Source organism: Bacillus sp. SH7-1, from assembly GCF_008042405.1.
Classification (GTDB): Bacteria; Bacillota; Bacilli; order Bacillales; family Bacillaceae_G; genus Bacillus_A; species Bacillus_A thuringiensis_N.
Genome location: NZ_QNUD01000003.1, coordinates 288,358 through 338,987, shown reverse-complemented (window position 1 = coordinate 338,987; position 50,630 = coordinate 288,358). Strand labels below are relative to the sequence as shown.

The following is a 50,630-nucleotide window of genomic DNA, read 5'->3' as shown; positions in this document are numbered from 1 at the left end:
TTCTTTTGCTCTTCCGCGTGTTGTTGAGCATCGTCGTTCTTTTGCTCTTCCGCAGGTTTTTGAGCATCGTTGTTCTTTTGCTCTTCCGCAGGTTTTTGAGCATCGTTGTTCTTTTGCTCTTCCGCGGGTTGTTGAGTAGTATCCTTATCCGTAGTAGGTGAAGCTGGATTATCTACCTGAACAGGAACTGAAATAGACTTAGTTGTTGCACCTAAAGGGAACGAGAGTTGAACAGATTTTGCACCAGATTTTAAATCTGGATTGAATACTGTATCAAAACTAATTTTTCCGTTAGCACCTTTGGAATCTTTTACTTGGTCGTTAAATACTAATTTCATTTTGTTATCGTTTGCTGTAACAAAATATTGACCAATAATTTGTTGAGCTGCCATCAAGTTTCCTTGTTGGTCACTTTTAACTTTTAATGCGTTAGGTATTTGGAGCACTGTTGTGTCTGTTTGTTGATCTTTTATTGACCAAGCATATTCTAGGTGAATGGTTGATCCTAACTGTATTAAGTTTTTTGGATTTAATGCTTCGTCAATAATATGATTCGTTGCATCTTTCATTTCAACAGTGTCAAATAATGAATTCCCCGTTAATGTTTCCGCTTTTACTTGATTGTATGGAAAACTAGCAAGCTGCGAAAATAGTACGAATGTAATTAAACATATATTGAAAAGTTTTTTCATTGTGCCTCCTTTATGAATCCTTGTATTGCATAAAAATGCTTTGTGAAGGGATTATTTGTCATGGATCAATGTGCTTTACGTGATGCCTCCTTTACTACGTATACTCTCTAGGAAAAGTGTTCATATTCGATGATTTGTAACGTAAAATAAATGCATATTCTAATAATATAGAGAGTGAATATACAATTTTCGACAAAAAATGTCGAATAAAATACTGATAAGGAATGATATCAGACCTTTATAGAATGTGACTTGTTTCGTGATTCTTTATAAAATAGGTACATACAAAAAATATGCAGTGAAACGCTTTAACTATTTTATGATGATTTGTATTCTTGCAATGTGCAAAGAATCGTTATAAAGGTGAGTTTTACGATACATGCTAACCAAAATAATGTATCCCATTGTAAAAATTCTTTCGTATTGAGGTAGTAATAAAATGTAGCTTGAATTTGGTCAGGATGAAGAAAATATGTACTGCCTAAAAGAGTATACAATTCGTAGATTAAAGCGAAGATAGCGTTTTATGATAAATAGAACGCATTACTTTAATCGATGCTGTTAAATAAAAAAAGAAGGTACTCCCTTGATTATCTTTTATAAGAGATAATCATCAATAACCTTCGTTAAAAATTATATATGTAAATGAAAAAGAGTTCAACCGTATTGCTTCTTTTCAAAAGAGCATGTAAAAAGAACCGCTTCTTACTAGGAAGCGGTTCTTTTTTATATTTCTGTTAAGATAATCGGTTCGCCGCGAGTTACGACAACTGTATGTTCACATTGTGCAACAAGGCTTTTATCAGGTGTAACGAATGTCCAACCATCGTCACCACGCTCAATAATATGATCAGCTTTCATAGAAATGAATGGCTCTACTGCAATCACAAGACCGTCTTTTAGAAGCGCATTATCCATTGGGTCAAAGTAGCTTAAAATGTGATTTGGTGATTCATGTAAGCTAAGACCAATACCGTGACCAGTTAAGTTTTGAATCACATTGTATCCATTTTTATGTGCAAAGTTTGAAACAGCACGCCCAATTTGGTTTTGTTTTGAACCAGCTTTAACTTTTTTCATTGCTGCCCAAAATGCATCAACAGCTGCTTGGCAAAGCTTTTCTTTTGCTTCATCTTCTCCAAGTACAAATGAAATACCTGTATCTGCATAATAACCATCAAGTGCAGCAGATACGTCGACATTTACAAGGTCGCCTTCTTTTAATACGCGATCTCCGGGAATACCGTGAGCAACTTCTTCGTTTACACTGATGCAAGTTACGCCAGGGAAATCATATTCTTTTTCAGGTGCAGAAATAGCACCATGCTCATCTAATACTTTTTTACCGATTAAATCTAGCTCTTTCGTTGTCATGCCTGGCTTTGCTTGTTTTTTCATTTCTTCACGTGCAAGCGCAACGATGCGGCCGATTTTTCGTAAGCCTTCTAAGTCTTGTTCATTACGAATAATCATGAAAACCACTGTCCTTCCTCGAATATATATCTTATCCGATTGTATCATGTTTATTTTCGTCCTGCTACTAGCTTGCGGTATGCGGGCTGATTCGTCTCATAAAGAATACATGACAATTGTCATATCGATGTTATGACGCATCATACTGTTTCCTTAGTTTTCCAAGTAATACAATGTAAATATAAGAAACAGCGGGGGTGGAGAGATGGAAAAGATTATTGAAGTAAATAGTGTTTCTAAAACATTTAAACATAAAAACGCAGTAAATAATGTTTCGTTTCATGTGAATAAAGGGGAAATCGTAGCACTACTTGGACCGAATGGTGCAGGGAAAACGACGACGATGTCGATGATGCTGGGATTAAAGGAGCCGACGGAAGGAACTGTTTCTATATTTGGAAAAAGTCCAAAGCATAGAGATGTTCGTAATAGCCTCGGTGCGATGCTACAAGAAGTAAGTGTTATTGATAGTATTACGGTGGAAGAAGCAATTGAGCTATTCCGTAGTTATTATACAAATCCGGTAGCAAAAGAAACTTTATTACAGTTATCAAATTTAGAATCGGAGCGAAAGCAAAGATGTGAGAAATTATCAGGTGGTCAAAAGAGAAGGTTAAATTTTGCACTTGCACTTGCAGGAAATCCAGACTTGCTATTTTTAGATGAGCCGACAGTTGGAATGGATATTACGTCTCGAAGAACATTTTGGGAAACGATTCGAAAGTTAGCAAGTGAAGGGAAAACAATCATTTTAACGACACATTATTTAGAAGAAGCAGATGCATTGGCAGATCGTATTTTATTGTTTGCGAACGGAAAGATTATCGCAGATGGTACACCGAATGAGATGAAGGCAACGATTTCTCGAAAAACGATATCGTTTTATTCGAAGGAAAGCATTCCTACAAAATTACTAAAAGAATTACCGAGTGTAACGGATGTACAGGTAAACGAAGGACTGTTTGCTTTAACAACTGAAGATACAGATGCAACTTTAAAAGCAATTTATCAAAAGAACTTACCTGTAACAGATGTTTCAGTTGAACGTGGAAGCCTTGATGAAGCATTTGAACAGTTTGTCGCAAATCAGAAGGGGGAAATCGCATGAGAGCTTTATGGATGCAATGCAAAATAGAAATTTTACGTACGTTCCGTAATAAATTGTTTATCTTTTTCTCATTACTAATGCCAGTTATGTTTTATTACATTTTCACAAATGTTGTTCAAGTGCCACAAAACGGAGATGCGTGGAAGGCGCATTATTTAATCTCAATGGCAACGTTCAGCATTGTAGGAACAGCACTTTTTAGTTTCGGTGTGAGAATTTCTCAAGAAAAAGGGCAGGGGTGGACACATCTTTTAAAAATTACGCCACTTCCAGAGGGAGCATATATAACAGCGAAGATCATCGCTCAAACTGTAGTGAATGCTTTTTCAATCTTAGTTATCTTTATCGCAGGAATATTAATTAATCATGTTGAGTTAACAGTAGGGCAATGGATTGGTGCTGGATTATGGTTGTTGTTAGGTGTGACACCATTTTTAGCGTTAGGGACAGTAATAGGTTCTATTAAGAAGGCGGATGCTGCTGCGGGTTTAGCGAATATTTTAAATATGAGTTTAGCTATAATTGGTGGTCTATGGATGCCAATTGAAGTATTCCCGAAAATATTAAGATCTATTGGTGAATGGACACCAACATATCATTTTGGAAGCGGTGCATGGGATATTGTAGCTGGAAAATCAGTTGGTTGGGAAAATATCGCGGTATTAGGAGGTTATTTCCTTATATTTGTTGTAGTATCAATATATATAAGAAAAAGACAGGAAGCGGTATAAATGATAGAGAAGAAGAGGATTGAGATTTTTCCGAAACATATGGGTTTCTTCCCGTATATGTGGTTCGTTTATCTGTTATTTCCAATTTACCATTTAGTGCAGTCATCAGGGTGGAAGCTTGTAATTGGAAGCGGTATGTTGATAGTTTTTATCATCACATACCGTCAGCTTTATTTTGTACAGAGGACGTTTGTTTTTTGGGCATGTATTCAAATGGTACTCATCTTTTTATTTGCTTTATTTTACAATCCTTTCATGATATTCTTTGGCTTTTTCACGGCAAGTGCGATGGGATTTACGCCAAATAAGAAAGTGTTTCGAGTGCTATTATGTTTGTTAGTTATAATGCTTGGGGCATTTTTATTTGTAAATATGAATCAACTAACGACTACAAGTTTAGTAAATATCGTTCCGATGTTTATTTTAATGCTCCTTACGCCATTTGGAATGCGTAATTTTAATCAGAAAAAGATGTTAAGAAATCAATTAAACGAAGCGAATGAGCAAATCAAAGACTTAGTAAAACGTGAAGAACGTCAGCGGATTGCAAGAGATCTTCATGATACGTTAGGGCATACATTATCACTCATTACTTTAAAAAGTCAGCTTGTGGAAAAGTTAATTGTAAAAAATCCGGAGCGAGCAAGTGCGGAAGCGAAGGAAATTACACAAACATCTCGTACCGCTTTAAAGCAGCTAAGGGAATTAATTTCTGATATGCGCATGATTACAGTAGAGGAAGAGCTTGAGCAAATAAAAGCAATCTTACAAGCTGCTAATATTGGATTAGAGATCAAACAAGAAACGAGTGCGAGTTCGTTATCACCCATTGAACAAAATATTTTAGGAATGTGTTTACGTGAGGCTGTGACAAATGTCGTAAAGCATAGTAAGGCAACGCGTTGCACAGTTTCTGTACTAGAATCACAAGGCGAATTAATTTTGACAGTAGAGGATAACGGAATTGGCTTAGCAGATCAAAACCATGATGGAAATGGCATTCGTGGCATGAAAGAGCGAATCGCTCTTATTGATGGATTTGTTGAACTGGGTACGATTAATCCAGGGACACTATTAACAGTAAAAGTTCCAGTTGTTATTCGAACAGGAAAAGATGAGGTGAGGGCATGATTCGAATTATTATTGCAGAAGATCAGCGGATGCTTCGTGGTGCATTAGGGGCCCTGCTTGATCTAGAAGATGATATTGAAGTAATTGGGCAAGCTGCGAACGGGGAAGAGGCACTAAAATTAATTGAATCGTTAAAGCCTGATGTAAGCATTATGGATATTGAAATGCCAATTCAAAGTGGATTAGATGTTGCGGAAACGTTAAAGAAAGAAAAATCAGCATGTAAAGTAATGATTTTAACAACATTTGCGCGTCCTGGATATTTTGAAAGAGCAATGAAAGCGGGCGTGCACGGATATTTATTAAAAGATAGCCCAAGTGAAGATTTAGCCGCATCAATTCGCAATGTAATGAAAGGAAAACGAGAGATCTCTCAAGATTTAATGTTCGGCTTATGGCAGGAGCAAAACCCTTTATCAGATCGCGAAAAAGAAGTATTGTTACTTGCGAAAGAAGGAAAGACGGCAAATGAAATTGCGAAGGCACTTTATCTTTCACCTGGTACAGTACGTAATTATATTTCTGAAGTATTAACGAAGCTTGATGCGAAAAATAGAATTGAGGCAATTACAATTGCGGAAGAAAAGGGATGGATATGAAAGAAGTTTACCTACGAGTGGTAAACTTCTTTTTTCTTATAAATAAGTATTTCAATAGAGAGTTTCGTCGCAGTCACATCGCTTAGAATTTGAAGCATATTGCGTAATTTAGATTTTACTTCATTTTTCGACAAAAAATTTGTTATAGTAAGATTAGGTTGTTGGTCTAAATTTTGGACAACTTTACCACTAACAATTGTAATTACTCCATCTTTATCTACTTTTACGATGAGATCTTGACCATATGCTTTATATTTTTTGTAAGTTTGTGCAAGACGAACTTCGGTTTGATTTTCTTTATCGGTAGGTTGGAAGTCTACATTTTTTCAGCTGTCACTCACTCTTGTTGAGCCTAGCCTCTTTTATCTCACCTTTTAAATATTTTTTCGCTATATTTTTTTTGTATTATTTTGAGGTTGTGTTATTTTTTTAATCGTTAAACTAGGCTGAGCAATCTCAACTTTTACCTTGTTTTTGTCTAATTCCGGGGTGTGAATAGCTTTTGGTGATAAGGGACAAAGAAGACCGAATGTAACGAAAGCACGGGCAAGTTTTCTATAATTTATCTATAAAACATCTAATCTATTATTGTATGTGAGATGAAATGTATGGAAAATTTGCCGAATTTTATATATATTATGCATTATTTCATGTCAAAAATTGTCGAATTCACATTATTGTAGTGGTATGACAACTTAACAAATTAGATTGTTATAACGGGATGGTGAGTAAGTATGCACGCAGAAAAATTAGGAAGTGAAATTAAGAAAATTAGGGTAATGAGGGGATTAACACAAAAACAGTTGTCTGAGAACATATGTCATCAATCGGAAGTGAGCCGAATTGAATCGGGCGCGGTATACCCAAGTATGGATATATTGCAAGGTATCGCAGCAAAACTACAAGTTCCCATTATTCATTTTTATGAGGTACTCATTTATTCGGATATTGAAAGAAAAAAACAGTTTAAAGATCAAGTCATTATGCTGTGTAAGCAAAAGAAATATAAAGAGATTTATAATAGAGTATGGAATGAGTTGAAAAAGGAAGAATATCATCCTGAATTCCAGCAGTTTCTTCAATGGCAATATCATGTAGCAGCTTACATATTGAAGAAAATTGATTACGAATATTGTATTTTAGAATTGAAAAAATTGTTAAACCAACAATTAGCTGGAATAGACGTATACCAAAACCTCTATATAGAAAATGCAATTGCAAATATTTATGCTGAAAATAGCTATTTTAAGAAGAGTATTGAGTTATTTGAAGATATATTAAAACAATTAGAGACATTGCATGATAATGAAGAATTTGACGTGAAGGTAAGATATAATCATGCAAAAGCATTATACTTAGATGAGCAATATGAAGAGTCACTTTATCAAGTAAATAAAGCGATTGAAATATCATGCCGAATTAATAGTATGGCATTAATTGGACAGTTATATTATCAAAGAGGTGAATGCCTAGGAAAACTGGGGCATGAAGAGGCAAAGATCGAAGATGCATATAAAAAGGCAAGTTTCTTTTTTGATATATTAGAAATGCATGCATATAAAGAAGCGATTGCAGATAAAATCAGTAGATAGAAAACCTAAAAAATGGATATGCATAATTGCATAGGATATGGATAAATTTTCATGATATATTAAAATAAAAAATGTGGGTGATGGAATATGAAGAAACTACTTATTGGTAGTCTATTAACGTTAGCGATGGCATGGGGTATTTCATTAGGTGATACAGCATTAGAGAAAAGCCAAGTAATTTCTCATAATGATCAAGAGGTACAATTAGCTGGAGATCTACCATTTGAATATTAAAAAACAACCGTCTTACTTAGACGGTTGTTTTTTTGTGGAGTAACCTCCAAACGTCTTTACTAGAAACAGGCTTGCTAATAAAGAATCCTTGAATGTGGTCACAGTTTTGCTCATATAAAAACTTCCATTGTTCTTCGGTCTCTACACCTTCTGCAATAACTTCTAAATTTAGTTCTTTTGATAGTGTAATAATGGAAGAAATAATCGCTTCCTCTAAAGGGCTAGTTGTAATTCCGCAAATAAACTCTCGAGCAATTTTTAATGTGTTGATTGGATATTTTGTTAAATAAGCTAAAGAACTATAACCAGTCCCAAAATCATCGATTGAAATTTGAATACCGAGATTTTGAAGCTGTTCTAACTTTGCAACTACAGATTGATTTTGATTAATTGCGATACTTTCCGTAATTTCAATATCTAATGCTTCTGGTTTTAGCTCTGTTTCTTCTAATACTTTTGAAATGGTTGGGATTAAATCTGCATGGTTAAATTGAACAACAGATAAATTCACACCAACTTTCAAGTGAGAAAAACCTTGATTATGCCATCTTTTTGCCTCTAAGCAAGCAGTACGTAAAATCCAATTTCCAAGTTCAATAATAAATCCGGTTTCCTCTGCTAGTGGAATGAATTGGGCGGGAGATACGATGCCGAGTTTTGGATGCTTCCAACGAATTAATGCTTCAAAACCGATAATTTGTTTTGTTTTTGTGCTTACTTGTGGCTGGTATTCAAGGAAAAATTCATTTTGTTGTAATGCTTTTGAAAGTTCTCCTTCTAAGAAGTTACTCTCATTTTGAGCAATACTCATTTCTTTTGAGAAGAAAACGAATCTGTTTTTTCCATTTGCTTTTGCGCGATACATAGCCATATCAGCATTTTTCATTAATTCTGTTACATCTGTTCCATAATCAGGGTACATTGCAATTCCGATACTTGGTGTAATAGACAGTTCTTCATCTTTAATGAAGAATGGTTTGTTTAAAATGGTTAAAATCTGTTCAGCTATAAATATTGCACTCTTTTCTGAGTACATATCTGGTAATAGAATTGTAAACTCATCTCCGCCTTGGCGAGCAACGACATCCTTTGAACGCAAGCAACTGCGTAACCTTTTTGCTACTTCAATTAATAATAAATCTCCGACGTCGTGACCAAGTCTATCGTTAATTTTTTTGAATCGATCTAAATCAAGGAACATGATGGCAACATCATTTGCACTAGTTTGAGCTGTATTTAAAATGTCTTTTAAATCCTTTTCAAACTTTCGACGATTTGGTAATCCAGTAAGTGCATCATGAAAGGCTAAATGTTCTACTTGTTTTTGTTTTTCATATAAAGTTGTAATATCACGTGCTATGCCGAACATCCCAACAACTTCTTTGTTTATGAAAATAGGGATGAGTGTAATGTGAAGGTAATAGTAATAACCTTCTTTTTCTTTTGTGCGAACTTCTAAGGTTTGTGGTCTACCTTCTTTTGTTATTTGTAAAGCTTTCTGTAGTAAATCATGGTCTTTTGGATCAATAAAGTGTAACAGGGAATAGCTTTCTACTTCACAATAGTAGGCAGTAAATAAGCTTTCACAAGCTGTATTAGATTGTTGGAAAATACCATTCATATTTAAAGAGAAAACAGCATCGGGATGATCTTCAAATAAAGATTTATAGCGTTGTTCACTTTTGGATAATGCAAATGCACCTTCTTCAACTTCATCTTCTAGTTGTGTAGTCAGCTGTTCATATGTATCGATTAATACTTTATTATCTTTCCACATGTAAAGTTGTCGTAGGAATAATAAGATGAGTGATAATACTAGACCGATTAACATGAACTTATCATCCCAAGGTTGAAAGAGAATAAAAGAAAAAGTAATGATTATACTAAAATAAGGTAATATAAAGCGCACATAATCAAATCGATAATATTTTGTTTTCGTTTCATGCTGTATTGGTTTATCTAAAATATATAGTATGGACGACAAACCAATTAATAAAATTGAAGCGGTATGTATTAAATAAGAGACTTCAGCAGAAGTTTGCATTCCTGTGTTTAACTGGAACAGCTGTATATATCCGTAAACGAGAATGATAGTAAAACCAATAATTAATGAAATTCTACTAGAAGAATATTGTTCTCTTCTATATAGGCTAATAACGGCGTAAATTACTAATGATTGTGCGATAAAGTATCCGATTAAAACCCACGTACCCTTTGTTAGCATATTGAAGCTTGAAAGGTCCAAAATAAAAGTTAAGGTGAAATAAATATTCATAATAACGATAAAGATACTATCGAATGAAAATTGGGCAAGGCCTCTAATAGAGTAATGTTTTATGAACTTTATAGCAAATCCAGAAAAGAGTAAAATATATTGTATGATGAAAAAAGGTAGTGCCTCATATGAGAATATGACTTGATTACATATAGAAAGTGAATGAAGAAATAAAGTTATCTCCATAGCCAATCCACATAGGCAAGTGCATAATAATAACACCCAAAATAATTTATCACCGCGTTTCATCTTCTTAATTGCTTTATATGAGCAATAACAAGAAAAGATTGCAGCAAAACAAAATAAGAAAAGGATTCCAATTTCTTTTATATTCCACTCATTTGGAATAAAGAATATCCAAAGAGAAAATATACAAATATAAATTATGACAAATTGTACATATTTTTTTTGATTAATCATATTATGACTCCGTTTCAATAAAGTTGAATCTCAGGGGGAAAATGCTAATTTAAATAATAGCATATAAAATAGGAACATTTTTACTATAAGAATTACTTTTTAAAAAAAAAGCACAACATTACAATTTACCATTGTAGCGTTGCGCTTTTTATTCTTTTTATCCCTCTTATAGAGGATAATTCATGTATGAATTGCAACATTGCTAAATCTTTCTGTTTACTTTCAATCATAATATCGAAATTATGATTGTTTTTTTTAGCAATGTGTAAGAAAGGCTTAATAAACTCTAAATCAATATATTCAGCGTGAGCCCTAAATTCTTTTTTGGATTTAGGGGAGGAAATGTGAACTTTAGGAGGGATATTTGTATGTGACCAAGTTTCAAAAATTGCAGGAAGTAACACTTCTAGCGGTTCCTCGCAAAGGTTTGCCATGTGATGATGATAATCAAATACGAAAGGGATCTTTTCTTTTTGGCAAATAGATAAAGTTTCAGCAGTCGTATATGTTTTATCATCGTTTTCAAGTGTCATTTGCTTTTTTATATGTGCAGGAAGTTTTTTTATGTTCTCATGGAAACGCTCAATAGCTTTTTCTTTATTTCCATAGGCACCACCTACATGGATGTTAATATAAGAAGTATCTGCAATTCCTATTGCATCTAATACTTTATAATGATAGGTCATATCTGTAATAGCGTTAGTTGTAATATGTGGCTTGTCGCTTGTAAATAAGGTAAATTGATTTGGATGAAAACTTACTCGTAAATTGTGTTCTGTAATTAATGCCCCGATTTTATGCCAAAGCGGTGTAAATGCCCCGATATAATCAAACTCGACTTCGGGATGTGTTGCAAGCGGTACAATGGAAGAAGACAAGCGATATAATGGAATTTCATGCGCTATATTGTAATGAAGAATACGTATTGTATGCTCAAGATTTTGCCTTGTAACATCGTACAATTTATCTTCTCGTTCTTGTTTACTGAGCTTTTGAAAGCTTGTAAATGTCATCGTTTTGGCAGGAGAACAGTCCCAAAGTGCCATTGCATGTGAGACATATCCGAACCGCATAATCATAATGAATATACCTCCTTCATTTATAGGAAGAAAGCAAGTATCGTTCCTATCCATTCTTTTCCTCTATCAATAAGAGAAAGCGGGCTAACATCTTTAAAGGAAAGTAATGATGCGTTTTCTAGATCTTCATGGAATTTGTTTTTTACTGTTTGTATAAAATGTTTATCATATAAAAGGCAGTTGATTTCATGGTTAATATATAAACTTCTCATATCAAAGTTTGCAGTTCCGATATCACAAATATAATCATCCACTATAATAACTTTAGCGTGAAAAAAACCTTGTTGAAATGCATAAATATTACACCCGGCTTGTATTAACTTTCGGCAATATGGGAATTTTGCTTCTCGAACAAGGGCGTGATCAGCTTTTTCTGGAACAAGAACCGTAATTTGAACCCCACGTTTTCGTGCTTTTAATAATGCGTTCATAATTTTTTTTCCAGGAATGAAATATGGTGTACCGATAAAGAGTTCCTTTTTTGCCCCTTCAATTAAATGTAAAAAAGTATGTTGTAAATACGCACCATCAGTCGGAATAAATTGATGTTGGATAGTGCCCGGTTGCAGTTTCGGAAAATAAAGAGAAGTACCCAATAAATTTTGGTTTGTATCATCAAACCAGTCATGTAAAAATTGTTTTTGTAAATCTTGTACTCCTTCGCCTGTAAGACGTAAATGATAGTCTCTCCATAATCCTAATCGTTCATTATGTCCCAAATACTCTTCACCAACATTAAATCCGCCGATATAACCAATTTTCCCGTCAATGACTGTAATTTTTCTATGATTTCGCTGATTGGCAGAAAAGAAAGGGAAAGGGAATTTCACTTTATGACAAAAAGAAAAAGAGACACCATGTTTTCGTAGGGAACGAATTGCTTCATCTGATAAATAATGGCTACCAAATCGATCGAGTAAAAGTCGTACTTCAATTCCTTCCTGTGCCTTATTTATCAGTAACTTTAAAAATTCGCGGCTGATTTTGTCATTTTTTACAATGAAGAATAGAACGTGTACATGATGTTTCGCCTGTTTTATATCAGTAAATAGGGCGTCATACAAATCTTTTCCATATGTATAAAGGTGAAAATCACTTTGACGTAAAGGGAAAGAACGAGAACGTACATGCTTTAAATGAACAATTCTCCCATAAGAAAGATCGATTACAATCCAGAGAGCACTGCCTATTAACAAGAGAGATAAGAAGAACATGAGTAAACTCCCTCCTTCACGGTCTTTTCACCATCAGTTTTGTATAAATCAAACTTTCACTTTATAGTTTCACCGAAATAAACAGCTTTATGAAAAAATATGTTGTTGTATAACAAAAAACTGTTGACTGAATGCTCACTCATTATATAATGAAGATAGGGGAAAAAATTCAGAAAATTATATGTTTTTGAAGATTCTAAAAAAGAAAGAAGGCTTACAAAGAGAGGGGTAGCATAAAAATGAATAGCTTACTGATCATTAATTGGCTGGCTGCCATTGCTGTTATTGCTTATGCGGGATATTTGTTTGTATATCTTATACGAACGAGGATGGCCTACATACAGTTAGGGAAAAAGATTGAATTTGACCGTCGTTTTAAAGAGCGTTGGGACCTTCTTAAGGTCAATGTTTTCGGTCAGAAAAAGCTGCTGAAAGATAAGAAGAGCGGCATTATTCACGTTATGTTCTTTTACGGATTTATTCTTGTCCAATTTGGAGCAATTGACTTCGTATGGAAAGGACTCGCACCAGGCTCACATCTTCCACTTGGACCACTATACCCTGCATTTACATTCTTCCAGGAAATTGTCACACTTGTTATTTTAATTGCAGTCTTTTGGGCTTTTCATAGACGGTATGTTGAGAAGCTAGTTCGTTTAAAACGTAATTTCAAATCAGGCCTTGTTCTTATCTTTATTGGTGGCTTAATGATTTCTGTGCTACTCGGTAATGGGATGGGAATTATATGGCACGGCGAGGAGCTTTCATGGAGTGAACCAATCGCTTCTGCAATTGCTTACGTTTTCTCAGGGATAAATGAAACCGTAGCCATTTCTGTGTTCTATTTCTCTTGGTGGGTGCATTTACTAATTTTGTTAACGTTTTTAGTGTACGTACCACAATCAAAACACGCACATTTAATTGCAGGACCAGCTAACGTATTCTTCGGTCGTCTTTCAAATCCAGGGAAACTTGAAAAAATTGACTTTGAAGATGAAACACAAGAAACATTTGGTGTCGGTAAAATTGAAGACTTTAGACAAAATCAGCTTATCGATTTATACGCTTGTGTAGAGTGTGGTCGTTGTACAAATATGTGCCCGGCAACAGGAACAGGAAAAATGTTATCACCGATGGATTTAATTTTAAAGCTTCGTGATCATTTAACTGATAAAGGAGCAGCAGTAACATCAAAAGCGCCATGGGTTCCAGTGGTTGCTTTTAATAATACACAAGGAAATCAGTTAGCGATGATGGCAGCTGGGAAAGGGCAACAAGAATCAGCGGCTACAACACTCGCTTACGATCCGAGTTTAATCGGAGATGTTATTACAGAAGAAGAGATTTGGGCTTGTACAACGTGCCGTAACTGTGAGGACCAGTGTCCGGTTATGAATGAGCATGTTGATAAAATTATTGATTTACGCCGCTATCTCGTTTTAACAGAAGGAAAGATGGACGCGGAAGCGCAGCGTGCGATGACGAACATCGAGCGTCAAGGGAATCCGTGGGGTCTAAACCGTAAAGAGCGTGAAACATGGCGCCAAGGTGATGATGAAGTAACAGTTCCAACTGTAAAAGAGAAATCAAAAGCTGGCGAGGAGTTTGAATATTTATTCTGGGTTGGTTCGATGGGATCATACGACAATCGTAGTCAGAAGATTGCGATATCCTTTGCGAAGTTAATGAACGAGGCAGGCATTTCATTCGCGATTCTCGGTAATAAAGAAAAGAACTCTGGAGATACACCGCGCCGCCTTGGAAATGAATTCGTATTCCAAGAGATGGCGACAAAGAATATTGAAGAATTTGAAAAAGCAGGAGTGAAGAAAATCGTTACGATTGACCCTCATGCTTATAACACATTTAAAAATGAGTATCCAGACTTTGGCTTGCAAGCAGAAGTCTATCATCATACAGAACTGTTAGCTCAGTGGGTGAAAGAAGGACGCTTAAAACCTGTTCACGCTATTGAGGAAACAGTTACGTACCATGATTCCTGTTACTTAGGAAGATACAACGAAGTATACGAGGCACCGCGCGATATTTTGAAAGCGATTCCTGGTGTGAATCTTGTAGAAATGGCACGTAACCGTGAAACCGGAATGTGCTGTGGAGCAGGCGGTGGCTTAATGTGGATGGAGGAAACAGCAGGTTCTCGTATTAACGTTGCTCGTACAGAACAGGCGCTAGCTGTACAGCCATCTATTATCGGTACAGGTTGTCCATATTGCTTAACGATGATTAGTGATGGGACGAAAGCGAAAGAGGTAGAAGAGAAAGTTCAAACTCTTGATGTGACAGAGATTTTAGAACGATCTGTTATCGGACAGAAAAAAGAAGCGATGTAGTTTATAAGAATGTATACAACTTTAGAAAGAGGTGCAATGATTGCACCTCTTCTCAACGTAGGGATACCGAGCGAGCGCTCAGTGTTAAAAAAAGAAATGGGGGAAAGAAACATGAGTAAAACAGTTATTTTAAGTGCTGCAAGAACACCAGTTGGAAAATTTGGAGGATTTTTAAAAGATGTAAAAGCGACGGAACTTGGAGGAATTGCAATTAAAGCAGCGCTTGAAAGAGCAAATGTTGCGGCTAGTGATGTTGAAGAAGTTATATTTGGAACGGTTATTCAGGGGGGACAGGGGCAAATTCCATCGCGTCAAGCTGCAAGGGCTGCTGGAATCCCTTGGGAAGTGCAGACGGAAACAGTGAATAAAGTTTGTGCATCAGGACTTCGTGCGGTTACGTTAGCGGATCAAATTATTCGTACTGGCGATCAATCACTGATTGTAGCTGGCGGTATGGAGTCGATGAGTAACAGTCCTTACATTTTACGCGGAGCAAGATGGGGATACAGAATGGGCAACAACGAAGTTATTGATTTAAACGTTGCTGACGGTTTAACATGCGCATTTTCAGGTACACACATGGGCGTTTATGGCGGAGAAGTTGCAAAGGAAGATGGAATTTCTCGCGAAGCGCAAGATGAATGGGCATATCGTAGCCATCAGCGTGCGGTTTCAGCGCATAAAGAAGGGCGTTTTGAAGAGGAAATCGTGCCAGTAACGATTCCGCAAAGAAAAGGCGATCCTATTGTCGTTGCAAAGGATGAGGCGCCACGTGAAGATACAACGATTGAAAAGTTAGCAAAGTTAAAACCTGTATTTGATAAGACAGCGACGGTGACAGCTGGTAATGCGCCAGGACTAAACGATGGTGGTGCCGCACTTGTATTAATGAGCGAAGACAGAGCGAAGCAAGAAGGAAGAAAGCCATTAGCGACAATTTTGGCGCATACAGCAATTGCAGTGGAATCTAAAGATTTCCCAAGAACTCCAGGTTATGCAATTAACGCATTGCTTGAAAAAACAGGCAAGACAATTGAAGACATTGATTTATTCGAGATTAATGAAGCCTTTGCAGCGGTAGCAATTGCAAGTACAGAAATCGCAGGAATTGATCCGGAAAAATTGAATGTAAATGGCGGCGCGGTAGCGATGGGACATCCAATTGGAGCAAGCGGAGCGCGCATTATCGTTACACTAATCCATGCACTTAAGCAGCGCGGCGGCGGAATTGGAATTGCTTCGATTTGTAGCGGTGGCGGTCAAGGGGACGCAGTGATGATTGAAGTTCACTAATTAAAGTTCGAGGGTATAAAATTTATTAACAATTAAGGGGGAAGAAAAAATGGGTGTACAAAACATTGTTGTAATTGGTGCAGGGCAAATGGGATCAGGAATTGCACAAGTATGTGCAATGGCAGGATATGACGTGAAGGTACAAGATTTAAAGCAAGAGCAATTAGATAGAGGATTGGCTATCATTACGAAAAACTTAGCACGCCAAGTAGAAAAAGGACGTATGAAGGAAGAAGAGAAGGAAGCGACATTAAATCGTCTTACAGTAACGCTTGATTTAGATTGTGTGAAAGAAGCGGATCTTATTATTGAAGCAGCTGTTGAGAAAATGGATATTAAAAAGAAAATCTTTGCGAATCTAGATGAAATTGCTCCAGAACACGCAATTTTAGCGACGAATACGTCATCTCTGCCAATTACAGAAATTGCAGCGGTAACGAAGCGTCCGGAAAAAGTAATCGGTATGCACTTTATGAATCCAGTTCCAGTTATGAAGCTTGTTGAGATTATTCGTGGTTTGGCTACTGATGATGCGGTATATGAAGCAATTGAAGATATTACGAAAAAAATTGGGAAAGTACCAGTTGAAGTGAATGATTTCCCAGGTTTTGTATCAAATCGCATTTTGCTGCCGATGATTAACGAAGCAATTTATACGTTATATGAAGGTGTAGCGACGAAAGAAGCAATTGATGAAGTCATGAAGCTTGGTATGAACCATCCGATGGGGCCTTTGACACTCGCCGATTTTATCGGTTTAGATACGTGTTTATACATTATGGAAGTGTTGCATGAAGGATTAGGAGATAGTAAATATCGCCCATGTCCGTTATTACGTAAGTATGTGAATGCAGGATGGTTAGGGCGTAAAACAGGTCGTGGATTCTACGTTTACGAATAAATGCCCCCTTTGTTACAACATAGTGGTCTTACCAAATTATTTAAAGGATATATAGCAAATGGAGGCGGAATATATGAACTTTCGTTTTAATGAAGAGCAGCAAATGATGAGGAAAATGGTTCGGGATTTTGCACAGAAGGAAATAGCTCCCTTTGTTCCTAGTATGGAACAAGGGGTGTTCCCGAAAGAGATTTTGCAAAAGATGGGTGAGCTTGGATTAATGGGTATTCCAGCGCCTGCAAAATACGGTGGGGCAGAAATGGACTTTATATCTTACATTCTAGCAATTGAGGAAATCTCAAAGGTAAGTGCAACGGTTGGTGTAATTTTAGCTGTACATACGTCAGTTGGAATGAACCCGATTTTATATTTCGGAACAGAAGAACAGAAGCAGAAATATGTTTCTAAACTTGCGACTGGTGAATATTTAGGTGCATTTGCATTAACAGAACCAAATGCAGGATCAGATGCAGGAAGTTTGAAATCCAGAGCTGTGAAGAAAGGCGATCATTACATTATTAATGGATCGAAAGTGTTCATTACAAATGGCGGTGAAGCAAGTACATATATTGTATTCGCTTCTACAAATCCAGAGGCAGGAAAGAGTGGGATTTCTGCATTTATAGTAGAGAAAGATACACCAGGCTTAATTATCGGTAAAGATGAGCATAAAATGGGCCTTCTCGGTTCTCGCACAGTACAACTTACATTTGAGGATATGAAAGTACCGGCTGAGAATTTACTTGGTGAAGAAGGACAAGGATTTAAGGTAGCGATGGCGAATTTAGATGTTGGACGAATTGGAATTGGTGCACAGGCTTTAGGAATCGCTGAAGCGGCGCTTGCATGTGCAATTGATTATGCAAAAGAACGTGAGCAATTCGGAAAGCCAATTGCGGCGCAGCAAGGAATCGGATTCAAACTTGCAGATATGGCAACTAGTGTAGAAGCATCGCGATTACTCGTATATAGAGCAGCATCGCTAAGAGCACAAGGATTACCATGCGGTAAAGAAGCATCTATTGCGAAATTATTCGCTTCTAAAACAGCCGTTGAAGTTGCGATTGAAGCGGTGCAAGTATTTGGTGGTTACGGTTATACGAAAGATTACCCAGTAGAAAGGTTTTTCCGGGATGCGAAAATCACGCAAATATATGAGGGAACAAGTGAGATACAAAAACTTGTTATTAGTCGAGCTTTATAGAAGAACGAGGGGGAGACGGGAATGCATTTTAAACTATCCGAAGAACATGAGATGATCCGAAAAATGGTTCGGGATTTTGCTAAGAACGAAGTAGCACCGACAGCAGCTGAGCGTGATGAAGAAGAGAGATTTGATCGAGCGTTATTTGATCAAATGGCAGAGCTTGGCTTGACGGGTATTCCGTGGCCTGAAGAGTATGGTGGAATTGGAAGCGATTACTTAGCGTACGTAATTGCTATTGAAGAATTATCTCGCGTTTGTGCTTCAACAGGTGTAACACTATCCGCACACACTTCACTTGCTGGATGGCCGATTTTTAAATTTGGAACAGAGGAGCAAAAGCAGAAGTTTTTGCGACCGATGGCTGAAGGGACGAAAATTGGTGCATACGGTTTAACGGAGCCAGGATCTGGATCGGATGCTGGCGGAATGAAGACGATTGCTAAAAGAGATGGAGACCATTACGTATTAAATGGCTCAAAAATCTTTATTACAAATGGCGGTATTGCTGATATTTATGTTGTTTTTGCGTTAACTGATCCTGAATCGAAACAGCGTGGCACGAGCGCGTTTATTGTGGAAAGTGATAGACCAGGATTTTCAGTTGGGAAGAAGGAAAGTAAGTTAGGGATTCGCTCTTCACCAACAACTGAAATTATGTTCGAAGATTGCCGTATTCCTGTAGAGAATTTACTAGGAGAAGAAGGGCAAGGGTTTAAGATAGCGATGCAAACATTAGATGGTGGTCGTAATGGTATTGCGGCGCAAGCAGTTGGTATTGCACAAGGGGCTTTAGATGCTTCTGTAGAATATGCAAGAGAGCGCCATCAGTTTGGGAAACCAATTGCGGCGCAGCAAGGCATTGGCTTTAAACTTGCAGACATGGCAACGGATGTGGAGGCGGCGCGTCTTCTAACATACCAAGCGGCTTGGCTTGAATCGGAAGGGCTTCCGTACGGGAAAGAATCAGCGATGTCAAAGGTATTCGCGGGTGATACAGCAATGAAGGTGACGACTGAAGCAGTGCAAGTATTTGGTGGTTACGGCTATACGAAAGATTATCCAGTAGAGCGTTATATGCGAGATGCAAAAATTACACAGATTTATGAAGGAACACAAGAGATTCAAAGGCTCGTAATTTCTCGTATGTTAACGAAGTAGGAGCAAAAGCGTAGGTATTTTCCTACGCTTTTTCCTTCCAAAAAATAATAGAGAGAGGTGAAGGGGATGGTTAAACATAATGTACATGCGTCTGTGAAAGATGAGAAATTAGTCGCGTTAAGGCGTGAACAAATGATTAAAGGTGCGGTGCAATTGTTTAAGCAAAAGGGATTCCCGCGTACAACAACGAGAGAGATTGCGAAAGCGGCTGGGTTTAGTATCGGAACACTTTATGAGTACATTCGCACAAAAGATGATGTTTTGTATTTGGTTTGTGATAGCATTTATGAACATGTAAAGGAAAGATTAGAGGAAGTAGTGTGTACAGAAAAGGGGAGTATAGAAAGTTTAAAGGTAGCGATAACGAATTACTTTAAAGTGATGGACGAATTGCAGGAAGAAGTATTAATTATGTATCAAGAGGTACGCTTTTTGCCGAAAGAATCACTTCCGTATGTATTAGAAAAGGAGTTTCAAATGGTAGGAATGTTTGAGGATATTTTAGAACAGTGTACGGCAAATGGAACATTTACATTAAATAAAAAAGAAATACAGCTTCTTGCACATAATATTTTTATACAAGGACAGATGTGGGGATTTAGACGGTGGGCGCTGCAAAAGCTGTATACACTTGAAGAATATACAGAAATGCAAATTAGGTATGTGCTGCAAGGAGCCCATATGCTTCCGAAATAAGGAATAGATAAATTATAATTTTATTGCTATATAAAGTTTCCCGTTTTTTTTGTAGCATATTTGTGCGACTTTTGTTTATAATGAATAGTATGGATTTTTTTAAGCAGACCGTTATATATAAGGTTATATTTGAAGAAAGGAAGTGCCGCATAAGTGAATTTTAAGCAATATTCACCAGAAGAGCTAAAAGAATGTTCAATGATTGAAGTTGTACATAGCGTTTTAGGGGATAAAAGACAAGCAACGACATTCAACGAGTTGGTTCAAGAAATCGCTCAAGTGCTGGGACTATCTCAAGAGCAAGTTAATGCGAAACTCGCACAATTTTATACAGATTTAAACATCGACGGACGTTTCATTAATTTAGGAGAAAATCGTTGGGGGCTACGTAGCTGGTACCCTTATGAGCAAATTGATGAAGAAATTCTACCTCAACCAAAACCGAAGAAGAAACGTAAAGTTGAAGAGGACGGTTTTGACGACTACATTGAAGAAGATGAAGACTTCGACGATGCAGACGTAACTGAAGAAGATGATGATGTAGAAGATTTGGACAAGGTTCTTGAAGAAGAAGACGGAGACGACGATGATCTTGATGATTTAGATGAAGATGATGACGAAGACTTCGCTGAAGAAGAACTTGAGTATGATGAAACTGAAGAAGAAGAAGAGGAAGAGCTGTAGTTCTTGACTTTTCATTATCGTCCATGTAGAATCATTTTTGGGCTCTTTAAAAAAGGACGATAATACTTTTAAAGTGTAAATATAAAAGAAAATTGCTCCCTACTTATTACTTTATGTGATGAGGGGAGCAATTTTCTTTTTTGTTTTTTGTTTAGAATATAAAAAGAGTCTAACAATAAGATGGATACAGTGTTATCTACATACGTTGCGCTTTGCAACGGTGATTATATAACAGCAAAGTAGAAGGGAGCTTTTTCATGACTAAGTATATTTTTGTAACTGGCGGTGTAGTATCGTCTTTAGGAAAAGGTATTACAGCAGCATCTCTTGGAAGACTTTTAAAAAATCGTGGTTTAAACGTAACTATTCAAAAGTTTGATCCATACATTAACGTAGACCCAGGGACTATGAGCCCATACCAACACGGTGAGGTATTCGTAACAGATGATGGTGCAGAAACTGACTTAGACCTTGGTCACTATGAGCGTTTCATCGACATCAACTTAAACAAATACAGCAACGTAACAACAGGTAAAATTTACTCTTCAGTTCTTCAAAAAGAGCGTCGTGGTGAATACCTAGGAGGAACAGTTCAAGTTATTCCTCACATTACTAACGAAATTAAAGAACGCGTATACCGTTCTGGTCGCGAAACAAACGCGGATGTTGTTATTACAGAAATCGGTGGAACTGTTGGTGATATTGAGTCTCTACCATTCTTAGAAGCAATTCGTCAAATTAAGAGCGACATCGGTCGTGACAATGTAATGTACATTCACTGTACGTTAATCCCGTATTTAAAAGCAGCGGGTGAAATGAAAACAAAACCAACACAACATAGTGTTAAAGAACTTCGTAGCTTAGGTATTCAACCAAACATTATCGTTGTTCGTACAGAACTGCCTGTTTCTCAAGATATGAAAGACAAGCTTGCATTATTCTGTGACATCGATACAAAAGCAGTTATCGAAGCTCGCGATGCAGATACTTTATATGCGGTTCCATTATCTCTTCAAGAACAAAACATGGACCAAATCGTTTGCGATCACTTAAAATTAGACAATCCAGCTGCAGATATGACAGAGTGGACTGCGCTAGTTGATAAAGTACGTAATCTTTCTAAGAAAACAAAAATCGCTCTTGTTGGTAAATATGTAGAGCTTCAAGATGCATACATTTCTGTTGTAGAAGCACTTCGTCATGCAGGTTATTCTTTCGATACAGACGTAGAAGTGAAATGGGTAAACGCTGAGCACGTAACAGCAGAGAACGTAAAAGAATTAGTAGGAGACACAGACGGTATCCTTGTACCAGGTGGCTTCGGAGATCGTGGTGTAGAAGGTAAAATCGTTGCGATTCAATATGCTCGTGAAAACAAAGTTCCATTCTTAGGAATTTGCTTAGGTATGCAACTTGCATCAATTGAATTCGCACGTAACGTATTAGGATTAGAAGGAGCTAACTCTTCTGAGATTAATCCTGATACTCCTTATGCGATCATCGACTTATTACCAGAACAAAAAGATGTAGAAGACTTAGGTGGTACACTTCGTCTTGGTCTATATCCATGTAAGCTTGCTGAAGAAACAAATGCATACAATGCTTACAATGAGCCGGTTGTATATGAGCGTCATCGTCATCGCTATGAGTTCAACAATCAATTCCGTCCGGATATGGAAAAAGAAGGATTTGTATTCTCTGGTACAAGCCCAGACGGTCGTCTAGTTGAAATCATTGAATTAAAAGATCACCCTTGGTTCGTGGCAGCACAGTTCCACCCAGAACTAGTTTCTCGTCCAAACCGTCCACAACCATTGTTCCATGATTTCGTAAGAGCTTCTATTACGAATAAAGAGAGCAAGTAATAAAAAAAGCGCCTGAAATAGGGCGCTTTTTTTAATATTCATTTAACATTTCATCGATTGTAAATTTGATCCCGTGATATGCAAATAAAGCTATCATTAAGCTTGGGAATCCGTAGCGATTACCTTCATCATCTGGAATAAGACCTTTTAACAACTTTGTATCAATATGTACATCTGTATATTGCTCTAGCGATTCAGTACCTTCTTTAATAGCAGAGATACCGACAATAGAGTGTCCATTGGCTTGAAGTTTTTTTGCTATTGCTACAACTTTTTCATCTGTTGAAAAACGGCTAATAAGAAGTACACGATCTGCAGAAGTTACTTCTACTTCTTTACCATCTTCATATAATCGTTTTGCTTGCTTCATTGGTTCAGCACCGAATAGTGCTTCAGCAACAACGCCCTCCATTTCATTTGTACCATGTAAATAAATGAAACCTTCGCCAACTAATGCTTGAGCAAGTAGACGGGCGCTATCTTCTATATTCATTTCCTCTTTTTGGGAAACCCTGGAGAAATAACCACTTAATTGAGTTGAAAAAATTTTTAACATAATGTGACTCCCTTCGTACGTGTTTGCCGGCTTTCATTATAGTTCATTTTTTTAGAAAGGTGAAATCGAAGGGTGGCATAACGAAATAGTAAACGGTAAAATAAGAAAGAATAGGAAGGAATTTGCCAAAGAATAGCGAAAATAAATCGTTAAGATATAAGAAGCTTTAAATCTTGTATTTACACAGAAAGGTTGGGAATTATGGAAGGTAAAATTTTAATCGTTGATGATCAATATGGCATTCGTGTGTTGTTACATGAAGTGTTCCAAAAAGAAGGTTATCAGACATTCCAAGCAGCAAATGGATTTCAAGCTTTAGATATCGTGAAAAAAGATAATCCGGATTTAGTAGTGTTAGATATGAAAATTCCAGGCATGGATGGTATAGAGATTTTAAAGCATGTAAAAGAAATTGACGAGAGTATTAAAGTAATTTTAATGACTGCTTATGGAGAGCTTGATATGATCCAAGAAGCAAAAGATTTAGGAGCTTTAATGCATTTTGCTAAACCGTTTGATATTGATGAAATTCGTCAAGCTGTGAGAAATGAGCTCGCTGTAGAGGCGTAAAAATGAATTTTTTATAAAAAATATGGAAAAAAGCGTTTACATGGACTATTGAGCAGGTGAATACAGTTGAGTTTTTTAGTACAAGTTGTTATCCTATTGAGTGTAGAAAAAAGTCCGGTATGTATATATACATATTTTACCTTATTCTGGTCATACTACCAGCGATAAGAACTTATCGGATACAAAAAACGTTTTTTAGGAGGATTCACCATGCCTTTAGTTTCTATGAAAGAAATGCTAAACAAAGCACTAGAAGGAAAATACGCAGTTGGTCAATTCAACATGAACAACTTAGAGTGGACTCAAGCTATCTTAGCTGCTGCGGAAGAAGAAAAATCTCCTGTAATCCTAGGTGTATCTGAGGGTGCAGCTCGTCATATGACTGGTTTCAAAACAGTTGTAGCTATGGTTAAAGCTTTAATCGAAGAAATGAACATCTCTGTTCCTGTAGCGATTCACCTTGACCATGGTTCAAGTTTCGAAAAATGTAAAGAAGCAATCGATGCAGGTTTCACATCTGTAATGATCGACGCTTCTCACCACCCATTCGAAGAAAACGTTGAAACTACTAAAAAAGTAGTAGAATACGCACACGCTCGTAACGTATCTGTTGAAGCTGAGCTTGGAACAGTTGGCGGACAAGAAGACGACGTAATCGCTGAAGGCGTAATTTACGCTGATCCTGCAGAGTGTAAGCACCTTGTTGAAGCAACAGGTATCGATTGCCTAGCTCCAGCTTTAGGTTCTGTACACGGTCCTTACAAAGGTGAGCCTAACTTAGGATTCGCTGAAATGGAACAAGTTCGTGACTTCACTGGCGTACCTTTAGTATTACACGGTGGTACTGGTATCCCAACTGCTGATATCGTAAAAGCTATCTCTTTAGGTACTTCAAAAATTAACGTAAACACTGAGAACCAAATCGAGTTTACAAAAGCTGTTCGTGAAGTATTAAACAAAGACCAAGAAGTTTACGATCCTCGTAAATTTATCGGACCTGGCCGCGACGCTATTAAAGCAACTGTTGCTGGTAAAATGCGTGAGTTCGGTTCTAACGGTAAAGCGTAAGAATAAAATTCCGTTTTGGAAACCGTCTAGTCTTTTAGACGGTTTCCTTTCGTTGTATAATGAAAGCGTGAACAAGTCTAAAGATTTTATCATTTTGTTTTTGAAATAGAAAATAATGTGCATAGTCCTATTAATAAATGTGATAACGTATCTAAATTGATAAAGTGAATTCGATGAATAGTTAATCTTTATCTTTTTGTATTACAGGAGAAATGAAGATAATGGTTTCCTATTTATTGAGTTTTGGGATGGAAAGTAAGTGAGATTCTTAAGGGGAGCTTTCTATAAAAATATGGAAAGTAAATACATTCACAAGAAGGGAGCTCAATATGGAAAAATTGCTAATTGAAGGCGGAAGAGCTTTAAATGGAACAATTCGCGTGAGTGGTGCAAAGAACAGCGCCGTTGCACTAATTCCAGCGACAATTTTAGCAGATACTCCAGTAACTATTGGTGGTGTTCCTAATATTTCGGACGTGAAAATGTTGGGAGACTTACTAGAGGAAATTGGAGGAAGAGTAACTTATGGACAGGAGGAAGAGATGGTAGTCGATCCCTCTAACATGGTTGCAATGCCTTTACCAAACGGAAAAGTGAAAAAACTGCGTGCTTCTTATTATTTAATGGGTGCGATGCTTGGCCGTTTTAAAAAAGCTGTTATTGGGCTTCCGGGTGGATGTCATTTAGGGCCGAGGCCAATTGATCAGCACATTAAAGGGTTTGAAGCGTTAGGTGCACATGTTACAAACGAACAAGGTGCTATCTATTTAAGAGCAGATGAACTACGTGGTGCACGTATTTATTTAGATGTTGTTAGTGTAGGAGCTACGATTAATATTATGCTAGCAGCTGTGCGCGCGAAAGGTAGAACTGTTATTGAAAACGCAGCAAAAGAACCAGAAATTATTGATGTAGCTACATTGTTAACAAGCATGGGTGCACGTATTAAAGGTGCTGGTACAGATGTAATCCGAATTGATGGTGTGGATTCACTGCATGGTTGTCATCATACGATCATTCCAGATCGTATTGAAGCGGGTACGTATATGATTTTAGGTGCTGCGTCAGGAGGAGAAGTGACAGTTGATAATGTTATTCCTCAACATTTAGAGTCAGTTACGGCGAAGTTAAGAGAAGCTGGTGTCCAAGTTGAAACGAATGATGACCAAATTACAGTGAACGGTAATGGAAGATTAAAAGTAGTTGATATAAAAACGCTTGTATACCCAGGTTTCCCAACAGATTTACAACAGCCATTTACAACACTTTTAACAAAGGCGCATGGAACGGGTGTTGTAACGGATACGATTTACGGCGCACGCTTTAAACACATTGATGAATTACGTCGTATGAATGCACAAATTAAAGTAGAAGGTCGTTCGGCAATTGTAACTGGTCCTGTTTTATTGCAAGGTGCAAAAGTGAAAGCAAGTGATTTACGAGCTGGAGCGGCTCTTGTTATTGCAGGATTAATGGCGGATGGAATTACAGAAGTAACCGGACTTGAGCATATTGATCGAGGCTATGAAAATATAGTAGACAAGCTTAAAGGACTTGGTGCAAACATTTGGCGAGAACAAATGACAAAGCAAGAAATTGAAGAGATGAAGAACGCATAAGTGATACTTCCGCAAGGGGGAAGCGAAGCATCACTACTTGCGGAAGTACACTTTATAGAAAAACACGGTTCACAAAATACGGCAGAAATATAAAGACTTAAAGGAGAGGGATTATTGTGGAAAGAAGTTTATCTATGGAGTTAGTACGTGTAACAGAGGCTGCAGCTTTATCATCAGCGCGTTGGATGGGACGCGGGAAAAAGGATGAAGCAGACGGTGCAGCAACATCAGCTATGCGTGATGTATTTGATACAATTCCGATGAAAGGTACAGTTGTAATTGGTGAAGGTGAAATGGATGAAGCGCCAATGCTATATATCGGAGAAAAATTAGGTACAGGATATGGTCCACGTGTAGACGTTGCAGTTGATCCTTTAGAAGGGACAAATATCGTGGCAGCTGGTGGATGGAATGCTCTTGCTGTTATTGCAATTGCAGATCACGGCAATTTGTTACATGCTCCTGACATGTACATGGATAAAATCGCGGTTGGCCCAGAAGCGGTTGGGGCAGTCGATATTGATGCGCCTATTATTGATAACCTACGTGCAGTTGCGAAAGCGAAAAACAAAGATATTGAAGATGTTGTAGCGACAGTTTTAAACCGTCCACGTCATCAAGCGATTATTGAAGAAATTCGTAAAGCTGGTGCTCGCATTAAATTGATTAATGATGGAGACGTAGCTGGCGCAATTAATACTGCATTTGATCGTACTGGTGTAGATATTTTATTCGGTTCTGGTGGTGCACCTGAGGGTGTATTAGCAGCAGTTGCATTAAAATGTTTAGGCGGCGAGATTCACGGAAAACTATTACCACAAAACGAAGCTGAATTGACGCGTTGCAAAAAGATGGGTATAGAAGACATCAACCGTATCCTTCGCATGGAGGACTTAGTAAAAGGTGACGATGCAATCTTTGCAGCAACAGGTGTAACAGACGGAGAACTATTACGCGGCGTTCAATTTAAAGGTAGCGTAGGAACAACACAATCTCTTGTTATGCGTGCAAAATCAGGCACAGTACGCTTCGTAGATGGACGTCATAGCTTGAATAAAAAACCAAACTTGGTTATTAAATAAAAGGTGGAAGCGGCTTGCTCAGAATCGCAGGGCATTGGAACTCTCGACCTTGAAGCGCTCTTTGCTTCGAGGGAGAGAGTGAAATGACCGGAGATTCTAGCCGCTGGAACTGGATTTAAATAAAAAGCGTAAGCAGCTCGTTCAGAATGGGAGGGGGATGGAGCTCCTGACGTAGAGGCGCTTTTTGCCTCGTAGGAAGAAGTGAAGCCACCGACCATTCTAGCTGCTGAAGCTGGATTAAGTAAAAAGCGTAAGCGGCTTGCTCAGAAGCATAAATGGCCTATTTATCGCCATTTAAAATAGAGTGAGTAGAAAAAAGTAAGAAATATAAAAAGCGAAGACAAACTTTCTTGTCTTCGCTTCTTGTATTTGTGTTCCAACGTATTGATTAAAACTAGATAAAAGGGTTACAATAGTGAATATTACCCTACTTGAACTTATTGCCTTTCATTATTAATTATTTGCCTTCCGTATTTTTTCCCTTTACCCATGTGAAAAGAGAATAACGTTAAAGTGTGGTGTCTGAATGAATTTGTCAATTGCAGCATTAGAAAACATGAAATTAAAAGAGTTATACGAGCTTGCGAAAGAATTTAAGATTTCGTATTATAGCAAATTAACGAAAAAAGAGTTAATTTTTTCTATTTTGAAAGCTCGAGCAGAAAAAGAAGGTTTCTTCTTCATGGAAGGCGTATTAGAAATTATTCAATCAGAAGGATTTGGATTCCTACGTCCTATCAACTATTCTCCAAGCTCAGAAGATATTTATATCTCAGCTTCGCAAATTCGTCGTTTCGATTTACGTAATGGAGACAAAGTTTCTGGTAAAGTACGACCTCCGAAAGAAAATGAACGCTATTTTGGGTTATTACAAGTTGAAGCTGTAAACGGAGATGATCCAGATTCAGCAAAAGAGCGTGTGCATTTCCCTGCATTAACACCATTATACCCAGATCGCCAAATGAAGTTGGAAACGGAACCGAAAAAGTTACCGACACGCATCATGGATTTAATTGCACCAGTTGGATTTGGACAACGTGGTTTAATTGTCGCGCCTCCAAAGGCTGGTAAAACAAGTCTATTAAAAGAAATCGCACACAGTGTTACAACAAATCATCCGGAAGCGGAATTAATTGTACTTTTAATTGATGAGCGTCCAGAGGAAGTAACAGACATTGAACGTTCTGTTAAAGGAGATGTTGTAAGTTCTACTTTTGATGAAGTACCAGAAAATCATATTAAAGTAGCGGAACTTGTGTTGGAACGTGCAATGCGTCTTGTAGAGCACAAAAAAGATGTTATCATTTTAATGGATAGTATTACCCGTTTAGCGCGAGCTTACAACCTTGTTATTCCGCCAAGTGGTAGAACATTATCGGGTGGTATCGACCCAGCTGCCTTCCATAGACCGAAGCGCTTCTTCGGAGCTGCACGTAATATTGAAGAAGGCGGTAGCTTAACTATTTTAGCAACAGCGCTTGTTGATACAGGATCTCGTATGGACGATGTAATTTACGAAGAATTTAAAGGAACTGGAAATATGGAACTTCACTTAGATCGTTCATTAGCTGAGCGTCGTATCTTCCCGGCAATTGATATTCGTCGTTCTGGTACACGTAAAGAAGATCTATTAATTCCGAAAGAACATTTAGACAAGTTGTGGGGTATTCGTAAAACAATGCGTGATACACCAGACTTTGTTGAAAGTTTCTTACGTAAACTTCGTCAAACAAAGACAAATGAAGAATTTTTACAAAACATTGTTGCAGATTCGAAAAGATATGTAACAACTAAGTAAAGGGAAAAGATTGGGACTCGCTTATTTTGTGGTAAGCGAGTTTTTTATGTTTTTTTAGGTGATGTTAAAGAGATATGAGTGGAAGGATATTGGTTGATTATAGTTGGAGTTGAATGAGTCGCGTACGCTTTTAAATGATATCCAGTTCCGACGGCTAGCTCTTCGTGTCTAAGAACTTCCGCTACTTAAGGTGAAAAGCACCTTTTGTACGAAAGAACCTTAGCTGGTCAGAGCTGAAAGAGCCACTTGTGCTTTTAATGGTATCCAGCTCCAGCGGCTAGAATCTCCGGTCATTTCACTCTCTCACTCGAAGCAACAAGCGCTTCAAGGCCGAGAGTTCCAATGCCCTGCGATTCTGAACGAGCCGCTTGCGCTTTTAAATTGTATCCAGTTCCGGTGGCTAGCTCTTCGCATCTAAGAACCTTCCGCCCGAAAGGTAAAAAGCACCTTTAGGTCGAAAGAACCTTAGCTGGTCAGAGCTGAAAGAGCCACCTCCACTTTAAATTTAAAAAGACAAAAACAGGTAGTTGCAAAATGAAGTTAGCCTTGTTATAATTTCATCATATGTGTTTCATCAATATAGTTGTGTATGCAGCTGAAGATGAAAAACTCTGTTTCGAAAATGATTCAGGGCGGAAGGAGATGAAAAGAATGAAAGCAGGAATTCACCCAGATTACAAGAAAGTTGTATTCATGGACACAAACACAGGCTTCAAATTCTTAAGCGGATCTACTAAAGGATCTAACGAAACTGTTGAGTGGGAAGATGGTAACACTTATCCATTACTAAAAGTTGAGATCAGTTCTGATTCTCACCCATTCTACACTGGACGTCAGAAGTTTGCTACTGCAGACGGACGCGTTGACCGCTTCAATAAGAAATACGGTATTAAGTAATAAAAACATAAAACAGGCAAGTGTATCTATTCGCTTGTCTGTTTTTTTTGCGAAAATATTATACCTTTACCCTACTTTTAGCTAAAAAGTAGATGAAAGGAGAGCTTCATGTACTTAATAAATCAAAATGGCTGGATTGAAGTGATTTGCGGTAGTATGTTTTCTGGCAAATCAGAAGAGCTAATCCGCCGTGTGCGTCGTACGCAATTTGCAAAACAACATGCAATTGTATTTAAACCATGTATTGATAATCGTTATAGTGAAGAAGATGTTGTATCACATAATGGATTAAAGGTAAAAGCAGTTCCTGTTTCAGCTTCAAAGGATATATTTGAACATATTACAGAAGAGCTGGATGTTATTGCAATCGATGAGGTGCAATTTTTTGATGGGGACATTGTGGAAGTGGTGCAAGTATTAGCAAATCGTGGCTATCGTGTCATTGTAGCTGGTTTAGACCAAGATTTCCGTGGTCTACCATTTGGACAAGTTCCTCAGCTGATGGCGATTGCTGAACATGTAACAAAACTACAAGCAGTATGTTCTGTATGTGGATCTCCAGCAAGTCGTACACAACGATTAATTGATGGAGAGCCAGCGGCATTCGATGATCCGATTATTTTAGTTGGAGCTTCAGAATCATATGAACCACGTTGTCGTCATTGTCATGCAGTTCCTGCAAACAAAGATAAGTAAAACTCGCTGTGTAGGGCGGGTTTTTTTCGGAATAGAGAGAGTGGGCGCTGCAAGCCGCTTGCACTTTTAAATATATCTAGTTCCGGTGGCTAGCTCTTCGCATCTAAGAACCTTCCGCCCGAAAGGTAAAAAGCACACCTGTAGGTCGAAAGAACCTTAGCTGGTCAGAGCTGAAAGAGCCACCTGCACTTTTAAATATATTATCTAGCTCCAGCGGCTAGAATCTCCGGCCATTTCACTCTCTCGCTCGAAGCAAAAAGCGCTTCAAGGTCGAGAGTTCTAAATAGCCTGCGATTCTGAGCAAGCCGCTTGCGCTTTTAAATATAATTTGCGTTTTTTTGAGTAAGTACCATATACTATTTGTATTAGATACTAGGATGTAGAGGTGAATGATGTGTTAGATCGTTTGCAAGCTGTTGAAAATCGTTATGAGAAGTTAAATGAATTGTTAAGTGACCCAGAGGTTATTAGTGATACAAATAAGCTTCGTGAATATTCAAAGGAACAATCTGATATACAGGAAACGGTAGAGGTGTATCGTGAGTATAAAGATGTTCGTGAGCAATTAAAAGATGCGAAAGCAATGTTAGAAGATAAGTTAGACGCTGAGATGCGTGAAATGGTAAAAGAAGAGGTTTCTGAATTGGAAGGGCAAGATAAAACGTTATCAGAGCGTCTGAAAATTTTACTTGTTCCAAAAGACCCTAATGATGATAAGAACGTTATCGTTGAGGTTCGTGGAGCTGCTGGTGGCGACGAGGCAGCTTTATTTGCTGGTGACTTATACCGTATGTATAGCCGTTACGCTGAGGTACAGGGCTGGAAAACGGAGATTATTGAGGCTAGCTATACAGAGTTAGGTGGATATAAAGAGATTATCTTTATGATTAACGGTAAAGGTGCTTTCGCGAAGCTGAAATTCGAGAATGGTGCGCACCGTGTACAACGTGTTCCTGAAACGGAATCTGGTGGCCGTATTCATACATCTACAGCAACTGTAGCTGTATTACCAGAGGCAGAAGAAGTAGAAATTGATATTCATGAGAAAGATGTTCGTGTTGATACATTCGCTTCTAGTGGTCCTGGTGGACAGAGCGTTAATACAACGATGTCAGCGGTACGTTTAACGCATTTACCGACTGGTGTAGTTGTATCATGTCAGGATGAGAAGTCACAAATTAAGAATAAAGAAAAAGCGATGAAAGTATTACGCGCACGTGTTTATGATAAGTTTAGACAAGAAGCACAAGCTGAGTATGATCAAAACCGTAAACAAGCTGTTGGTACAGGTGATCGTTCAGAGCGTATTCGTACGTATAACTTCCCGCAAAACCGTGTTACAGACCATCGAATCGGTTTAACGATTCAAAAGCTAGATCAAATCTTACAAGGTAAGTTAGATGATTTCATCAATGCCTTAGTGATGGAAGATCAGGCTCAAAAGATGGAGGCAGCTGAGTAATGCGTGTCTATGAAGCCCTGAAATGGGCTTCTTCTTTTTTACAGGAAAATGGACGAGATGAAAATGCGGGAGAAATTGTCCTTTGTCATGTATTAAAGGTGAACCGAACAGGATTACTTATGAATATGCGTGAAGAAATAACTGTGGAACAAGAAACAAACTTTACAGAGTTTATCCACAAGCATGTAGAAGGTATTCCGATTCAATATATGATTGGTTATGAAATGTTTTATGGACGATCGTTCTTTGTGAATGAAGAAGTATTAATACCAAGACCGGAAACAGAAGAGCTTATAGTAGGAGTATTAGAAAGAATCGAGCGCCATTTTGGTGATGAGAAACTACATGTAGCAGATATCGGTACGGGTAGCGGAGCGATTTCGATTACACTTGCTTTAGAAAATAAAAATCTTCATGTGTATACGGTAGATATTGCGCAGGAGTCGATTGAAGTTGCAAAAGAAAATGCAAAAACTTTGGGTGCAGAAGTAACGTTCTATCATGGTGATTTATTATCACCATTTTATAAAACAGGTCAAAAGTTAGATGTTGTTGTTTCAAATCCTCCATATATACCGGAAGAAGACTGGCGTGGTCTTTCTCCTGTAGTGAAAGAGCATGAGCCAAAGAGAGCGCTTGTTGGCGGGGAAGACGGATTAGATTTCTATCGCCGTTTTATGGAAGAGTTGCCGAATGTGTTACAGAAAAAAGCAATTGTGGCGTTTGAAATTGGAGTAGGGCAAGGTGAGGACGTGAAGGGGCTGTTACAACAAGCTTTCCCACATGCTCATGTTGAGGTTGTTTTTGATATTAATGGAAAAGATCGTATGGTATTTGCAGAGATGGAGTAAGGTTCACGCCTTACTCTATTTTTTGTGCAAAAATTTATATAGATTTTGAATTTAATAGTTTAGAAAGATGAAAGTCTGTCCACACTGTTTGTAGAAGGGACGGTGGAGGAAATGAAAAAACAAGTTATTGCTTATCTTCTTCTATTATTAATTGGTGCACAGTTGCTTGTGCAGTTTGGATATATGAAAGCTGATGCGAAAGGGCCTTCAGTTATTCCGAAAGAGGCCGTTCGATTACGGATTTTAGCAAATAGTGATTCAGATAAAGATCAGGCGTTAAAGCGCAAAGTGCGTGATGAAGTAAAAGCGCAAATTGATGGATGGGTAGCGGATTTAACTTCATTTGAAGAGGCGCGTAAAGTCATTCAAAGTCATATTCCAGAAATCGAAAAAACAGTGGCCAATACGTTGAAAAAAGAAGGAAGTAAAGATTCATTTCAAGTGAAATTCAGTAAGAATGTAAAGTTTCCTACAAAGGTATATGGGAATTTTATTTATCCAGCAGGGGAATATGAGGCAGTATTGATTACAATTGGAGAAGGTGAAGGGGCAAACTGGTGGTGTGTATTGTTTCCACCGATGTGTTTCTTAGATTTTTCAAGTGGTACAGCTGTAAGGAAAGAAGAACATGTTGTGAAGGCTGAATCTCCTGAAGAGGAGCAGGTAAAACAAATAGATGAGGAAGTAGTAGATACAGAAGAGAAAAAAGAGGATGAGGTGAAAGAAAAGAAAGTTGTAAAGCAGGAAGTCGCAAAAAAAGTAACAGCTTCTGAAAAGAAAGTAGTAAAAAATGAAACGAAAGTAGAAGAACAATCTGTAAGTAAAGAGGAAACAAAAACTGTGGAAAAAGTGGAGAAACCTGTGGAACAAAAACAAGATAAACAAAATGAGTATGTAAAAGTAGAGGAGGAAGAAGAAAAGCCGGAAGTTAAGTTATTTATTGTAGAGGCTTTTACATCTTTATTCTCTAAATAGTACTATTAGTAGATCCCTTCTCATATATAAAAAAGAGGAGGGATTTACTATGAAGAAGGTATATTTTGCGACGAAAGCAGATGTGGAAAGATTGCATTCTTTTTTCGGACAAGCTAATAAAAAAGATGATAAAATAAATGAGTTGTACGCGCAATTTATGATTTTGGAAGAGGCGGAAGAAATACGGGCTGTCATTGGATATGAACAAAGTGAAGAAAACGCACTTATTCGTTCTTGTTTATTCACACCTAATGTGGATAAACAGACTTTCTTATATTTTTTTGAAATGTTTTTGCAGTATATGAAAGAAAAAAATATTCGACAACTGTACTTACTAACAAATCATCCACAATCTATAACAATCTTTCAGTTTTTTGACTTTGTTACTATAGAGAAAGAAAACGTACCAGAGGGAATTCGACAGTTAGAACACTTTTGTAAAAATATAAAAGAGCCAAATGCAATAATACTAAATTGTCAGCTATTCACAAAGTTATCCACGGATTAATTAGGTTTATCCACATTTTGTGGATAAACCTTGTTTGTCTTTTGGATAAATCTCATAGTAAACTAAAAATAGACAAGTATTTCAGGGTAGAAAAGGACGTGGGAAAAAATGCATACAAATATGTGGGTTGTGGATAATGTTGTGGAAAGAAAAAAATATTATCCACAGTTACAAGAAGCAGCAAAATTATTAAGGGAAAACGAGGCGATTGCCTTCCCTACAGAAACGGTATATGGACTAGGCGCAAACGCTATGAATGATGAAGCAATCGCGAAAATTTTTGAAGCGAAAGGAAGACCGAGTGATAATCCACTTATTGTTCACATCGGTACAAAATCGCAATTAGATGGGATTGTGAAGGAAATTCCGCCAGTCGCGGAGAAGTTAATGGAGCATTTTTGGCCAGGTCCGTTAACAATTATTTTACCTAGAAAAGAAGGAATTTCAGAGAAGGTGACGGCAGGACTTAATACAGTTGGAGTAAGAATGCCTGATCATCCAGTAGCGCTTGCTCTCATTGAAGAGGCAAATGTACCTGTTGCAGCACCGAGTGCAAATCGTTCTGGGCGTCCAAGTCCGACGCTAGCGTCTCATGTATATGAAGATTTAAATGAGAAAATCGCAGGTATTGTAGATGGTGGTGCAACCGGAGTAGGTGTTGAATCAACTGTAATTGATTGTACGAGCACTATTCCGACGATATTACGCCCAGGCGGGATTACGAAGGAACAATTGGAAGCGGTGATTGGTACGGTTTCTTTAGATCCGGCTTTAAAGGATGAGAAAGAAAAACCGAAATCACCTGGAATGAAATATACACATTATGCACCGAAAGCGCCACTTAGTATTGTTGAAGGATCACGTGAGTTTATTCAGCACCTTGTGGATGAGAAGAAGGAAGAAGGATTCAAGGTGGGCGTATTAACGACAGAAGAGTATCAGCATATATATAGCGCGGATGTTATATTATCTTGTGGTGTTCGAAGTGATTTAGCTAGCGTTGCGACTAAATTATATGATGTACTTAGAACGTTTGATGCAAGTGAAGTGGATGTTATTTTTAGCGAATCATTCCCGAATGAAGGAATAGGAAATGCAATTATGAATCGCTTAACAAAAGCGGCAGGACATCATATTATTACTGAATGATAAGGTAAGATTAGCAAACAGAATATTTCTCCTCGGATAAGCATATTGTGAAGTAGCACGTCCGAGGAGGGACATGAATGACGTTTGAACAGCTACTACCTTTAATAATTATGGCATTCGCCTTAGGAATGGATGCGTTCTCGGTGAGTCTTGGTATGGGGATGATGACCTTAAAGGTAAGACAAATCCTGTATATCGGTATGACGATAGGGATTTTTCATATTATCATGCCATTTATAGGGATGGTATTAGGTCGTTTTTTATCAGAGAAGTATGGAGATATTGCACATTTTGCAGGTGCTATTTTACTAATTGGACTAGGATTCTATATTGTATATTCCTCTATTTTGGAGAATGAAGAGACTAGAACGGCTCCTATTGGAATTAGCTTATTCGTATTTGCATTTGGCGTTAGTATAGATAGTTTTTCAGTAGGGCTTAGTCTTGGTATTTACGGAGCACAGACAATTATTACGATATTACTTTTTGGATTTGTTAGTATGTTATTAGCATGGATTGGTTTATTAATTGGTAGACATGCGAAAGATATGCTCGGTACATATGGTGAGATAGTAGGTGGTATCATTCTGGTTGGATTTGGATTATATATCCTTTTTCCTATATAATTTTATGTAGGAGGGAATTATGAACAAGCTATTGGAATGGTATGTTAAGTTTTTAACCTTCTTTCCTCGATGGCTAAGAAGACTTATAATTTTGGGTATTATTTTGCAAATTTCGATGTTAGGTTGGATTAAGTTAATTCGTGAATGGTGAGATAGTTCCTTTCTGTGCATATTTTGTTTGTACTATATTTATTGCACTAAAAATTACAGATATAGAAAGGATGAGATGAATGACGAGATTGAAGCAAGTTTTTGGTATTATTATTAGTTTTTTTGTTTTTTGGTTTAGTATGCTCGGTGTACAGATGTTTGCTGAGTTTTTAGATATTGAGTCATTGAAGTTTGTTGCGGGAAAAACGGAGGCAGCGCGTGCTTTTTATTCTCCGTACCCGTTTTTAATTGTTTTTCTTATTACGCTGCTTTCCCTATACTTCTTCGTAATTAAGCTAGGGAAACCGAAAAAAGAGAAAATGCCTACTTTAGAAGAGAAGAAGGAAGAATTACAATAAAAAATCCCCTGCTATTTAGCAGGGGATTTTTATGTTTAAGTGATAGAAGTAATTGAGCCGCCTTTACTTTTAGATAATATCCAGCTTCAGCGGCTAGAATGGTCGGTGGCTTCGCGTCTTCCTGCGAGGCAAAAAGCGCCTCTACGTCAGAAGCTCCATCCTCCTCCCATTCTGGGCGAGCCCCTTCCGCTTTTAGATAATATCCAGCTCCAGCGGCTAGGATCTCCGGTCATTTCGCTCTCTCGCATGAAGCAAAAAGCGCTTCAAGGTCGAGAGCTCCAATGCCCTGCGATTCTGAACGAGCCGCTTTCGCTTTTAAACTGGCCTCACTAATTCAAATTGTTCTCCTAGTTTTGCGTAGTTGTGTCCTGCTAGGCGGCTTACTGGTTTTAGTCCTTCTGCATGAATGCGTCCATTTTCGTATAGGTGTTCTGCGACGTGGAAACGAACGACGCGTCCGATTAGTAGATCGCAAGCTGGTGAGTCTTCTGTTCCACCAAGAGGAATTGCGCGTTCTAGTACGCATTCCATTCGAATATTTGCTTCTTTTACACCTGGAACGGAGATGACATCACTTTCAATTGGTGTTAGTTTTGCTAGTTCAATTTCACTTTCATTTGGCGGGAGATTAGCTGCTGTTTCGTTAATTGCCGCTACATATGATTCATCAGAGATATGTACGACGAATTCCCCTTTTTCAATTGCGTTTCGGGAAGTGTCCTTTCTTTCTCCAGCTTTTCGTTGTACAGAAACTGAGATAAGTGGTGGATTAGCAGCGACAATATTGAAATAACTATATGGTGCTCCGTTTAATACGCCATCTTTTGTTACAGAAGTAACGAATGCGACAGGGCGTGGAATGATACTTCCTGTTAATAATTTGTAATTCTCTTTTTCCGATTGTTCATTTGGATTAATGGATAACATGCTTGAAATCCCCTTTCTAAATATGACGACTTATTGTTTGTTTACAAGATGTTAGTGGAAAACTCCTGCTGAAAATAATATTTTTATTACATAAAAAGAACTTACTTCAACTACAATGAAGTAAGTTCCGTCTAAATAATCTCGAATTCAAGATAAAAATTATAATAAAACGTATGCACCAGGTCCGATTAAAGCTACCCCGATAGCAACGGCGATTAACATTAAGTTGTATTCATATCCGTTTTGGGTTACCCAGTAACCATTTTTTCCGTGAACAGTGAAGATTGCCATTAACATTGTTCCAACGATAAATAATGAACCAATTGCAGTGAAAATACCTGATGCGAATAAGAAACCACCTAATAATTCAGTTGCGCCAGCCATAAATGCCATGAATACACCAGGGCGTAAACCGATTGATTCCATCCAGCCACCTGTTCCTTTTAAACCGTAACCGCCGAACCAGCCAAATAATTTTTGAGCACCATGACCCATGAATGTAATACCTATAATAAGACGAATAATAAGAAGACCGAAATCCATCATTTTTGAAACCTCCTAAAAGTTATTAACTTACCTTATGTAAGTAATAATAAAATAGTTACTTACTTTAGTCAAGCGGATTTTGAAAAAAGTTTGAAATTAATTTTACAAATTAACGACAAAAAATAAAATGCAGTAAAGACCTCTAGACAAGTCGGGTGAAAAAAGAGAAAATATAAGTAGAAGTTAATTTTCTTATTGTTATTCAGACAATCAGAATTGACTGGAATTTTGCAAAGAGCTACAATAAGAGTCTATTAGTAATGACGTAATTTATTTCGAAAGCGTTTTTACAGTATAATATTCGAAGTATGAAGTCTTACATGTATCCCGAGCTTTACTAGGGATTGCCCTATAAACTTTTAGGTAAATTATAAGGAGGACTATCCTATGTTTAAAAAATTATTCGGTCTTGGTTCAAAAACAAATGAAGAAACAATCGTAGCTCCATTAACTGGAGCAGTGAAAAATATTGAAGAAGTACCAGATCCAGTATTCGCAGGTCGTATGATGGGTGACGGTGTTGCAATCGATCCTACTGAAGGTGTAGTTGTATCTCCAGTTGATGGTGAAATCGTACAATTATTCCACACGAAACATGCTATCGGAATTAAAGCGAAAAACGGTACAGAAATTTTAATCCACGTTGGATTAGAAACTGTAAAAATGGAAGGCGAAGGTTTCGAAGCTCATGTTTCTGAAGGCCAAGCTGTAAAAGCTGGAGATAAATTAATCTCATTCGACTTAGAATTAATTCGTGAAAAAGCGAAAAGCACAATTACTCCAATCGTTATTACAAATACAGATGCAGCTGAGTCTATTAAGACAACTGTAGGCGTAACAGCTACAAAAGGTTCAACAGAAGTAATGAAAGTTACAATGAAATAATTATTGTATAAGAGGAATCCGTTTCGTATGAAATGGATTCCTTATTTTGTTTTGTAGTACGCTTACTATGTATGTTAAAATACCCTAGGCACTTGGAAATAGGGTTTCACATATATGTGGATAAGGCGCATTTTCTTAGAAAAAATATAAGAGAAATGCGCCTTTTGTATATTCACATTTCTTTTGTTCTATTCTTATGTACGTTATGATAAAAGGTAGGAAAAGAAGAAAAGGGGTGGGTTTGGATGAAACGATTGTTATTTATTTGCACTGGAAATACATGCCGTAGCCCGATGGCTGAAGCGTTACTTCGTCATCATGGAGAAGGTAAGTTTGAAGTGCAATCTGCTGGTGTTTTCGCCTATCCTGGAAGTGATGCGTCGGTACATGCAAAGGAAGCTTTAGCTGAAAAAGGAATTACAATCGATCATGCCGCGCAGCAAGTAAACGAAGCTTTGCTTGATTGGGCTGATATGGTAGTAACAATGACGGAAAATCATAGGCAAATTGTCCTTGGTCATTATCCGAGCGTTGAAAAGAAAGTGGATACATTATATGGAGTAACTGAGGGGATAAGTAAAGATATTTCAGATCCATTTGGCGGTTCACTTTCTACTTATAAAGAAACGTTAGAAGAGATGGAAAAACTTGTACAAACTTTACTGAAAAAACATTCAGAAGGTTGATGTTTCGTGTATAATACGATATTGGAGATCACTTCGTACCATTAAGGTATCGAGTGAGAAATGAAGATAATTGATTGAAACTTTGGAGGGGTAAAAATGAAAGTAGTAGTAGCATCTGATCACGGCGGTATGAATATCCGTAAAGAACTTGTAAGTTTATTAGAAGAGTTAAATATTGAATATATTGATTTAGGTTGTGAATGTGAAGCTGGTTCTGTTGATTACCCTGATTTTGCGTTTCCAGCAGCGGAAATGGTAGCGAATGGCGAAGTAGATCGTGGTATTTTAGTTTGTGGGACAGGCATCGGTATGTCAATTGCTGCAAACAAAGTAAATGGTATTCGTTGTGCGTTAGTTCATGATACGTTCAGCGCGAGAGCAACGAGAGAGCATAATGACACTAACATGTTAGCAATGGGCGAGCGTGTAATTGGTGCTGGTCTAGCTCGTGACATCGCAAAAATTTGGTTAACAACTGACTATGAAGGTGGCCGTCACGAAAACCGCGTAGGAAAAATTAAAACATACGAAGCAAAGTAATAGATTCTAACTAGAAGTAGTATGAAATATAATTTGGTGAACCAACCTGTGAAAGGAAGAGGCGTAATGACAGAAATCGTAAAGGTAAGAGAACAGCTACAAATTTCGCTTTCTGATTTCCAAGAACAAGCTTCATTACAAAGTGGTCAAATTTTTGTAGTTGGGTGTAGTACGAGCGAAGTGCTAGGAGAGAAAATTGGAACATCAGGAACGATGGAAGTAGCAGAGGCGATTTTTTCTGAATTAAAACAATTTCAAGAGCAAACAGGTATTGAGTTGGCGTTTCAATGTTGTGAGCATTTAAACCGTGCTTTAGTAGTTGAGAGTGAGTTGGCAATGAAATATCACTTTGAAATTGTAACAGTTACGCCTGTTAGATCAGCAGGTGGTGCATTAGCAACATATGCTTATCATAATTTGAAAGATCCGGTAGTAATTGAGTTTATTAAAGCGGATGCGGGAATGGATATTGGTGATACATTTATCGGTATGCATTTAAAGCATGTAGCTGTTCCGGTTCGTACAAGTGTGAAGGAAATTGGAAGTGCGCATGTAACGATGGCAACAACACGTGGAAAACTAATTGGTGGAGCACGTGCTGTTTATGCGGCGGCTGAAGAGACTATCATTTGCCGTTAAAGTTGCACATTATCCTACGAACGAGGTATGTTGTCTGACTTTATCATAGAAGAAAGAAAAGACCGATTTTCGGTCTTTTTTTTCTTTTATGATAAAGAAAGTCATGTTAGAATGTAGTTGAAAACATGAAGGTTCGAAAGAATTACAACCTGAATTTTCGTTTTTTCTGAATAAATGAGAAAAAACTATTGGGAATCGATGTAATTCGTTCAGAAAAGGGGGATTTTGGTGGATCATTTAAAACGTCAAGATGAAAAGGTATTTGCTGCAATTGAGGCAGAACTAGGAAGACAGCGTTCAAAGATTGAGTTAATTGCTTCGGAAAACTTCGTAAGTGAAGCAGTAATGGAGGCACAAGGTTCTGTTTTAACGAATAAGTATGCTGAAGGATATCCTGGAAAACGTTACTATGGTGGCTGTGAGCACGTAGACGTAGTAGAAGATATCGCACGTGATCGCGCGAAAGAAATTTTTGGTGCAGAGCATGTAAATGTTCAACCGCATTCTGGTGCGCAAGCGAACATGGCAGTATACTTCACGATTTTAGAGCAAGGCGATACAGTACTTGGTATGAATTTATCTCATGGTGGTCACTTAACACACGGAAGCCCTGTTAACTTCAGTGGAGTACAATATAATTTCGTAGAATATGGCGTGGATGCTGAATCTCACCGTATTAATTACGATGATGTATTAGCAAAAGCGAAAGAACATAAACCAAAATTAATCGTTGCAGGTGCAAGTGCATATCCTCGTGTTATCGATTTCAAACGATTCCGTGAGATTGCAGATGAAGTGGGTGCATACTTTATGGTTGATATGGCACATATCGCTGGTTTAGTAGCTGCTGGTTTACATCCAAACCCAGTACCACATGCACATTTCGTTACAACGACAACACATAAAACATTACGTGGTCCACGTGGTGGTATGATTTTATGTGAAGAGCAATTTGCAAAACAAATTGATAAATCAATCTTCCCTGGTATTCAAGGTGGTCCACTTATGCACGTAATCGCTGCAAAAGCTGTTGCATTTGGTGAGACACTACAAGATGAGTTTAAAACATATGCACAAAATATCATTAATAATGCGAATCGTTTAGCTGAAGGCCTTCAAAAAGAAGGACTTACACTTGTTTCTGGAGGAACAGATAATCATTTAATTTTAATTGATGTTCGTAACTTAGAAATCACAGGTAAAGTAGCAGAGCACGTATTAGATGAAGTTGGTATTACAGTGAACAAAAATACAATTCCATTTGAAACAGCAAGCCCATTTGTAACAAGCGGTGTACGTATCGGTACGGCAGCTGTAACATCTCGTGGTTTCGGTTTAGAAGAAATGGATGAAATTGCGTCACTTATTGCTTATACATTAAAAAATCATGAAAATGAAGCTGCATTAGAAGAAGCACGTAAGCGTGTAGAAGTGTTGACGAGCAAATTCCCAATGTACACAGATCTATAATAGATTGAAGAAGACTGCTGAGACGTAATTGTTTTGGCAGTCTTTTTTTTTGGACATATATTCTTCTTTAAGTATGTATACAAATGATGAATAAATTTTGGCGATATAATGAAGGATACAGCTCCCATAATTGGTAAAGATACTAGATAGATTCATTGTAAAATCATGATTTTGCCAAATTTGCCCTTGAATATTAGTAGCGTTTTCTTTACAATCGTAAATAGTGTAAAAAAGCGTGCAAACGCATGAATATCATCTAAAGGAGAGATTCACATGGGAAAACTGTATGTATTTGATCACCCGTTAATTCAACATAAGATTACATATATTCGCGATAAGAATACAGGTACGAAAGATTTTCGTGAATTAGTGGACGAAGTAGCAAGCTTAATGGCTTTCGAAATTACTCGCGATCTTCCACTTAAAGACATTGAAATTGAAACACCTGTAAGCAAAGCGACAACAAAAGTGATCGCTGGTAAAAAACTTGGTTTAATTCCGATTTTACGTGCAGGTTTAGGCATGGTTGATGGAATTCTGAAATTAATTCCAGCAGCAAAAGTAGGACACGTTGGTTTATACCGTGACCCTAAAACATTGCAACCGGTAGAATACTATGTGAAACTTCCAACGGATGTAGAAGAGCGTGACTTTATCGTACTAGATCCGATGCTAGCAACAGGTGGTTCTGCAGCTGAAGCAATTAACTCTCTGAAAAAGCGCGGTGCAAAACAAATTAAATTAATGTGTATCGTTGCAGCTCCAGAAGGAGTAAAAGTAGTACAAGAAGAACATCCTGATGTTGATATTTATGTAGCAGCATTAGATGAGAAATTAAATGACCACGGATATGTAGTACCAGGTCTTGGTGATGCTGGTGACCGTTTATTCGGAACGAAGTAAGACAACTGACGAGAGGGGATTCCCCTCTCGTTTTTTTGCGCCTCGCTGAAGTAGGGGAGGGGATAAATATACATAGTATATACAACATAAGTTGCATACACATCACATATAATATAGAAGTCTTACGTCTAAAGAGCACTATATTATGGAAGGAAAGCGTTATATCTTAAAAATATAATAGTGACAAACTTGTGAACATTACCTTCTATTATAAAGAGAAAACTGTTAGAAATTGCATATCCCTAACCAGTATTTAGAAGGGGAACGTTTTCATTTTTGGGAGGAAATGACTAATACTCAAATTTTTTGATTTTTTACGATTTCTCGTTGACACTGTTAATACCCTATTGTATGCTAACAACGGGGATAGATGGTAGGGCTTTCAGTGACAAAAATACATCCATTCCGTGACGAAAATGTAAACTTTTTATTTTGTATAGGATTTATGCAAAAAAATGAGTTATTATTAACACATCGTGAATGAGGGTTACATATTGGAGGGATGAATCCTTGCAAAAAAACGATCGCAGCCATATAAAAGCTTATGCTTTAATGTCAGGTATTCTTGCTCAGTTAGTCGGTTCTATTCTTGTTGGAATCTTTGGTGGGCAGTGGATTGATAATAAGGTTGGAACGTTTCCATTGTTTCTTATTATAGGGTTATTACTCGGGTTAGGAACAGGGGTATACGCAATGATTCGACTCATTCGACATTACTATTCGGGAGAGCAATGATGATAGACGTACATGGACTTGTCCAAAGACAAAAGAAATATATGTACTACTTGCTTGCGCTTCTAGTGCTAGGATGGGGATTTACCTCTTACAAGGATGTATTTCTTGGGCTGATTATCGGAACGATTTTCAGTTTTCTTAGTTTGCGCATCATTGCACGTAGAACAGACAAGCTATTAGATCGCGTGACAAATGGAGAAAACGTGAAGTTTAAGGCGACAGCTGTAAGTACATATTCAAGGTTCGCGACGATTGGGTTATTAATTTTATTTGCAGCCAAATATCAAGAGTTAATTGCGATGTGGGGCCTAGGTGTAGGATTGCTGACAGGATACCTTGTCATGATCATAGATTTTCTTTATTTAGAGTATAAGAGCAGGGAAGAGAGGTGAATTACTAGTGGAACACGGTAAATTAGTTGAATTTCTAGGTTTAACGTTCGATTTGTCATCAGTGATGATGGTTACTGTAGCAGCAGTTATTGTTTTCGTAATCGCTGTTATTGGAACTCGCAGTTTAGCTCTTCGCCCAACAGGAATGCAAAATTTCATGGAATGGGTGTTTGACTTCGTGAAAGGGATTATCAATAGTACGATGGACTGGAAAACAGGTGGACGATTCTTAACGCTTGGCGTTACGCTTATCATGTTTATCATCGTATCGAACTTCCTTGGTTTACCATTCATGTATTCAACAGTTGAGGCTGGCGAACATATTGCATGGTGGAGATCACCAACGTCTGATCCAGCAGTTACATTAACATTAGCCGTGATGGTAGTTACCCTCACCCATTATTATGGAATTAAGATGAAGGGTACGAAAGAATACGTTAAAGGTTATTTCCAACCTATGAAATTCTTATTCCCATTAAAGGTTATTGAGGAGTTTGCTAACACATTAACGTTAGGTCTTCGTTTATTCGGTAACATTTATGCAGGTGAGATCTTATTAGGATTACTTGCTAAGTTAGGCGGGACGACAGTCCTTGGAGCATTAGGTGCGCTTGTACCGATGTTAGCATGGATGGGATTCAGCGTATTCGTTGGTTCAATCCAGTCGTTTATTTTCGTAATGTTAACGATGGTTTATATGGCTCATAAAGTAAGCCATGACCATTAATATAATTTAAGTAAGAAAAAATTTATTTTTTTATAATACAAAGGAGGACAAATTAAATGAGTTTAGGTGTAATCGCAGCTGCAATTGCAATTGGTTTATCAGCATTAGGTGCAGGTATTGGTAACGGTCTTATCGTATCACGTACAATCGAAGGTGTTGCTCGTCAACCAGAATTAAAAGGCGCACTTCAAACAATTATGTTCATCGGGGTTGCTTTAGTTGAGGCACTTCCAATCATCGGTGTAGTTATTGCTTTCATCGTAATGAACAAATAAGGGAGACTCCCCTTACATAGATGGCGAAGAGTGTTTTTTGAACTTTCTTCGCCATTGCTTTATGAACGAAACGTATGTCTTTTTTTTTCATATGATCAATTTAGATATTTTGAAGGGAGTGAATCCTTGTGCCAACTTTATTATTAGGGGCTGCCATTCCATTTGGAACGATTGCTTATACATTGTTCATTTTCTTACTTCTATTAGTAATGCTACGCAAATTTGCGTGGGGTCCTTTAATGGGAATTATGAAAGAACGTGAAGAGCATGTTACTAATGAAATCGACGCTGCAGAAAGAAGTAACGCTGAGGCGAAGAAGTTAGTAGAAGAACAACGTGAAATGTTAAAACAATCACGTGTTGAAGCACAAGAGTTAATCGAAAGAGCGAAAAAACAAGCTGTAGATCAAAAAGATGTTATTGTTGCTGCTGCAAAAGAAGAAGCAGAATCAATTAAAGCATCTGCTGTACAAGAAATTCAACGCGAAAAAGAGCAAGCGATTGCTGCTTTACAAGAACAAGTTGCTTCTTTATCTGTTCAAATTGCTTCTAAAGTAATTGAAAAAGAATTAAAAGAAGAAGATCAAGTGAAGTTAATTCGCGATTATATTAAAGAAGTAGGAGAAGCGCGATGAGCAATGGGATTGTAGCAAAACGTTATGCTGTCGCTCTTTTTAAAATTGCTAAAGAAAAACACGTATTAGAAATGTTTGAAGAGGAATTACGCCTTGTACAAAACGTTTATGTAAAGAACGGAGAACTACATAGCTTTTTAACGCAACCGAACATTTCAAAAGAGCAGAAGAAAACGTTTCTTGCAAACGTATTCGGATCTGTTTCTGAATCTATTTTAAATACGTTATATATTTTAATTGATAACAAACGCATTGATATCTTACCTGAAATTGCAGATGAATATGTTGTTCTTGCTAATGAAGAACGTAACGTAGCGGACGCAACTGTATATTCTATTCGTCTTCTATCAGAAGAAGAGAAGCTTAACATTGCAGAAGCATTTGCAAAAAGAACGGGAAAAGATGCAATTCGCGTAAAAAATGTTGTAGATGAAGATTTATTAGGCGGCATTAAAGTACGTATTGGAAATCGCATTTATGACGGAAGTTTACAAGGAAAATTAGCACGTATTCAGCGTGAATTAATGAAGAATAGATAGGGGTGAAGCACATGAGCATCAGAGCTGAAGAAATTAGCGCACTGATAAAGCAACAAATCGAGAACTATCAGTCTGAAATCGAAGTTAGTGATGTTGGTACAGTTATCCAAGTTGGTGACGGTATCGCGCGTGCTCATGGTCTTGATAACGTTATGGCTGGTGAACTTGTAGAGTTCTCTAACGGCGTTATGGGGCTAGCACAAAACTTAGAGGAAAACAACGTAGGTATTATCATTTTAGGACCTTACACAGAAATCCGTGAAGGTGACGAAGTTCGTCGTACTGGTCGCATCATGCAAGTACCAGTAGGAAAAGAACTAATCGGTCGTGTTGTAAACCCATTAGGTCAACCAGTTGATGGTTTAGGCCCAATCAATACAACAAACACTCGTCCAATCGAAAGTCCAGCACCAGGTGTAATGGATCGTAAATCTGTTCATGAGCCACTTCAAACAGGTATTAAAGCGATCGATGCTCTTGTACCAATTGGCCGTGGACAACGTGAGTTAATCATCGGTGACCGCCAAACAGGTAAAACAGCAGTTGCACTTGATACAATCATTAACCAAAAAGATGAAGATATGATTTGTATCTATGTAGCTATCGGACAAAAAGAATCAACTGTACGTAACGTAGTAGAAACACTACGTAAGCACGGTGCATTAGATTACACAATCGTTGTAACTGCATCTGCTTCTCAACCAGCTCCATTATTATACTTAGCTCCTTATGCTGGTGTAACAATGGGTGAAGAGTTCATGTACAATGGCAAACACGTATTAGTAGTATATGATGACTTATCAAAACAAGCAGCGGCTTACCGTGAGCTGTCATTACTATTACGTCGTCCTCCAGGTCGTGAAGCTTATCCAGGGGATGTATTCTACTTACATTCTCGCTTATTAGAGCGTGCAGCAAAATTAAGTGATGCAAGAGGCGGCGGTTCTTTAACTGCACTACCTTTCATCGAAACACAAGCAGGGGACGTATCAGCTTACATCCCAACAAACGTAATCTCAATTACGGATGGACAAATCTTCTTACAATCTGACCTATTCTTCTCTGGCGTACGTCCAGCGATCGATGCGGGTACTTCTGTATCACGTGTAGGTGGATCTGCTCAGATTAAAGCAATGAGTAAAGTATCAGGTACACTTCGTCTTGACCTTGCATCTTACCGTGAGTTAGAAGCGTTCGCTCAGTTCGGTTCTGACCTTGATAAAGCAACACAAGCGAAACTAAACCGTGGTGCTCGTACAGTTGAGGTATTAAAACAAGGATTACACAAACCGTTACGTGTAGAGAAACAAGTTATCATTCTTTACGCTTTAACACGTGGATTCCTAGATGATATCCCAGTAGTCGATATCACTCGTTTCGAAGAAGAATTCCATGCTTGGTTAGATTCAAATGCAGCTGACTTATTAAGCGAAATCCGCACAACTAAGAAACTTGCGGATGATGACAAATTTGCAGCAGCAATTAACGGATTTAAAAAAGTATTCGTAGCTTCTGAGTAATTAATAAAAGCGGAAGCGGCTCGATTTGAATGTGAAGTGAAGCCACCGAGCATTCAAGCCGCTGGAGCTAGATAATATATAAAAGGCATCTCAGGCTTTGAGATTGCTGACGGTTATGTAGAGGAAAAGAGTAGGTGCACCTATTCTTTTCCTTCAATCATGAGCAAGAATATCTTGCAACGTAGATTAGGAAGAGGATTCTTACTAATCGTGCCAACTTCCGGAAAAAAGGTGGTGAAAACCTGTGGCATCTTTACGCGATATAAAAGCGAAGATTACCTCGACAAAGAAAACGAGTCAAATTACGAAAGCGATGGAGATGGTATCTGCATCTAAGTTAAACCGTGCAGAGCAAAATGCTAAATCTTTCGTTCCGTATATGGAAAAGATTCAAGAAGTAGTAGCGAGCATTGCGCAAGGAAGTAAAGGAATTAATCATCCAATGCTAAATGCGCGTCCTGTAAAGCGTACAGGATACATCGTTATTACATCTGATCGCGGACTAGCAGGTGGTTATAACAGTAACGTATTACGTACGGTAAGTAACGTAGTTCGTGAACGTCATAATATGGATTCAAACCAATATTCAATTATTGTGCTTGGACGACTAGGACGTGATTATTTAAAACGTCGCGGCTTTAACATCATTGATGAAGTAGTTGGATTATCTGACCACCCATCATTTACTGATATTAAAGATCTTGCTTCTCGAGCAATTGCGATGTTCGCAGATGGTGCTTATGATGAGCTGTACATTTACTACAACCATTACGTAAGTAAAATTTCACAAGAAGTAACGGAAAATAAAATTTTACCGCTTACTGATGTGGCGTCTAACAAACCGACGACAGCTTATGAATTTGAACCTTCTGAAGAAGAAATTTTAAAAGTACTATTGCCACAATACGCAGAAAGCTTAGTGTACGGTGCATTACTAGACGGTAAAGCAAGTGAGCACGCGGCGCGTATGACAGCAATGAAGAGTGCTACAGACAACGCAATGGAAGTTATCGATTCACTTACACTTTCATTCAACCGTGCACGTCAAGCAGCGATTACGCAAGAAATTACGGAAATCGTTGGTGGCGCGGCAGCGTTAGAATAGTATTAAAAAGCGGAAGCGGTTCGTTCAGAATGAGAGGGGGATGGAGCTTTTGACGTAGAGGCGATTTGTGCCTCGTAGGAAAAAGCGAAGCCACCGAACATTCTAACCGCTGGAGCTAGATTCAATAAAAAGTGGAAGCGGCCCTGTCAAAAGAGTCGTATAAGCTAAACTAATAAAAAATTAAAAGCCGACTTCTCTTAGAAAGCTGGCTAATTAAAAGAAAGCTAGGAGGGAACCCGATGAATAAAGGGCGCGTTACGCAAATCATGGGTCCGGTTGTAGACGTTAAGTTTGATGGCGGAAAGCTACCAGAAATCTACAACGCCCTTACGGTAAAACAAAGCAACGAAAACGGAGCAAACATTAACTTAACATTTGAAGTTGCACTTCATTTAGGTGATGACACAGTTCGTACAGTTGCAATGTCTTCCACAGATGGACTTGTTCGTGGCACAGAAGTAGAAGATACTGGTAAAGCAATCTCTGTACCAGTTGGTGATGCAACACTTGGTCGTGTATTTAACGTATTAGGTGATGCAATTGACTTAGATGGTGAACTTCCTGCGGATGTACACCGTGATCCAATTCACCGTCAAGCACCTGCATTCGAAGAATTATCTACGAAAGTAGAAATTCTTGAAACTGGTATTAAAGTAGTAGACTTACTTGCTCCTTACATTAAGGGTGGTAAGATCGGTCTATTCGGTGGTGCCGGCGTAGGTAAAACAGTACTAATTCAGGAATTAATCAACAACATCGCACAAGAGCACGGTGGTATCTCTGTATTCGCTGGTGTAGGTGAGCGTACTCGTGAGGGTAATGACTTATACCACGAAATGAGCGATTCTGGCGTAATCAAGAAAACTGCGATGGTATTCGGACAAATGAACGAGCCACCTGGAGCACGTCAACGTGTTGCATTAACAGGTTTAACAATGGCTGAGCATTTCCGTGATGAGCAAGGACAAGACGTACTATTGTTCATCGATAACATCTTCCGTTTCACGCAAGCGGGTTCTGAAGTATCTGCCCTTCTT

The 50,630-nt window shown here is 37.9% G+C and carries 53 protein-coding genes and 1 pseudogene (1 of these 54 running past the window's edge); 45 read left to right on the top strand and 9 right to left on the bottom strand.

The genetic code is table 11. From position 1 onward, the window contains the following. Positions 1-692: Ig-like domain-containing protein (locus DN390_RS02585; protein ID WP_255443884.1), on the bottom strand; the 692-nt coding region annotated here is incomplete at its 3' end. A gap of 726 nt (positions 693-1,418) precedes the next feature. After that, positions 1,419-2,213, bottom strand: coding sequence for a type I methionyl aminopeptidase (gene map / locus DN390_RS02580; protein WP_147806506.1), 795 nt, complete (start codon positions 2,211-2,213; stop codon positions 1,419-1,421). A 157-nt stretch (positions 2,214-2,370) separates the two neighbouring features. Here map and DN390_RS02575 point away from each other — a divergent pair, with 157 nt between their 5' ends. The 4 genes from DN390_RS02575 to DN390_RS02560 are packed head-to-tail and all read left to right on the top strand — an operon-like array spanning position 2,371 to position 5,734. After that, positions 2,371-3,273: an ABC transporter ATP-binding protein gene (locus tag DN390_RS02575; RefSeq protein ID WP_147806505.1), complete on the top strand. Its 903-nt coding sequence runs from the start codon at positions 2,371-2,373 to the stop codon at positions 3,271-3,273. After that, positions 3,270-4,004 carry an ABC transporter permease gene (locus tag DN390_RS02570; protein ID WP_147806504.1) on the top strand — a complete coding sequence of 245 codons (735 nt, stop codon included), beginning with the start codon at positions 3,270-3,272 and terminating at the stop codon, positions 4,002-4,004. The genes DN390_RS02575 and DN390_RS02570 overlap by 4 nt, the downstream gene beginning before the upstream one ends. Then, positions 4,005-5,135 (top strand): sensor histidine kinase, encoded by a 1,131-nt coding sequence (locus DN390_RS02565; RefSeq protein ID WP_147806503.1) that lies wholly within the window; start codon positions 4,005-4,007, stop codon positions 5,133-5,135. Next, positions 5,132-5,734: a response regulator transcription factor gene (locus DN390_RS02560; RefSeq protein ID WP_000619254.1), complete on the top strand. Its 603-nt coding sequence runs from the start codon at positions 5,132-5,134 to the stop codon at positions 5,732-5,734. The genes DN390_RS02565 and DN390_RS02560 overlap by 4 nt, the downstream gene beginning before the upstream one ends. Positions 5,735-5,748: 14 nt before the next feature. On the opposite strand, the pseudogene DN390_RS02555 reads toward DN390_RS02560, so the two are convergent. Then, positions 5,749-6,300 (bottom strand): annotated as a pseudogene (locus DN390_RS02555) (M4 family metallopeptidase); the annotation flags it as partial. Between the two features lie 168 nt (positions 6,301-6,468). Between DN390_RS02555 and plcR the strand changes: the two are divergent. Both plcR and DN390_RS02545 read left to right on the top strand, forming a co-directional pair. Further along, entirely contained in the window at positions 6,469-7,326 is an 858-nt protein-coding gene (plcR, locus tag DN390_RS02550) for a transcriptional regulator PlcR (protein WP_147806502.1), read from the top strand. 87 nt (positions 7,327-7,413) lie between these two features. Then, on the top strand, positions 7,414-7,560 hold the full coding sequence (locus DN390_RS02545; RefSeq protein WP_000734732.1) for a quorum-sensing peptide PapR: 147 nt from the start codon (positions 7,414-7,416) through the stop codon (positions 7,558-7,560). Between the two features lie 16 nt (positions 7,561-7,576). Here the strand turns inward: DN390_RS02545 and DN390_RS02540 are convergent, their stop codons facing one another. The 3 genes from DN390_RS02540 to cls form a co-directional block, all read right to left on the bottom strand. Further along, complete coding sequence (locus tag DN390_RS02540) at positions 7,577-10,255, bottom strand: DUF4084 domain-containing protein (RefSeq protein WP_147806501.1); 2,679 nt, start codon at positions 10,253-10,255, stop codon at positions 7,577-7,579. 125 nt (positions 10,256-10,380) lie between these two features. Continuing rightward, entirely contained in the window at positions 10,381-11,334 is a 954-nt protein-coding gene (uvsE, locus tag DN390_RS02535; RefSeq protein WP_147806500.1) for a UV DNA damage repair endonuclease UvsE, read from the bottom strand. 20 nt (positions 11,335-11,354) lie between these two features. After that, positions 11,355-12,548 carry a cardiolipin synthase gene (gene cls, locus DN390_RS02530; RefSeq protein WP_147806499.1) on the bottom strand — a complete coding sequence of 398 codons (1,194 nt, stop codon included), beginning with the start codon at positions 12,546-12,548 and terminating at the stop codon, positions 11,355-11,357. 239 nt (positions 12,549-12,787) lie between these two features. On the opposite strand from cls, the gene DN390_RS02525 reads away from it, so the two are divergent. The 8 genes from DN390_RS02525 (at position 12,788) to pyrG (ending at position 22,703) form a co-directional block, all read left to right on the top strand. Beyond that, positions 12,788-14,899 (top strand): (Fe-S)-binding protein, encoded by a 2,112-nt coding sequence (locus tag DN390_RS02525; RefSeq protein ID WP_097950872.1) that lies wholly within the window; start codon positions 12,788-12,790, stop codon positions 14,897-14,899. 9 nt (positions 14,900-14,908) lie between these two features. Further along, complete coding sequence (locus DN390_RS02520) at positions 14,909-16,192, top strand: acetyl-CoA C-acetyltransferase (protein WP_147806498.1); 1,284 nt, start codon at positions 14,909-14,911, stop codon at positions 16,190-16,192. 49 nt (positions 16,193-16,241) lie between these two features. After that, complete coding sequence (locus DN390_RS02515) at positions 16,242-17,093, top strand: 3-hydroxybutyryl-CoA dehydrogenase (protein WP_000538874.1); 852 nt, start codon at positions 16,242-16,244, stop codon at positions 17,091-17,093. Between the two features lie 73 nt (positions 17,094-17,166). Further along, positions 17,167-18,297 (top strand): acyl-CoA dehydrogenase, encoded by a 1,131-nt coding sequence (locus DN390_RS02510; protein WP_060632971.1) that lies wholly within the window; start codon positions 17,167-17,169, stop codon positions 18,295-18,297. 21 nt (positions 18,298-18,318) lie between these two features. Then, complete coding sequence (acdA, locus tag DN390_RS02505) at positions 18,319-19,458, top strand: acyl-CoA dehydrogenase AcdA (protein ID WP_097950869.1); 1,140 nt, start codon at positions 18,319-18,321, stop codon at positions 19,456-19,458. A gap of 66 nt (positions 19,459-19,524) precedes the next feature. Then, a complete protein-coding gene (locus DN390_RS02500) occupies positions 19,525-20,154 on the top strand; it encodes a TetR/AcrR family transcriptional regulator (RefSeq protein ID WP_060632969.1) in 630 nt (209 codons plus the stop codon). A gap of 153 nt (positions 20,155-20,307) precedes the next feature. Continuing rightward, entirely contained in the window at positions 20,308-20,838 is a 531-nt protein-coding gene (gene rpoE / locus DN390_RS02495; protein WP_060632968.1) for a DNA-directed RNA polymerase subunit delta, read from the top strand. Positions 20,839-21,095: 257 nt separating this feature from the next. Continuing rightward, a complete protein-coding gene (pyrG, locus tag DN390_RS02490) occupies positions 21,096-22,703 on the top strand; it encodes a CTP synthase (RefSeq protein WP_063549169.1) in 1,608 nt (535 codons plus the stop codon). A gap of 31 nt (positions 22,704-22,734) precedes the next feature. On the opposite strand, the gene DN390_RS02485 is transcribed toward pyrG, so the two are convergent. Continuing rightward, positions 22,735-23,259, bottom strand: coding sequence for a DUF2529 domain-containing protein (locus DN390_RS02485; protein ID WP_098431736.1), 525 nt, complete (start codon positions 23,257-23,259; stop codon positions 22,735-22,737). Positions 23,260-23,460: 201 nt separating this feature from the next. Between DN390_RS02485 and spo0F the strand changes: the two genes are divergently transcribed. From spo0F to DN390_RS02415, 15 genes are all read left to right on the top strand, one after another. Then, positions 23,461-23,829 carry a sporulation initiation phosphotransferase Spo0F gene (gene spo0F / locus DN390_RS02480; protein ID WP_000398594.1) on the top strand — a complete coding sequence of 123 codons (369 nt, stop codon included), beginning with the start codon at positions 23,461-23,463 and terminating at the stop codon, positions 23,827-23,829. 210 nt (positions 23,830-24,039) lie between these two features. Continuing rightward, a complete protein-coding gene (locus DN390_RS02475; RefSeq protein WP_001131847.1) occupies positions 24,040-24,897 on the top strand; it encodes a class II fructose-bisphosphate aldolase in 858 nt (285 codons plus the stop codon). A 329-nt stretch (positions 24,898-25,226) separates the two neighbouring features. Next, complete coding sequence (murA, locus tag DN390_RS02470; RefSeq protein WP_060632965.1) at positions 25,227-26,516, top strand: UDP-N-acetylglucosamine 1-carboxyvinyltransferase; 1,290 nt, start codon at positions 25,227-25,229, stop codon at positions 26,514-26,516. 116 nt (positions 26,517-26,632) lie between these two features. Then, the gene (gene glpX / locus DN390_RS02465) at positions 26,633-27,598 is read left to right on the top strand and encodes a class II fructose-bisphosphatase (RefSeq protein WP_098431735.1); all 966 of its coding nucleotides are present in this window, start codon (positions 26,633-26,635) and stop codon (positions 27,596-27,598) included. Positions 27,599-28,124: 526 nt separating this feature from the next. Next, the gene (gene rho, locus DN390_RS02460; RefSeq protein WP_001053903.1) at positions 28,125-29,396 is read left to right on the top strand and encodes a transcription termination factor Rho; all 1,272 of its coding nucleotides are present in this window, start codon (positions 28,125-28,127) and stop codon (positions 29,394-29,396) included. Between the two features lie 651 nt (positions 29,397-30,047). Then, positions 30,048-30,293, top strand: coding sequence for a type B 50S ribosomal protein L31 (locus tag DN390_RS02455; protein WP_060632964.1), 246 nt, complete (start codon positions 30,048-30,050; stop codon positions 30,291-30,293). 108 nt (positions 30,294-30,401) lie between these two features. Next, the gene (locus tag DN390_RS02450; RefSeq protein ID WP_000280859.1) at positions 30,402-30,989 is read left to right on the top strand and encodes a thymidine kinase; all 588 of its coding nucleotides are present in this window, start codon (positions 30,402-30,404) and stop codon (positions 30,987-30,989) included. Positions 30,990-31,383: 394 nt separating this feature from the next. Then, entirely contained in the window at positions 31,384-32,451 is a 1,068-nt protein-coding gene (prfA, locus tag DN390_RS02445) for a peptide chain release factor 1 (RefSeq protein WP_060633208.1), read from the top strand. Then, positions 32,451-33,302 carry a peptide chain release factor N(5)-glutamine methyltransferase gene (prmC, locus tag DN390_RS02440; protein WP_098431734.1) on the top strand — a complete coding sequence of 284 codons (852 nt, stop codon included), beginning with the start codon at positions 32,451-32,453 and terminating at the stop codon, positions 33,300-33,302. Before prfA ends, prmC begins: the two co-directional genes overlap by 1 nt. Before the next feature lie 111 nt (positions 33,303-33,413). Next, positions 33,414-34,277 (top strand): stage II sporulation protein R, encoded by an 864-nt coding sequence (spoIIR, locus tag DN390_RS02435; protein ID WP_060633207.1) that lies wholly within the window; start codon positions 33,414-33,416, stop codon positions 34,275-34,277. Between the two features lie 49 nt (positions 34,278-34,326). After that, a complete protein-coding gene (locus tag DN390_RS02430) occupies positions 34,327-34,785 on the top strand; it encodes a GNAT family N-acetyltransferase (RefSeq protein WP_000758435.1) in 459 nt (152 codons plus the stop codon). Positions 34,786-34,893: 108 nt separating this feature from the next. Further along, positions 34,894-35,934 (top strand): L-threonylcarbamoyladenylate synthase, encoded by a 1,041-nt coding sequence (locus DN390_RS02425; protein WP_060632962.1) that lies wholly within the window; start codon positions 34,894-34,896, stop codon positions 35,932-35,934. A gap of 77 nt (positions 35,935-36,011) precedes the next feature. Further along, on the top strand, positions 36,012-36,560 hold the full coding sequence (locus DN390_RS02420; protein ID WP_060632961.1) for a manganese efflux pump MntP: 549 nt from the start codon (positions 36,012-36,014) through the stop codon (positions 36,558-36,560). 19 nt (positions 36,561-36,579) lie between these two features. Next, positions 36,580-36,711 carry a hypothetical protein gene (locus DN390_RS31025; RefSeq protein WP_255289557.1) on the top strand — a complete coding sequence of 44 codons (132 nt, stop codon included), beginning with the start codon at positions 36,580-36,582 and terminating at the stop codon, positions 36,709-36,711. 79 nt (positions 36,712-36,790) lie between these two features. Further along, positions 36,791-37,069 carry a DUF3935 domain-containing protein gene (locus DN390_RS02415; protein ID WP_000197472.1) on the top strand — a complete coding sequence of 93 codons (279 nt, stop codon included), beginning with the start codon at positions 36,791-36,793 and terminating at the stop codon, positions 37,067-37,069. A 315-nt stretch (positions 37,070-37,384) separates the two neighbouring features. Here DN390_RS02415 and DN390_RS02410 read toward each other — a convergent pair whose 3' ends face one another. Together DN390_RS02410 and DN390_RS02405 are read right to left on the bottom strand one after the other, a co-directional pair. Further along, positions 37,385-37,996: a flavin reductase family protein gene (locus tag DN390_RS02410; RefSeq protein WP_000949041.1), complete on the bottom strand. Its 612-nt coding sequence runs from the start codon at positions 37,994-37,996 to the stop codon at positions 37,385-37,387. Between the two features lie 159 nt (positions 37,997-38,155). Further along, entirely contained in the window at positions 38,156-38,542 is a 387-nt protein-coding gene (locus tag DN390_RS02405; RefSeq protein ID WP_000968618.1) for a DoxX family protein, read from the bottom strand. Between the two features lie 387 nt (positions 38,543-38,929). Here DN390_RS02405 and DN390_RS02400 point away from each other — a divergent pair, with 387 nt between their 5' ends. The 16 genes from DN390_RS02400 to atpD all read left to right on the top strand — a co-directional run. Further along, positions 38,930-39,427 carry a PTS sugar transporter subunit IIA gene (locus DN390_RS02400; RefSeq protein ID WP_000473666.1) on the top strand — a complete coding sequence of 166 codons (498 nt, stop codon included), beginning with the start codon at positions 38,930-38,932 and terminating at the stop codon, positions 39,425-39,427. Between the two features lie 245 nt (positions 39,428-39,672). Further along, positions 39,673-40,113 carry a low molecular weight protein arginine phosphatase gene (locus tag DN390_RS02395; protein WP_098289147.1) on the top strand — a complete coding sequence of 147 codons (441 nt, stop codon included), beginning with the start codon at positions 39,673-39,675 and terminating at the stop codon, positions 40,111-40,113. 96 nt (positions 40,114-40,209) lie between these two features. After that, on the top strand, positions 40,210-40,653 hold the full coding sequence (rpiB, locus tag DN390_RS02390; RefSeq protein ID WP_060632958.1) for a ribose 5-phosphate isomerase B: 444 nt from the start codon (positions 40,210-40,212) through the stop codon (positions 40,651-40,653). A gap of 21 nt (positions 40,654-40,674) precedes the next feature. Further along, the gene (locus tag DN390_RS02385; protein ID WP_147806497.1) at positions 40,675-41,292 is read left to right on the top strand and encodes a TIGR01440 family protein; all 618 of its coding nucleotides are present in this window, start codon (positions 40,675-40,677) and stop codon (positions 41,290-41,292) included. A 228-nt stretch (positions 41,293-41,520) separates the two neighbouring features. Continuing rightward, entirely contained in the window at positions 41,521-42,762 is a 1,242-nt protein-coding gene (gene glyA, locus DN390_RS02380; protein ID WP_141536483.1) for a serine hydroxymethyltransferase, read from the top strand. Positions 42,763-43,035: 273 nt separating this feature from the next. Beyond that, positions 43,036-43,665 carry a uracil phosphoribosyltransferase gene (gene upp, locus DN390_RS02375; RefSeq protein ID WP_000517539.1) on the top strand — a complete coding sequence of 210 codons (630 nt, stop codon included), beginning with the start codon at positions 43,036-43,038 and terminating at the stop codon, positions 43,663-43,665. Between the two features lie 370 nt (positions 43,666-44,035). Further along, positions 44,036-44,149, top strand: a complete 114-nt coding sequence (locus tag DN390_RS02370; RefSeq protein WP_060632955.1) for a DUF4024 domain-containing protein — start codon at positions 44,036-44,038, stop codon at positions 44,147-44,149. 26 nt (positions 44,150-44,175) lie between these two features. Further along, the gene (locus DN390_RS02365; protein ID WP_001171223.1) at positions 44,176-44,400 is read left to right on the top strand and encodes an AtpZ/AtpI family protein; all 225 of its coding nucleotides are present in this window, start codon (positions 44,176-44,178) and stop codon (positions 44,398-44,400) included. Continuing rightward, positions 44,400-44,792 carry an ATP synthase subunit I gene (locus DN390_RS02360; RefSeq protein WP_000567600.1) on the top strand — a complete coding sequence of 131 codons (393 nt, stop codon included), beginning with the start codon at positions 44,400-44,402 and terminating at the stop codon, positions 44,790-44,792. Before DN390_RS02365 ends, DN390_RS02360 begins: the two co-directional genes overlap by 1 nt. Positions 44,793-44,799: 7 nt before the next feature. Further along, entirely contained in the window at positions 44,800-45,519 is a 720-nt protein-coding gene (gene atpB, locus DN390_RS02355) for a F0F1 ATP synthase subunit A (protein ID WP_060632954.1), read from the top strand. 56 nt (positions 45,520-45,575) lie between these two features. Continuing rightward, complete coding sequence (gene atpE / locus DN390_RS02350; RefSeq protein WP_000052064.1) at positions 45,576-45,794, top strand: F0F1 ATP synthase subunit C; 219 nt, start codon at positions 45,576-45,578, stop codon at positions 45,792-45,794. 128 nt (positions 45,795-45,922) lie between these two features. Further along, on the top strand, positions 45,923-46,429 hold the full coding sequence (gene atpF, locus DN390_RS02345) for a F0F1 ATP synthase subunit B (protein ID WP_001142618.1): 507 nt from the start codon (positions 45,923-45,925) through the stop codon (positions 46,427-46,429). Continuing rightward, complete coding sequence (gene atpH, locus DN390_RS02340; RefSeq protein WP_000064682.1) at positions 46,426-46,968, top strand: F0F1 ATP synthase subunit delta; 543 nt, start codon at positions 46,426-46,428, stop codon at positions 46,966-46,968. Before atpF ends, atpH begins: the two co-directional genes overlap by 4 nt. An 11-nt stretch (positions 46,969-46,979) precedes the next feature. Next, positions 46,980-48,488 carry a F0F1 ATP synthase subunit alpha gene (atpA, locus tag DN390_RS02335; RefSeq protein ID WP_000027515.1) on the top strand — a complete coding sequence of 503 codons (1,509 nt, stop codon included), beginning with the start codon at positions 46,980-46,982 and terminating at the stop codon, positions 48,486-48,488. A gap of 244 nt (positions 48,489-48,732) precedes the next feature. After that, positions 48,733-49,593 carry a F0F1 ATP synthase subunit gamma gene (gene atpG / locus DN390_RS02330; protein WP_002034912.1) on the top strand — a complete coding sequence of 287 codons (861 nt, stop codon included), beginning with the start codon at positions 48,733-48,735 and terminating at the stop codon, positions 49,591-49,593. 239 nt (positions 49,594-49,832) lie between these two features. After that, on the top strand, positions 49,833-50,630 hold the 5' portion of the coding sequence (gene atpD, locus DN390_RS02325; RefSeq protein ID WP_001032588.1) for a F0F1 ATP synthase subunit beta. It continues 612 nt past the right edge of the window; 798 of the gene's 1,410 nt are visible here — the first part of the coding sequence; it begins with the start codon at positions 49,833-49,835; the stop codon falls past the right edge of the window.

Bases quoted from the DNA above. Each gene is read 5' to 3' on its own strand.
- atpE (WP_000052064.1), top strand. From the start codon at position 45,576: ATGAGTTTAGGTGTAATCGCAGCTGCAATTGCAATTGGTTTATCAGCA.
- DN390_RS02360 (WP_000567600.1), top strand. From the start codon at position 44,400: ATGATAGACGTACATGGACTTGTCCAAAGACAAAAGAAATATATGTAC.
- cls (WP_147806499.1), bottom strand. From the start codon at position 12,548: ATGTTCTTCTTATCTCTCTTGTTAATAGGCAGTGCTCTCTGGATTGTA.
- map (WP_147806506.1), bottom strand. From the start codon at position 2,213: ATGATACAATCGGATAAGATATATATTCGAGGAAGGACAGTGGTTTTC.
- DN390_RS02545 (WP_000734732.1), top strand. From the start codon at position 7,414: ATGAAGAAACTACTTATTGGTAGTCTATTAACGTTAGCGATGGCATGG.
- plcR (WP_147806502.1), top strand. From the start codon at position 6,469: ATGCACGCAGAAAAATTAGGAAGTGAAATTAAGAAAATTAGGGTAATG.
- DN390_RS02395 (WP_098289147.1), top strand. From the start codon at position 39,673: ATGAAACGATTGTTATTTATTTGCACTGGAAATACATGCCGTAGCCCG.
- uvsE (WP_147806500.1), bottom strand. From the start codon at position 11,334: ATGATTATGCGGTTCGGATATGTCTCACATGCAATGGCACTTTGGGAC.
- DN390_RS02560 (WP_000619254.1), top strand. From the start codon at position 5,132: ATGATTCGAATTATTATTGCAGAAGATCAGCGGATGCTTCGTGGTGCA.
- DN390_RS02420 (WP_060632961.1), top strand. From the start codon at position 36,012: ATGACGTTTGAACAGCTACTACCTTTAATAATTATGGCATTCGCCTTA.
- DN390_RS02400 (WP_000473666.1), top strand. From the start codon at position 38,930: ATGTTTAAAAAATTATTCGGTCTTGGTTCAAAAACAAATGAAGAAACA.
- DN390_RS02475 (WP_001131847.1), top strand. From the start codon at position 24,040: ATGCCTTTAGTTTCTATGAAAGAAATGCTAAACAAAGCACTAGAAGGA.
- atpA (WP_000027515.1), top strand. From the start codon at position 46,980: ATGAGCATCAGAGCTGAAGAAATTAGCGCACTGATAAAGCAACAAATC.
- DN390_RS02515 (WP_000538874.1), top strand. From the start codon at position 16,242: ATGGGTGTACAAAACATTGTTGTAATTGGTGCAGGGCAAATGGGATCA.
- DN390_RS02430 (WP_000758435.1), top strand. From the start codon at position 34,327: ATGAAGAAGGTATATTTTGCGACGAAAGCAGATGTGGAAAGATTGCAT.
- rho (WP_001053903.1), top strand. From the start codon at position 28,125: ATGAATTTGTCAATTGCAGCATTAGAAAACATGAAATTAAAAGAGTTA.
- spo0F (WP_000398594.1), top strand. From the start codon at position 23,461: ATGGAAGGTAAAATTTTAATCGTTGATGATCAATATGGCATTCGTGTG.
- rpiB (WP_060632958.1), top strand. From the start codon at position 40,210: ATGAAAGTAGTAGTAGCATCTGATCACGGCGGTATGAATATCCGTAAA.
- DN390_RS02520 (WP_147806498.1), top strand. From the start codon at position 14,909: ATGTATACAACTTTAGAAAGAGGTGCAATGATTGCACCTCTTCTCAAC.
- prmC (WP_098431734.1), top strand. From the start codon at position 32,451: ATGCGTGTCTATGAAGCCCTGAAATGGGCTTCTTCTTTTTTACAGGAA.
- atpH (WP_000064682.1), top strand. From the start codon at position 46,426: ATGAGCAATGGGATTGTAGCAAAACGTTATGCTGTCGCTCTTTTTAAA.
- DN390_RS02570 (WP_147806504.1), top strand. From the start codon at position 3,270: ATGAGAGCTTTATGGATGCAATGCAAAATAGAAATTTTACGTACGTTC.
- DN390_RS02405 (WP_000968618.1), bottom strand. From the start codon at position 38,542: ATGATGGATTTCGGTCTTCTTATTATTCGTCTTATTATAGGTATTACA.
- pyrG (WP_063549169.1), top strand. From the start codon at position 21,096: ATGACTAAGTATATTTTTGTAACTGGCGGTGTAGTATCGTCTTTAGGA.
- DN390_RS02575 (WP_147806505.1), top strand. From the start codon at position 2,371: ATGGAAAAGATTATTGAAGTAAATAGTGTTTCTAAAACATTTAAACAT.
- DN390_RS02565 (WP_147806503.1), top strand. From the start codon at position 4,005: ATGATAGAGAAGAAGAGGATTGAGATTTTTCCGAAACATATGGGTTTC.
- DN390_RS02410 (WP_000949041.1), bottom strand. From the start codon at position 37,996: ATGTTATCCATTAATCCAAATGAACAATCGGAAAAAGAGAATTACAAA.
- spoIIR (WP_060633207.1), top strand. From the start codon at position 33,414: ATGAAAAAACAAGTTATTGCTTATCTTCTTCTATTATTAATTGGTGCA.
- upp (WP_000517539.1), top strand. From the start codon at position 43,036: ATGGGAAAACTGTATGTATTTGATCACCCGTTAATTCAACATAAGATT.
- DN390_RS02415 (WP_000197472.1), top strand. From the start codon at position 36,791: ATGACGAGATTGAAGCAAGTTTTTGGTATTATTATTAGTTTTTTTGTT.
- DN390_RS02510 (WP_060632971.1), top strand. From the start codon at position 17,167: ATGAACTTTCGTTTTAATGAAGAGCAGCAAATGATGAGGAAAATGGTT.
- DN390_RS02370 (WP_060632955.1), top strand. From the start codon at position 44,036: ATGGTAGGGCTTTCAGTGACAAAAATACATCCATTCCGTGACGAAAAT.
- DN390_RS02485 (WP_098431736.1), bottom strand. From the start codon at position 23,259: ATGTTAAAAATTTTTTCAACTCAATTAAGTGGTTATTTCTCCAGGGTT.
- DN390_RS02540 (WP_147806501.1), bottom strand. From the start codon at position 10,255: ATGATTAATCAAAAAAAATATGTACAATTTGTCATAATTTATATTTGT.
- DN390_RS02525 (WP_097950872.1), top strand. From the start codon at position 12,788: ATGAATAGCTTACTGATCATTAATTGGCTGGCTGCCATTGCTGTTATT.
- DN390_RS02455 (WP_060632964.1), top strand. From the start codon at position 30,048: ATGAAAGCAGGAATTCACCCAGATTACAAGAAAGTTGTATTCATGGAC.
- DN390_RS02425 (WP_060632962.1), top strand. From the start codon at position 34,894: ATGCATACAAATATGTGGGTTGTGGATAATGTTGTGGAAAGAAAAAAA.
- DN390_RS02385 (WP_147806497.1), top strand. From the start codon at position 40,675: ATGAAATATAATTTGGTGAACCAACCTGTGAAAGGAAGAGGCGTAATG.
- DN390_RS02450 (WP_000280859.1), top strand. From the start codon at position 30,402: ATGTACTTAATAAATCAAAATGGCTGGATTGAAGTGATTTGCGGTAGT.
- acdA (WP_097950869.1), top strand. From the start codon at position 18,319: ATGCATTTTAAACTATCCGAAGAACATGAGATGATCCGAAAAATGGTT.
- murA (WP_060632965.1), top strand. From the start codon at position 25,227: ATGGAAAAATTGCTAATTGAAGGCGGAAGAGCTTTAAATGGAACAATT.
- DN390_RS31025 (WP_255289557.1), top strand. From the start codon at position 36,580: ATGAACAAGCTATTGGAATGGTATGTTAAGTTTTTAACCTTCTTTCCT.
- DN390_RS02500 (WP_060632969.1), top strand. From the start codon at position 19,525: ATGGTTAAACATAATGTACATGCGTCTGTGAAAGATGAGAAATTAGTC.